This window comes from Kocuria rosea, from assembly GCF_023715525.1.
Classification (GTDB): Bacteria; Actinomycetota; Actinomycetes; order Actinomycetales; family Micrococcaceae; genus Kocuria; species Kocuria rosea_A.
In genome coordinates, this window is the sequence record NZ_JAMBOG010000011.1 from 1 (window position 1) to 56,882 (window position 56,882).

Genomic DNA, 56,882 nt, shown 5'->3' on the forward strand with positions numbered 1-56,882 from the left:
TGTCGCCTCGGTACCCGAGCTCAACGCCAAGATCCGGGCCTTCGTCACCGGCTGGAACGACCGTTGCCACCCCTTCGTATGGACCAAGACCCCCGATGAGGTCCTGAAGAAAGCCAACCGCCAGATCACTTCAAACACGGGCCACTAGACACTCAGGAAATTGCCCCAAGCCAATATTTTTTCTAAAACAAATGCGCCAATCCATAGTTTTGCTAGCTTTGAAATGCTAAAATGGCTGGCATCATTTCACTTGAGCCAATGGAAGTTCGCAGTTTGATTTGTGGAGCCCCTTATCTTTTCTATGCATACGTCTGTTGACGTGGTACGAATATGCACCACTAAAAATAAGGGGTGCTCCTATATACAAGAGATAAGTGGGGATCGAGCCGGAGTCCGAGGGGGCCGACCTGAAAATAAGCAGCGACCCAACATAAGCGTATGACAAGCGAAGAAGAACACTTGGACTTTCAAAGTACTTTCTGTCAATCCAATTAGTTACCCGCCCAAGAATATAAAAGCCAAAAGCAACACCGACTAAACCAAAATTAAGATAAAGTTCGGCATTCATACCGGGGACTATCCAAGTTGTGTCATCGCGGCGGAGACTGCTGCCAGCGAGTTGCGTACTGCTAATCCAGTCCGGAAAATTGGAAGAAATCCCAACAAGACCAACGACACCACTGAAAAGGGTCGCGGTGGAAGAGGCGAACGTTTCGCCGTACATCAAGCCGTTCTTCTCGACCATCTGATGGGCCCAACCCATCATTGAAAAACGGCCCCACTGCCAGTCAAGCCATGCCGACAGCGACCAGGCATCCACCCGTCCTCCCCGCAGCACTGTTAAGGCGATAATATAATTAGCTAGCGCGGCAATGCCGATAGGCCAAAGAAGCCATGTGGTTCCGCGTAGTCTTGGCATCAAAATTAGGATCAGCGGAAGAGTCATCACTAGAATAATTGATCGCCCGCCGCTCCATGCCAAAGACCCCACAATGGCCAGTACTGAGACCACTGCAACGGTCATGGTAAAAAGCCGGTTTCGCCCCCAGCGTGTACTTACAAGCCAGATTGCTGCGAATGAAGTAGCCCAAGTAAACCACTTCGCGGCGTAGCTGTACCTCGCCATGCCTCCGTCGACAGCTACAATACGATTGCTATCAAGTTCTGCCGCGTAACTTTGAATTATGATTGTCGATCCTACTGTGAGGGGGAGAAGGACGACAATCAAAAGTAGTAACAATTGGCGTTCACTACGTCTTAAAGAAAATGTAGTGCGCGGTTGTTTTACTCCAGCTGGTTTCGATGGAAGCCGGTGGAGTAAAGCAGAACAAAGAGCGAAGAGCCCGATGCAGGTAGACGCGATGGCCGCATTGATGGAGTCAAGACCACGAATGTCGTAATAGCCGGCTTTGCCAGCTGTGTCGTTGGCCAAGTGAGCGATTCCTGACACAGATGACACTAGTACGTAGTTCAATAGAACAAGCGTTCTGAAATTAAGGAATCGACCAATTCGGTGAGCAATGTAAAGGGCGGTCGCGACACCTGTTACGGACGCCATGGTCAACGCCACTATCTGAACCTGACTAAGGTCAGCAACCACCGTTCGGCCTCCCTGGACGCAGTGTTCCTGGACACTCTACCCTCTGGAGGGACAGCCGAGGGCATGCGGTATCGATCGTGTCCTCGCAATCAAACCACAACACGTGATAACTGAGTTGTATACCCACTCAGCCTGCGTGAGGGGCAGCATCTAGATCCGTAGCGTAAAGGCCCAACGTCTATCATGACATCTCGCACTCTCGCCTACCGTTGACTGGCCGTGTCGCTTCCTATTTATGTAAAAGCTGGTGAAGGTTCACCTAGTGGCCCGTCTTTGAAGTGGTTGATCGGTTGGCTGTCTTGAGGGTTCCGGTGCTGGTCTTGGTTCAGTCGAAGGGGTGGCAGCGGTCGTTCCAGCCGGTGACGAAGGCGCGGAGCTTGGCGTTGAGCTCGGCCACCGAGGCGACGTCGGTCCGGCGCAGGGCCTGACGTTCGATGATCCCGAACCACATCTCCACCAGGTTCGGCCACGAGGCCGAGGTCGCGGTGATGTGGACTTGAAACCGGGGGGTGGTGGCCAGCCACGCCTTCACCTCGGGGCCTTGTGGGAGGCGTAGTTGTCCATCACCAGGTGCAGTCGCTGGTCGGAGTAGGCCCGGGCTATCTGCTTCAGGAAGGCCAGGAGAACTCCTGGCATCGGTACCGGGGCTTGCAGGCGGCCGTGACGTAGCCGGTGGCGATCTCCAAGGCAGCGAACGGGGTTGAGGTCCCGTGCCGGAAGTAGTCATGGGTGCGGGCTACCGGCTTACCCGGTTGCATCGTCAACCCCGGGGCGGTGCACTCCAAAACCTGAATCTAAAACTCTTCGTCCATGCTTAACAAGAAGCCCGTTGGCCGGCGGAGCCAGATAAAGCCCGCCCTCGACCTTGACGACCAGGTGAAGGGTTGGTGGAGAACGTGAAAGTGCCCTTCCGCCAGGGCGCGACCCGTACTCGCGCCAGGCCTTGGCCACCGTGGAGCGGTCAATCTCCAGTCAGGAGGCCAGCAGCCGTGAGAACCAGTGGGTGACCGCAAGTCTCTTCGGCGGCGGCCTCAGGATGGCCGCCACAATTGCGCGGTGATCGATCCGCCGGGGCAGGCACGACCGGTCGTGATCGGCCCGTCCGGCGACGCCGGCAGCAGTGTAACGGGCCCGCCAAGCGATCACCGTGGTCCGGGTAGCGCCTAGCATTCGTGCGATCTCGGTGTTGGAAATTTTGTCAGCTGCCAGCAGCACGATTCTTGCCCGCTGCGCCAGCCTGGCCCGCACCAAAGACGACTGGACGAGCTTCTCGAGCTTCTCCCGGTCGCCCTCCCGCAACAGCAACGGCGCCGCAGGATGGTTTGATATAACCCATGGTCCCACCCAACAAGCGTTCAGATAATTCAACGACGCTGCACACCTAGAGGCAATGAGCATACTCGAAGGAATGTGGAGAACTGCTATTTCTTAATTGCGGAGTATATGTTGATCAGTTGCCTGGCCACGCTTGAAATGGCAAATTCCTCACGGGCAAGGGCCCGCGCACGTTTTTCCATATCATTCCTCGTTATGGGGTCGTCCACTATCTTCATGATAGCTTCCGATATTTCCTCCGCAGATCCGTCCACAACAATTCCTGACCCCGACTTTTCAATGAATGGCGCGAGCCCACATGTTTTCGTAACAATGACAGGCTTACCTACCGAAAGTGCCTCAATTACGGACATCGGGAATGTTTCATCCAAAGATGGCAAAACGTAAACGTCGCATTGGGCGAGTCGAGTAGCTGTTTCATGCGGAGCGACGGGACCCTCATACATTATGTTAGACCCAAGACCATTTGCATCAATGGCGTCCTGGACCGCCGCCGCCTGACCTTCGTCGGGACCTGCTAAACGGAATCTTACGTCATGGCCTCGCTCAATAATCGTTTGCGCTGCCTTAACAAATGTAAGAGGTCGTTTAATTTCATGCAACCTGGCGAGGAATAAAACACTCGCGGGTTGGTCTAACTTTACGGGCACGCCCCGAGCCTCTTCGCGCGGCATCGGTACTCCGTTTTTCAAATGCTCCAAGTTTAGACTCCTTTTAGCAACGCCTTGGAGATCATCACGCTCTTCAGACGTCAAATAAAGGCAAGAACTTGCTTTTGCTAACACGGGGCGAGTCAAAAACCAGTCCAATGGTTTAGCTAGCCACTTCTCCGTTGCATCAATCATCCCATGGGTTTGGACTACGAGGCGCTTACCCACCATCAGCGCCAAAGCTGCGGCGGGGAGGGCAACAAGGTCTCTAGCGAGATGCACGTGGACGACATCAGCGTCTCGCACTGCTTTCGTCAACCAGATTGTGAGACTAGGAGAGCAAAGGCCTGCGAAGCCCGTTTTCGGCAGGATGCGCCGACTGGGAAATAGATGCACCGGAAATCCGTCATATTCTTTCGGCAATGGTCCCTTGAAGCCACCGGCCGCGGCTACGACAACCACGTCATGACCCATATCGCGAAGTGCTTTGGCCTGATTCATAGCTACACGGGCTGGCCCACCGTAGGCCCCATCCGGACTTATGTATGTGACGACCTGAATAATCTTCATAGACTCCGAACTTCCCGGTCAAAGACGAAGCGACGACCCTTAATTTCGGCGGCGGATGGACCAATAATTGTGTTCGGTTCAACATTTCGGCTGACCAGTGTGAGCGGTTGTACTAACGCGGAGCGTCCAATGGTCACTCCACCGGTAACGACGCACCGAGATGTGACCCAGGCGCCATCTTCGATCGACACAGGTTTCGTAATGAGCCCCATGTTTCGGCGGTAGGCGTGGCTACCAGTGGTGATGAAGGTCTCCTGGGACACCACGACATCTTGTCCGATGTTGACTTTGTCCTGGTTGTGGATCCAAACACCCTCCCCAATCCAGGATCGGTCGCCAATCTCTAGGTTCCAGGGGAACTTGATGCGGGCGCGAGGCCGGATGATGACGCCATCCCCAATTTTGGCACCGAAAACTTTTAGGGCCCTAGCGCGGAGCCCGGAGCTGATCTGCCATGGGTTGGTGACGACGACTAGCTCGGTGGCGGCCCAAAGGTAGACCACCCATTTGGGCTTCCCCCAGGCCTCCCGTTCACCGGGGGCCTTGGAGAGGTCAATGACGGGGATATCGGCGTGGGCTGACCCGTGTTCTGCTGCGGTTGCCATGGGAACCTCTGCGGGTGGGGGGCGGGGGTTGTGACGCGAGCCACGGTGTGGGCCAGGGGGCATCACCGGGTTCTCGATGTGGTCACATGTATCGTCTGATTTATACCCCATCCTTGCCAGCAGTGCTCGACCCCCATCGGCACTGCCGCCCGTGTGACGAAAGCGCCACCATGCCCCCACGTTTGACCATTGTCGGTATCAACTTCGCGCCCGAATCCAACGGCAACGCTCCGTACACGACGTCCCTTGCACAGGGGATGGCTGCCATGGGCTGGGAGGTCAAAGTGGTAACAAGCTTCCCTCACTACCCACAGTGGAAGATTTATGACGGATACGACGGTCGGAACATACAGGAGCGGTACGGAGAAGTTGACGTACTGCGGTTGCGTCACTACATCCCCCAGAAGCCACGTTTTATCAATCGCTGGCTGATGGAAATTCACTTCGGCGCGCGGGCCGTGCTCGCAGACTGGAGCCGCCCTGATGTTGTACTGCTCGTCTCACCTGCCCTCTTCTCGTCCGCCATCGCCGCCGCACGCACCAAGCTGTCGAAAAATCGTCCGGGAACGGCCATCTGGGTGCATGATCTTTATTCCCAAGGCCTCGAGGAGGCTCACGCTTCCACTTCCGCCGTGGTACCTGTCATGCATGCCATTGAGAAGGCCATCCTGTCGGGTGCCGACAAGGTGATTGCTATCCATGACCGGCTTGGACGGCGGGTAATTCAGGGTTTCGGCGTAGAGGAGGAACGGGTAAGAATCCACCGAAACTGGTCCCATATTCCCCCACAACCGTCAATTGACAGAGTCACAGCCCGGGCGCGGTTTGGCTGGTCCGATGACGAGATTGTCGTCCTTCACGCCGGCAACATGGGGGTGAAGCAGGGCCTCGAAAACGTCATTGAAGCAGCTCGACTGGCCGGCAATACCAGCTCCAAGGTTCGGTTTGTCCTCCTGGGCACAGGAAGTCAGCGAGAGAAACTGGAATCCCTTGGGCAAGGCATCGACCGTCTACAGTTTATCGACCCGTTGCCCGATGACAAGTACGCAGCCGCTCTGGCCTCAGCTGACATTCTGCTCGTCAACGAGAAACCGGGCATTCGGGAGATGTGCGTGCCGAGCAAATTGACGTCTTACTTCACGACCGGTCGCCCCGTCTTGGCTGCGGTGGAAGATGAGAGTGCTACGGCTGGAGAAGTTGAGGCTTCAAAGGCCGGTCGGGTGATCCCCTCTGGTGATCCCGCTGAGCTGCTCCGCACAGCTGAGCAGATGGGCGCCGATCGTGCCGCTTCCGCCACGCTCGGAAGCAACGGCCCACGCTATGCCACCGAGCACCTGTCCAAGGAGACGGCGATGCGTCGGTGGGATGAGGCCCTTCGGTCCCTTACGCAACATGTCGACCGGTAAGCTCCAACCGCGGCCGGGTTCACTAACATAATCATGTCCCCACTAGTGACCACAGACCCCAGTTCCCCTCCCCCAAGGACGATCATGCACGCCACCCATAAAAAGGCCTTCATCACGGGCATCACCGGTCAGGACGGCTCCTACCTCGCTGAGCTGCTGCTCTCGAAGGGGTATGAGGTCCACGGCTTGATTCGCCGCGCCTCCACCTTCAATACCCACCGGATTGATCATCTCTACTCGGACCCGCACGAATCCGATGCACGCCTGTTCCTGCACTACGGGGACCTCTCCGACGGCTCTCGCCTGGTCACCCTGATGGCGCAGATCCGCCCCGACGAGGTATACAACCTCGCCGCGCAATCCCACGTGAAAGTTTCTTTCGAAGAACCCGAGCACACCGGGGACACCACCGGTCTGGGCACCATCCGACTCCTGGAGGCCATGCGCCTGGCCAACGTGGACGCCCGCTACTACCAAGCCTCTACCTCCGAGCTGTACGGAGCCACCCCGCCGCCGCAGTCCGAGACGACGCCTTTCTACCCGCGCTCCCCCTACGGTGCGGCGAAGATTTACTCCTATTGGATCACCAAAAACTACCGCGAGGCCTACGACATGTACGCCGTCAACGGGATCCTTTTCAACCACGAGTCGCCCCGCCGCGGTGAAACCTTCGTGACCCGCAAGATCACCCGCGCTGTCGCCGCCATCAAGGCTGGCAAGCAGGACAAACTTTACATGGGCAATCTGCAGGCCATCCGCGACTGGGGCTACGCCGCGGAGTACGTCGAGGGCATGTGGCGGATGTTGCAGGCTGACGAGCCCGAGGACTTCGTTTTGGCCACAGGCCAGCCCTGCACCGTGCGGGAGTTCCTGGAAATCTCCTTCGGCCACGCCGGCCTGGACTGGCGCGAGCACGTCGAGTTCGACGAGCGCTACCTGCGCCCCACCGAGGTCGACGCCCTCATCGGCGACCCAGCGAAGGCGAAGGAGAAGCTGGGTTGGGAGGCCACGATCAAGGCTCCCGAGCTCGCCCGCCTCATGGTGGACGCGGACATCGCCATGCTGGAGAACGCCGACGGATGGGTCGACACCGTCGAGCTTGCCTCTTGGAGTAAGTGAAGGCTCACCCAGGTCGGTGAATGGTCAAGTTATCATCGGAGCTAGTTACGTGCACACCCGCAGATACTTAACCTTGCCAGATATGGAAATTTGGCAATGTCTTGTAAAGCGATTAAGTTCACATCCGAAAGGTGTCCCCCTTAATTGATCAGTACAACGTTGTGGCGACAACCCAGATCCGTCGCCAAGGCTCAAGCATGGTCAATCCTGGGAAAACTTCCTCTATCATGGCGTCGACAAATTCTATACATGCGAGCCCACCGAAAGTGGCTTAATTTGCGGAAGCCTAAAACATTCAACGAGAAGGTGAACTGGCGAATGGTGTACGACCGCCGCGATTCACTTTCTTGGACCTGCGACAAGTTGCGCATGAAAGAGCAAGTTGCTGCACGTTGCGAGGACATATTAATTCCGCACACTCTCTGGAGTGGCACAAATTTAAAAGAATTGCAACAATTGGACTTTCCCGACCGATGGGTACTAAAGCCCAATCATGGATCGCAACGGGTAATTCTGGGAAAAGGAACGCCTAAAATAGATGACCTAGCCCGCGAGACAGATTCATGGCTCGATCCGTACATCGGGATAGACCGCGGTGAATGGGCCTACACGCGAGCCCGACCGTTGTACGTCCTCGAAGAATGGATCGGAGAGGGTAGCGATGCTCCCGATGACTATAAGTTTTTCGTTTTTGATGGGATCGTTCAGATAATCCAAGTGGATACGGACAGATTTCAGGGCCACAAATTGGCGATTTTTTCACGGGACTGGGACCGCCTGGAGGTTTCCAAATCTCTACACATGGATTCGCCAACCATTCCCCGACCAGCACACTTAGACCTCATGATTCAGATGGCCGAGATAATTGCTTCTGAGTATGACTTCATGCGCGTTGATTTATTCGACACACCAAGAGGAGTGTTTTTCGGGGAGGTTACCCCGTACCCTGGTTCTGGACTTTCACCTTTCTCACCTCCCGAGTTCGACAACTTTTTGGGGTCACGCTGGATGCTTCCTCCTATCAGTTCCATCCCCACTGAGGAGTAATTAATTATGGTCACCACTCCCCAATCGTCTGATACAGAGATCATCGAAGAAAAAGGGTCGAGAATTCAAGGCTTTTCTCCAACACCCTTAGATCGCACTGCTCCATTTTACGTGGCTGGCCACCGGGGCCTCGTCGGTTCGGCAGTATGGCGGAATTTGAAGGCAGAGGGATTTACCGACCTTATTGGCCGCACTTCCTCTGAGCTGGACCTTAAAGACCGCCAGTCCGTGTTCGGTTTTTTCGCCGAAACCAAGCCGCGTTACGTGGTGCTGGCCGCGGCAAAGGTTGGCGGCATTATGGGGAACAGCAGCTACCCGGTTGATTTCCTCTCCGAGAACCTCAGGATCCAGGTCAACGTCCTGGACGCCGCCCTGGAGCACGGGGTGGAGCGTCTGCTGTTCCTGGGTTCCTCCTGCATCTACCCGAAGCTGGCCCCGCAGCCGCTGAGGGAGGAGTATCTGCTCACCGGGCACCTGGAGCCGACCAACGACGCCTACGCGATCGCCAAGATCGCTGGCATCCTGCAGGTCCAGGCGGTGCGCCGCCAGTACGGGTTGCCGTGGATCTCAGCCATGCCCACCAATCTGTACGGGCCCGGAGACAACTTCTCCCCCACCGGATCTCACGTGCTGCCGGCCATGATCCGGCGCTACGAGGCGGCCCGGCTCGCCGGGACCGAATCCGTGACGAACTGGGGCTCGGGCTCGCCGCTGCGGGAGTTCCTGCACGTGGACGACATGGCCGATGCCTGCCTGTACCTGCTCGAGCACTACGACGGTCCCGAGCACGTCAATGTCGGCACCGGCACGGATGTCACCATCCAGGCACTCGCCGGACTAGTGGCCGACGCGGTCGGCTACGGGGGCCGCATCGAGTGGGACGTCTCCAAGCCCGACGGCACCCCCCGCAAGCTCATGGACGTCTCCAAGCTCGCCGCCGCCGGCTGGACGGCGCAGATTTCCCTCGAGGAGGGCATCCGTTCCACGGTCGAGTGGTACCGGGAGCACCAGGCCGAGATCCGCGAGTGAATCCCGCTCACCTCACTCCGCCCCAGACCGCGACCGACACCACGCACGATACCGAGGAGAACCATGGAGCACGTTGACGCCGAACGGGAGGCTCCGGCCCTCGATCTCCGGGACCTGTCGCGGTTGGTGCGCACCCACTGGCGCGCTATCACCATCATCACGCTGGTGTGCACTTTGTTGGCACTGGGCTGGACGCTGCTGCAGCCGAAGGTCTACTCCGCGACTGCCTCCGGGCTAGTCGTAGCCACCGGTGAGCAGGACCTCGCCAGTGCTCTTGCTGGCAATAATTTGGCGCAGTCAAAGGCTGTCTCTTATGAGTCCCTGGCCATGTCCCGCCCGGTCGCCGAGACAGTGATCGACGAGTTGAGCCTCGACTCCACGCCGGAGGACCTGCTACCGCGCATCACTACGAACGTCCCGGTGGATACCCCGGAGCTGCGCATCACCGCCGACGCCGAGGACCCGACGGAAGCAGCCGACCTCGCCAATGCGTGGGTTGTTGCCCTTGCTGACCAGGTCCAGGAGCTTGAGAGCCAGGGCGATGAGGACGCGATCAACCGTGTGGCCGTCCAGCCGCTGAGCAACGCCTCCCTGCCGCTGTCCCCCTCCTCACCGAACACGAAACTCAACCTCGCGCTGGGCCTGGTCGGTGGTCTGGGCCTCGGACTGCTCTACGCCTTCGCCCGCTACAAGATGGACCGCCGCATCCGCTCCGTGGATGAGATCCAGGAGTCCTTCGGCGTGCCCGTGCTCGGCATCATCCCCACGGACGAGCGGCTCGCCGACCACCGGGAGATCATCGAGACCGGTTTCTCCGGCGGCCGCGGCGACCACGCCTACTCCGAGGCCCTGCGGGAGCTGCGCACCAACCTGAGCTTCGTGTCGGTGGACAGCCCGCCGCGGATTGTCGTAGTCACCTCCTCCCTGCCGGGTGAGGGCAAGTCCTCGATCACCGCGAACCTGGCGGTGGCCATCGCCTCGGCCGGGCGCAACGTCGTCGTCGTGGACGGCGACCTCCGCCGCCCCGTGGTGACGGAGCTGTTCGGCCTCGTTCCCGGCGTGGGAGTGACCGACGTGCTGACCGGCCAGGTCGACGTCGAGGACGTGCTGCAGACCTACGATCGGTTCCCGAACCTCCAGGTGCTCGGCGCCGGCCGCACCGCCCCGAACCCCACCGAGCTGCTGGCGTCCAAGGCGATGCACCGCATGCTGGAGACCCTCGCCCAGGACGCGTTCGTGCTGGTGGACGCTCCCCCGCTGCTGCCGGTGACCGATGCCGCCCTGCTCACCGCCTCCGCCGACGGCGCACTGATCGTGGCGACCGCCCAGGGCACCACCACCGACGAGCTCGGCAAGGCCCTGGGCAACCTCCGGCAGGTGCACGGCAACGTGCTGGGCGTGGTGCTCAACCGCGTGCCCACGTCGGGTGCGGACGCGGGGTACTACGGCTACTACGGCAAGACCTACTACGCGCAGTCCGAGGACGAGAAGGACGACAGGAGCGGCCGGGAGATCACCCTACCGGCGGTCGTGCCCGCGCAGGAGACGACGGCGGACGCTCCGGCCGCCGCCGTCGCCGCGCCCGCCGCCCAGGCGGAGCCCGCGGACGCCGAGCAGGCCGAGACCTTCGGTCTCGCCGCCTGGCAGAAGCCGGAGCACCACAGCGGCTCGCACCAGGCCTGAGCGCCGCACGAGCCGACAGGACGCCGTAGGGGCGCCTTCCTTTCCAGAAGGCGCCCCTACGGCGTTTGTCGTTGCCCTCGGCTCAGGCCCGCTGCGCGTACCGCCGCTCCCAGCCGACGATCGCGTCCGTGGCCTCGAACAGCTCCCCCGCCATCTGCTGGAGCACGCTGTCCTCCTGACGGTAGGGGTCGATCACGTCGTTGCGCTCGGGGTGGCGCACCAGCACCCGCTGCCGCACGCGCGGGGCCTGCTGGACCAGCCAGCGCCAGCGCTCGGCGGACTCGGCCGGCACGGCGGCGTCGAGCTCCGGGTCCGTGGGGACGTACTGGACGATCCGGGCGAACTCCCGCAGGGGGAAGGCCTTCTTGAGCAGCCGCGGCGACAGCTGCAGCACCGGCTGCAGGTGCTCACGAGCCATGACCAGCACCAGATCCACGTCCCGCAGCAACTCTGGGGTCACCTGGCGGGCCCGGTGCAGATCGGGGTCGAGGCCGCGCTCGCGGGCCAGCCTCCCGACCCGGTGCTCGAACGCCTCGTCCACGAGCGCGTGCATGCCGGCGCTCGTGACCTCGAAGCCTCCCGGGGAGAGGGCGTTGAGGCCGTGGTTGAGCTCGACCGCCGCGAGCGGTGAGCGGCAGATGTTGCCCGTGCAGACCGTGAGGATGCGGGTGGGGGGCATGGTCCTCCTCGAGGGGCGGGTGGGGCGGCCGCCGTCGTCGCGGCGGCGAGCGCTCAGAGGTTCAGCGCACGGCTTCGGACACCGGACCGGGGGACGGGACCGCACCGATGTTCGTAACAGAAGCATAAAGGCGGATTGTCCCCATAACTGGCGAACTCCCCGCCATGACAAGGTGCTTTTGCGAATTCTCCGTGGTCAGAGGCCACATCGGGCCAAGTAATACACCTATGGGTCTAGCGAACATGCAAACGCACATATAACGTTCCCGGTGGCTCCAAAGGAACTTCCCCCCACCCTTGGCCCGCGTGAGTTGTCCCCCCATGTTCCATGCGAGTTAGGCGTTCCAGCGTGAAAGCACCCCCCCGACTGACGCTGTCCGCTGCCCTCACGGCAGCCATCCTGGCGATCACCACCTTCTCCCCCGTCGCCGCGGCACCCGAGAGCTCCGCCGCGGACGGCACTACTCTCTACTCCAAGACCGACGGCGATCTCGTCTCCAAGGTCGAGAACATCGACGGCAACATCGTCTCCTCCGTGGTGGACAAGGCCACGGGCGAGCCGATCGAGTTCGACGCCTCCCAGGCCACCCCCCGGCTCGTTGACGGCAAGCCCAACGGCGCGGCCGTGATGGGCCAGTGGCTCAAGGGGCCCGGCTACGCCGAGCGCGCCGCGGAGGTCGCCGAGCAGACCGAAGCTGTCCTCGACGGTGGACCTGTCACCGGAGCCGCGTCGTCGCTGCTGTCCGCTGCGGCGTTCAGGCCGAACTGGGGCACCTTGGGCGTCGACGTCTCCGGGCACCAGGGCAGCGCGTTCAACTGGACGGCGGCCAAGAACGGCGGTGCCCGGTTCGCCTACATCAAGGCGACCGAGGGGACCTACTACCCCCACAACATCTTCCCGAAGTCGATCTTCGACAGCCAGTGGAAGGGCGCCACCGCGGCGGGGCTCATCCGCGGGGCCTACCACTTCGCCAACCCCTCCTGGTCCTCCGGGGCCTCCCAGGCCGATCACTTCATCAACAACGGTGGCGGATGGAGCGCCGACGGCCGCACCCTGCCCGGACTGCTGGACATGGAGCAGTCCCCATACACCGCCGACCACTGCTACGACTTGACCCCGACCCAGATGGTGAACTGGATCCGGGACTTCTCCAACCGGTACAAGGCCCGCACCGGCCGTCTGCCGGCGATCTACACCGGGGCCTACTGGTGGAACGACTGCACCAACAACTCGACCGCGTTCAACGACCACCCCATGATGATCGCCGCCTACGAGGTCACCAAGCCCAGCCTCCTCCCGTCGGGCTGGAGCAACTACGACATCTGGCAGTACTCCGAGACGGCCATCGCCGGGGTGGACAGCAACGTCTTCAACGGCAGCTACACCGCCCTGCAGAACCTCGCCAAGAACCCCGCCTACAAGCCCATCGGCGGCAAGGCGCCGTACGTGGCCCCTCCCGCGCCCAAGCCGGCGCCCAAACCGACGCCGACGCCGACGCCGACGCCGGTGGCACCGGGACCGTTCAAGGACGTGCCGGCCACCCACGTCTTCGCCCAGGAGATCACCTGGGTGAAGAACCGGGAGGTGCTGCGCGGCTGGTCCGACGGCACGTACCGCCCGTCCAGCTCGATGACGCGCTACCAGATCGCCGCCGCGCTCTACCGGCTCGCCGGGTCCCCGGCCTACACCCCGCCGGCCGTCTCCCCCTTCGCCGACGTGCCCACCACCCACGAGTTCTACCAGGAGATCGCCTGGCTCAACGCCAAGGGCATCTCCACCGGCTGGGTCTCCTCCACCGGGGTGCGCACCTTCAAGCCCGGACAGGCGATCACCCGCGACCAGACGGCGGCGTTCCTCTACCGCCTCGCGGGCAAGCCCGCCTACACCCCGCCAGCGGTGTCCCCTTTCAAGGACGTCTCCACCCGGCGCACGTTCTACAAGGAGATGGCCTGGCTGCAGGCCAAGGGCATCTCCAAGGGCTGGGACGACGGCACCTACCGCCCGGACGCCACGGTCAACCGCGCCGTGATGGCCGCGTTCCTGCACCGCTACGCCACCCGCTCCTGAGGCACTGCCCTCCCCCCTTTCCTCGGCACCCCCATGCCTCATTTCCCGGCACTCCCATGCCTCCAACCCGAACAGATGGGTGACGTTCCCATGCGCAAGCACCTCCTCGCCGCTGCCGTCACGGCCGCGCTCACCGTGACCAGCCTCTCCGTCGCCGAGCCCGCCACGGCCGCGACCTCCGACATCGTGACCACCCCCGCCCAGACCCGGGCCACGGACGCGCAGCGGCTGCTCGACCTCATCAACGCCCACCGCAAGTCCAAGGGCCTGAACCCCGTGAAGTACTCGGCCACGATCTCCAAGATCGCCCAGGGCCAGTCCGACCGCCTGGTCCGCCAGGAGGTCATCGACCACACCACCGACTTCCTCGACCGCAACCGCGCCGGCGCCTACGACGCCGCCGGAGAGATCCACGCGGTGTCCTGGAAGGTCTCGGTCGACGAGCTGATGGCCTGGTGGAAGAGCTCCGGCGCCCACAACAAAATCCTGACGGACCCGAAGATGGAGGTCATCGGCATCGGCCTGACCTACGTCGACGGCTCCCTCACCGGCACCAAGCAGGGCTGGCGCCTGGCAGGAACCGTCGCCTCCTACGGCTACCCCGCCGGAGCCGCCCCCGCCGACACCCGCACCACGGTGCCGACCTCCGGCGACCAGGGCTCCATCGTCGCCGTCGGGCCCTTCACGGACGTGCCGGCCACCCACGTGTTCGCCACCCAGATCGAATGGGTCAAGGACACCGGCGTGCTGCGCGGCTGGCCCAACGGCACGTTCGCCCCGAACCAGACCATGACCCGCGACCAGGTCGCCGCCGCGCTCTACCGGATCGCCGGCTCCCCCACCTACACCCCACCGGCCAAATCCCCCTTCGTCGACGTTCCCACCAACCACGCGTTCTACAAGGAGATGGCGTGGCTGCGCGCCAAGGGCATCTCCACCGGCTGGGTCTCCTCCACCGGGGTGCGCACCTTCAAACCCGGCCTGGCCGTCACCCGCGACCAGACGGCCGCGTTCCTCTACCGCCTGGCCGGCAAACCCGCCTACACGCCCCCGGCCGCCTCACCCTTCCGGGACGTCCCCACCCGGCGCGCCTTCTACAAGGAAATGGCCTGGATGAGCGACCAGGGCATCTCCCAGGGCTGGAACGACGGCACCTACCGCCCGGACATGAGCATCAGCCGCGCCGTGATGGCCACCTTCCTCTACCGCTACGCCCACCGCTCCTGACCCCCCACAGGACTAAGGAAAACCATGAACAAGCACCGCATCCCCTCCCTCGCGGTCCTGGGCGCGGCCCTGCTGGTCGCCCTGCCGGCCACCGGGGCGCTCGCCGAACCGGCCGCGCCGGGCCCCACTCCCACCTCGACGAGCTCGGTCCAGGCCCCCCCGAAGGACCTGCCCACCGACCGCATGATCGTCAAGTACGCCTCGCCCGTCGGCAAGGCGCAGAAGGAGAAGATCCTCGACAAGGCGGCCGACAAGGCCCACGTCCCCGAGGCCGAGAAGACCACCGAGCTCAAGGCCACAGCCGACGGCGGGCAGGTCGTCGAGCTCTCCGCGGAGGTCACCGCCAAGGAGGCCGAGAAGCTGGCCGCGGAGATCGCCGCCGACCCGGCGGTCGAGTACGCGGAGCCGGACCGGCTGGTCTTCACCGCCCAGATCCCGGGGATGTCCGGCGCGGAGGCCGACCGGCTGGGCTCCACCGCCGCGGCCGCCTACGACTCCGGCGTCCCCTCCATGTGGGCGCTGCCCGCCCTGGGCGCCTTCCGGGCCTGGGACACCGCCACCGGCAAGGGCATGACCGTCGGCGTCGTGGACACCGGCTTCGCCAACCACCCGGACCTGGACCCCAAGGTCGTCGGCGGCTACGACTTCGTCTCCAGCACGGCGCTGAGCAACGACGGCACCGGCCGCGACACCGACGCCCGGGACCCGGGGACCTACTCGAGGTACGGCCAGTGCTACAGCGGCTCCCCCGCCTCGAACTCGATCTGGCACGGCACCCACGTGGCCGGGACCGTCGCGGCCAAGCGCGACACCTACGGCACCGTCGGCGTCGCCCCGGACGCGACCCTGCTCAACGCCCGCGCGCTGGGTGCGTGCGGCACCGGCTACGTCTCCGACATGGCCGACGCCGTGCTGTGGCTGGCCGGGGAGCCGGTGGCCGGGGTGCCGGCGGCGAAGAAGCGGGCGAACGTGATCAACATGTCCCTGAGCATGTACGGCTCCTGCCCGGCCCTGCTGCAGAACGCGATCAATAAGGCCTGGTTCAAGGGCATCCCGGTGGTCGTGGCCGCAGGCAACAACTACGGCGCCCAGGCCATCAACTACGCGCCCGGCAACTGCTACAACGTGGTCACGGTCGGCGCCCTGACCTCCGCCGGCGGCGTGGCCAACTACTCCAACGTCGGCGGCGCCGTGGACATCTACGCTCCCGGGGACCACATCCTCTCCTCCGGCAACACGGGCAGGACCGTCCCGGTGGCGGCCAACGTCCGCTACGACTACGGCACCTCGATGGCGTCCCCGCACGTGGCCGGGACCATGGCGCTGATGAAGCAGAAGAACCCCGCGTTCACCTCCGACCAGCTCAAGGACCTGCTCCTGAAGTCCGGAGACCCGTTCAGCCTCGGCAAGAAACTGAACACCCACGACGCCCTCTACATCACCTCGGCGTTCAAGGACGTGTACTGGGGCCACACCTTCTACGACGAGATCTCCTGGCTCAACGCGAAGGGCATCTCCAGCGGATGGGCCTCGAGCGGCTCCCGGGTCTACATGCCGGCGCAGTCGATCACCCGCGACCAGATGGCGGCGTTCCTCTACCGCCTGGCGGGCAAGCCCGCCTACACCCCGCCGGCGGTCTCGCCCTTCGCCGATGTGCCCACCACCCGCACGTTCTACAAGGAGATGGCGTGGCTGCGCGCCCAGGGCATCTCCACCGGCTGGGTCTCCTCCACCGGGGTGCGCACCTACAGGCCCGACCAGGCGATCACCCGCGACCAGATGGCGGCGTTCCTCTACCGCCTGGCCGGCAAGCCCGCCTACACCCCGCCGGCGGTGTCCCCTTTCAAGGACGTCTCCACCCGGCGTGCCTTCTACAAGGAGATGGCCTGGCTGCAGGCCGAGGGCATCTCCGAGGGCTGGCCCGACGGCACCTACCGCCCCGACGCCACGGTCAACCGCGCCGTGATGGCCGCGTTCCTCTACCGCTACAACTGGGCGGTCTGAGCCGGTCCCCCGACGACGACGGCGCCCCTGGCCTTCCGTGCGGAAGGCCAGGGGCGCCGTCGTCGTCGGTGGTGCGCGGTCTCAGGAACGGCCGTCGAACAGGCTGGTCACGGAGCCGTCCTCGAAGACCTCCTGGATGGCCCGGGCGATCAGCGGGGCGATGGAGAGGACCGTGAGGTTCTCGAACTGGTGCTCCGGGGGCACGGGCAGGGTGTCCGTCACGACGACCTCCAGCGCCCCGCACGAGGACAGGCGCTCCACGGCCGGGTCGGAGAACACCGCGTGCGTCGCGGCGATGATGACGTCCTTGGCGCCCTTCTCGCGCAGCACCTTCACCGCCCCGGTGATGGTCCCGCCGGTGTCGATCATGTCGTCGATCAGCACGCAGGTGCGGCCCTCGATCTGCCCCACGACCTCCTTGGACAGCGCCTGGTTGGGCCGGGTGATGTCACGGGTCTTGTGCACGAACGCCAGCGGGCAGCCGCCGAGCAGCTCGGTCCACTGCTCCGCCACGCGCACGCGCCCGGTGTCCGGGGACACGACCGTCACGTTCTCGATGTCGACGATCGAGCGCACGTGCTCGGCGAGCAGCGGGATGGCCATGAGGTGATCCACCGGCCCGTCGAAGAAGCCCTGGATCTGCGCGGTGTGCAGGTCCACCGACATCAGCCGGTCCGCGCCGGCGGTCTTGTACAGGTCCGAGACCAGGCGGGCGGAGATGGGCTCGCGGCCGCGGTGCTTCTTGTCCTGCCGGGCGTAGGGGTAGAACGGGGACACCACGGTGATCGACTTCGCAGACGCCCGCTTGAGGGAGTCGATCATGATGAGCTGCTCCATGATCCAGTGGTTGATCGGCGCCGGATGGGACTGGATCAGGAAGGCGTCCGTCCCGCGCACCGACTCCCCGAAGCGCACGTAGGTCTCCCCGTTGGCGAAGTCGTACGCGTCCGTGGGGATCAGCTCCGTGCCGAGCTCCGCGGCGATGTTCTCCGCGAGCTCGGTGTGGGCCCGCCCGGACAGCAGGACCATCCGGTTGGCACCTTTGTTGGTGATGCCGGTCATTTGTTCTCGCTTTCGTGGAGGTTCTCCGTGGTGTTCCCCGTGGGATGGGCCGGGGCGGCCGTGCTGGTGCCCGCACCGGGGGGCGCGGTGGTCGAGCCGCCGTCCTGGGCCCGCAGCGCGGCGTCGGCCGCGGCGGTGCCGGGGCGGTGCTCCACGACCCAGTTCTCGACGATCCGCTGCGCGCCCTCGGTCAGGGCCAGGGCCCCGGGCGGGACGTCCTTGCGGATGGTGGTCCCCGCCCCGGAGTAGGCGCCGTCGCCGACGCTGACCGGGGCGACGTACATGTTGTCGGAGCCCATCCGGACGTGGTCGCCGATCACGGTGCGGTGCTTGCGCACCCCGTCGTAGTTCACGAACACGGAGGCCGCCCCGATGTTGGAGTGCTCACCGATGGTGGCGTCACCCACGTAGGACAGGTGCGGGACCTTGGAACCGGCACCGATCCGGGAGTTCTTCGTCTCCACGAACGTGCCGATCTTGCCCTTCTGCCCCAGCACCGTGCCCGGGCGCAGATAGGCGAAGGGGCCCACGGACGCGCGGGCGCCGATCACCGCACCGGAGCCGTGGGTGCGCACGATCTCGGCGCCGGGGCCGACCTCGACGTCGGTGAGGGTGGTGTCCGGGCCGATCACGGCGTCCTCGGCCACGCGGGTGGCGCCGAGCAGCTGGGTGCCGGGCAGGATCGTGACGTCCGCGGCGATCCGGACCTGCACGTCGATCCACGTGGTCGCGGGGTCCACGACGGTCACGCCGTTGCGCATGTGCGCCTCGAGGACGCGACGGTTGAGGTGGGCGCCGAGCTGGGCGAGCTGGACGCGGTCGTTGGCGCCCTCGACCTCCCAGCGGTCCTCGATCTTCAGGGCGTCCACGGCGTGGCCGGCCTTACGCGCCAGCAGCGGGACGTCGGTGAGGTACATCTCGCCCTGGGCGTTGTCCGTGGTGACCTCCGCCAGGGCCGCGCGCAGGACGTCGGCGTCGAAGGCGAAGATGCCGGAGTTGATCTCGGTGACCGCGAGCTCGGCCGCGGTGGCGTCCTTGGCCTCCTTGATCTCGCGGAAGGACCCGTCCGCGTCCCGCAGCACCCGGCCGTAGCCGCCGGGGCTCTCGTGGTCGGCGGTCAGCACGGTCACGGCGTTGCCGCGCTCCTCGTGGCGGGCGACCAGCCGGGCGAGCACCTCAGGGGTAAGCAGGGGGACGTCGCCGTAGGTCACCACGACGGTCCCGGCCAAGCGCTCCTGGGCGTCGAGGGCCTCCACGGCGACCTGGACGGCGCGGCCCGTGCCGGGCACCTCGTCCTGGTCCACGATCAGCGCGTGGGGGTCCTCCTCGAGCACGTGGGGGACCACGAGGTCGCGCTCGAAGCGCACGACCGCGGCGAGGCGCCGGGGGTGCAGGCTGCGGGCGGCCACCAGGCTGTGCCCAACCATGGAACGACCCCCGATCCGGTGCAGGATCTTGGGGGTCTTGGACTTCATCCGGGTGCCCTTGCCGGCGGCGAGGACGATGACGGCCGCGGGGCCGCTCGCCGTTCCCGCGGCCGGGGCGGAGGTCTCAAAGGTGGTCACGGCGGTATGCAGCTCCTCGGTCGTCGGGACGCCCCCGCGGGGGCGCAGACTACGTCTCGGGGTCCGTCCGGGGGTGTCCGTCTCGGGAGCAGGACGCGGACGTTCCGCCTCTAGGGTTCGAACCTAGACTCCACGGCTCCAAAGGCCGGGGTGCTGCCAGTTACACCAAGGCGGAGCACCGCCGTGGAACGGCAGTGGTGCACGTCGTGCACAAGGACCCACCCTACCATCGGCCCATCAGGCGGCGGTGGCCCCCGGGCTCATCAGGACCACCAGCACGCGACGCGCCGCGGCGGCCTGGCGCAGATCCGGGACGGCCTCGTAGAGCGCGGCGAGCGTGGCCTCGTCGAGACCGCGCACCAGCAGCGGGGCGCGGTCCAGGAGGAAGCGCATCCGGGCGAACGCGACGGCCAGGTCCTCCCCCGCCGCCGTGGAGCCCGCGACGTTCCACGCCACGGAGGCGACGTAGCGGTCGTCGACGTCGAGCACACCGGTCTCCCGGGCCTGCTCCAGCGACAGCAGCAGCTCCAGCTCGTCGACGGTGGCGCCCTCGGTCTCCAGCAGCAGGTGCACACCGTGCGCGGAGGCGGCCTCGGCGAGGGCGGCCAGCATCGAGTAGACCTGCTCCTCGCTGCGGCCCCGGTGCCTCATGCCCGCCCGGGGCACCACGAGGAAGCGGGCGCCCAGGCCCGCCGCGAGGGCCAGGTGGTCGTCGAGGACGGCGATGACGCCCTCGTCGGGGATGTCGTCGTCGAGGGCGACCGCCGCGCGGACGATCAGCGGGTCCGCACCGGCCCCGCGCAGCGCCTCCCCCACCTGGCGGCGGGGCACGGAGCCCAGGTGGCGGCCGGCGAGCTGGCCCGGGCCCACGGGGATCTCCACGGGCCCGGGGTGGGCCTGCACGGCCCGGACGGCGGCGTCCAGGTCGGAGATCCCGTCGAGGCTGACGCCGTGCGGGCGCGTGGACGGGACGGGCTGTGCGGCCAGGTTCTCCTGCATGCCGCGATTCTCCCACGCGCCCTTGTGACGAGGCTGAGAACTTCCCGGCCGCACATCGGCTCTTGGGGGGACAACTGCTGCGCCCTCCTCCCCCGCCGAGTTCCCACCCCTGCCGGCCCCCTCGTCTATGCCCTCTCCCGCCGAGTCCCCCGGGTGGTGGCGATCCCCCACGATCGAACCTGGGGAGTCGGCATCGGGTTGGGGGGCTCGGCGCCCACGAGTACCCCACACCGGGGACCCAGGACACCCGAGTACCCTTGTCGGGTGGCACATCTACTCGGCGGCGAGAACCTGCACCTGGAATTCCCCACCAAGACGGTCTTCGACGGCGTGAGCCTCGGCATCGACGAGGGCGACCGGATCGGCATCGTGGGCCGCAACGGCGACGGCAAGTCGACCCTCATGAAGCTGCTCGCGGGCCGGCTCCAGCCCGACGAGGGCCGCGTGACCGTGCGCTCGGGCGTGCGCGTCGGCATGCTCGACCAGGCCGACGTCCTGGACCCGGAGCTCACCGTGGGCCACGCCGTCGTCGGCGGGCGCGAGGAGCACGAGTGGGCCGGGGACGCGAAGGTGCGCGACGTGATCTCCGGGCTCGTCAACGACCTCGACTGGGACGCGAAGGTGGGCGATCTCTCCGGCGGGCAGAAGCGGCGCGTGGCGCTGGCGGCGCTGCTGGCCGGGGACTGGGACGTCATCTTCCTGGACGAGCCCACCAACCACCTCGACGTCGACGGCATCACCTGGCTGGCCCGCCACCTCGGCAGCCGGTGGCCGAAGAACCAGGGCGGGCTCGCCGTGGTCACCCACGACCGCTGGTTCCTCGACGCGGTGTGCACCACCACGTGGGAGGTCCACGACCGGATCGTGGAGCCCTTCGAGGGCGGCTACGCCGCGTACGTGCTGCAGCGCGTGGAGCGCGACCGCCAGGCCGCCACGGTCGAGGCGAAGCGGCAGAACCTCATGAAGAAGGAGCTGGCGTGGCTGCGCCGCGGCGCCCCCGCCCGCACGGCCAAGCCGAAGTTCCGCATCGAGGCCGCCAACCAGCTGATCAGCGACGTGCCCCCGCCGCGCGACACCGTGGAGCTGTCCCGGATGGCGGTCTCGCGGCTGGGCAAGGACGTGGTGGACCTCGAGAAGGTCTCCGTCGCCTACCCCACCGAGGACGGCGGCACCCGCCCGGTGCTCAAGGACGTCACCTGGCTGATCGCCCCCGGGGAGCGCACCGGCATCCTGGGCGTCAACGGCGCCGGCAAGTCCACGCTGCTGGGCCTGGTCACCGGCGCGGTCCAGCCCACGAGCGGGCGGGTCAAGCGCGGCAAGACCGTGAAGATCGCGACCCTCACCCAGCAGCTGTCCGAGCTGGAGGACGTGGCCGAGGACCGGGTCTCGGACGTCATCGCGTCCAAGCGGACCACCTACCTGGCCGACGGCAAGGAGATGAGCCCCGGCCAGCTCCTCGAGCGGCTGGGCTTCACCAACGAGCAGCTCTCCACCCCGGTCAAGGACCTCTCGGGCGGGCAGAAGCGGCGGCTGCAGCTGCTGATGATCCTGCTCGACGAGCCCAACGTGCTCATCCTCGACGAGCCCTCCAACGACCTGGACACCGACATGCTCGCGGCCATGGAGGACCTGCTCGACACCTGGCCCGGCACCCTGCTGGTCGTCTCCCACGACCGCTACCTGCTGGAGCGCGTCACCGACCAGCAGTACGCGGTGATCGACGGCCGCTTCCAGCACCTGCCGCGCGGGGTGGAGCAGTACCTGGAGCTCGCGTCCCAGTCCCGCTCGGGCTCGGCCGCCGGCTCCGCCGGGGCCACCAACCCCCTGGCGGCGGGCGCCGCCGGGGCCTCCGGCGGGACGACGACGACGCTCGCCGCGCCGAAGCTGACCGGCGCGCAGGCCCGCGCCGCGCAGAAGGAGGTCGCCGCGATCGAGCGCAAGCTCGAGAAGCTCAACGCCCAGGTCGTGCAGATCCACGCCGAGATGGCGGCCCACGACCAGTCCGACTACAGCGGCCTCGCCACGATCACTGCAGGTTTGCGCGCGGTCGAGGACGAGATCGAGGAGCTGGAGATGCGCTGGCTGGAGCTGTCCGAGGACCTGGCCTAGGTCTGCGGCGGAACCCGCCGGGTGAGGGCCCCTGGCCGGGGCCGCCACCCGGCGGGATCCTCCGCGGCGGGTCAGGCCGCCTGGTAGGTGAGGCAGTCGGCCTCGTCGGCGCCGGCACCGACCATGATCTTCTCGGCCGTGCACATCAGGTGGGAGTTGTGCGTGCACTCGGAGCGCTGGCACGCGCCCACCTCGGCGTGGACGGTCGGCAGGCCGCCATCGGGGCCGAGGGAGATGAACGTGCCGCAGTGGGCGTGGCCGCTCGAGCCGGAGACGGTGATGGCGTGGGCCGTGCACTCGTGGTCGTGGTTGAAGGAGCACTGCCCCACGGAGCAGTCGGAGACGGGAACGAACTCGGTGGCAGGCATGGCTGGTCCTCCTGGATCGGTCCACGGGCCCGGGAGGCTTCCCGAGCACGCTCGAATAACTCCAGGATGCTCCCGAGGAGCGGGAATGAATAGCGAATTTTTCCGTGCCGCAATCCCTGCCCGGTGGAGACCGCCGTGGCCGCGGCGACGGCGGCGGCGCGACCGGGCCGCCACCGCCGTCGTCCCCGGCCGCGGGCCTAATCCTGCGGGGCCTCGACGGGCTCCACGAGGTAAGCCTCGGAGAAGTCCAGCTCCCAAACCGCGCCGCCGCCGAGGGCGCCGAGGGGGTTCCGCGGTCCCGCCGCGAGGCCCTCGGCCGGGGCCACGCTGTTGACCGCGGCGTAGACGTGCCGGCCGTCGGAGGCCAGGCCGGCCGGCAGCGGGACGTCGACCGCGTACCGCTCGGCGTCCTCCGCGTGCCGGTCCAGGACCAGCACCTGGCCCGGTGCCTCCCCGGCGGCCGGCGGCGCCTCGTCCGCCGGGGTCTGCCCCGGAGGCATGGGCGGGGTGGGCCCGAACAGCTGCGAGACGAAGAGGTGGCCGCCGTCCACCGCCACGCCGGTCACCGCGGTGAACCCGTCCCAGCGCGTCAGCTCGGTGCCGTCCGCGGCGAACTGCACGACCGAGGCCTCCCCCGGGCGCACCGATCCCAGCCCGCCGACGTAGATGTTGCCGTCCTGGTCCGCGGCCAGGGACGTGGGCACGAACTCGGGAGGTCCTTCCGGGTCGTCCGCCCCGCCGGGCAGCCCGGTGGTCGGCCAGCTCGCGAAGACGCTCACCTCGTACGCGGGCGGGGCGTCCTCGGTCGCCGTGGAGAAGTCCGGCTCGACCTTCCACACGGCGTTCGCCCCGGCGTCCGCCACGAGCGCGTAGCCGTCCGGGGACTCCTCCGTGTCCTCGTCCACGTAGAGCACCGCGTACGGATTGGAGTCGATCTGCGCGCCGTCGGGGTTGAGCTGCTCCTCGGCCGCCTGGAGATCGGCGTAGGCCAGGACGGAGGTGACGTCGGAGGCCTCCTGGACGGCCACCAGCAGGGACCCGCCGCGCGCCTCGGGCACGGCGGGGTCGAACCGGGCGGGGTCGTAGCCGGCGACGATGTGCTGCCCCTCCACGTCCGTGGTGTCCGCGCCGGCGGGCCCTTCCGCGAAGGACCCGTCCGGGCCCGCGACGGAGAGCAGTCCCTCGGCGGCGGAGGACGCCGTGGGCGTCTCCCCGTCCGGGTCCTCGACGAGCGTGACCGCGCCGGTCGGGCCCACGCAGCGCCCTTCCGTGACGCACTCCGGTCCGCCCCGGCCGGCCTCGGCCACGACCAGCGACTCCCCGTCCTGGTCCCAGTTCAGCTGCCGCGGGTTGTCCAGCCCCTCGGCGACCACCCGCGGACCGGGCGGCTCGTGGTCCCCCTGCGCGACGGCCACCGGCAGCGGTCCCGCCAGTGCCACGGCCACCGTCGCAGCACCTGCTCCGAGTCGTCTCATGTCCCGCACCCCCGGTCGACGTCGTCGCGCGCCTGCCGTGCGACAGCCCCAGGCTAGGACCGGCGCCGCAGGTCCGCCCAGCCACGACTGCGAACCGTGACCGGCTCGTCACCTACCCGCGGGTACCCGACGGGCGGGGTCACCGCCGGCCCGGGACACGCTCCCGCGACCCGCGCGCCGGACCCGTCCGGGCCCGGCTCAGGGACCGGGGACGCGCACCGCCAGAGCGGGCGCTCCCCGCTCCCGGAGCCGTTGCGCAAGCGCCTCGGCCGACGCCGCGTCGGCCAGCAGGTGGGCGACCGTGGGCCCGGAGCCGGAGACGAGGCTCGCCGCAGCACCGGCCGCGGGGCCCTCGGCCAGGGCCGCGGCCAGGTGCGGGGCCATCGACAGCGCGGCCGGCTGCAGGTCGTTGCGCAGCAGCGGGGCCAGGTCCTGCGCGGTCCCGTCCGACAGCGCCCGCTCGAGCCCGCACGGCAGCGCGGGCGCGGGCACGTCCTCGTGCTCGCGCAGCCGGTCCAGCTCGGCGTAGACCGCGGGGGTGGACAGCCCTGCGGTGCCGGCGACGAGCACCAGGTGCACACCGGCGCCGGTCCGCACGGGCCGCAGCTGCGCGCCGGTGCCGGTGCCGACGGCGGCCCCGCCCACCAGGGCGAAGGGCACGTCCGCGCCGAGGCCGGCGGCCAGGTCGAGCAGGGCGTCGTCGTCGAGCGCGGGCCGGCCCGCGACGCGGGCCGCGAGCCGGTTGACGGCCACGAGCGCCGCGGCGGCGTCGGCCGAGCCCCCGCCCATGCCGCCGGCCACGGGGACGGCCTTGTCGATCTGCAGGTGCAGCCCGCCGGGCAGCGCAGGGAAGCGCTCCAGCACGGCGCGGGCCGCGCGCACCGCGAGGTTGGACCCGTCGGTGGGGACCGCGTCCAGGCAGAACGTGCCGGCCGCGATCTGCTGGTCGACGAGCGAGCCCGGGACCGCGGCGACGCCCACGGCGATGCCGGTGCCGCGGGTCGGGGTGGCGGTGACGGTCTCGGCCGTGCTCACGGCGCAGTAGAGGCTCGCGACGTCGTGGTAGCCGTCCGGGCGCCGCGGGCCGGCGGCGAAGAACAGGTTGACCTTGCCGGGGGCGGAGGCCTGCTCGGCCAGCGTCAGGGTGCTCATGCGCCCCGGACCCCCGCGCTCAGCCCGGCCGCCGCGCCGGCCTGCGCGATGCGGGCGAACTCGTGGACGTCGAGCTTCTCGCCCCGCTCCCCCGGGTCGATGCCGGCCGCGGCCAGCAGCTCGCCCGCCGCCGCGGCGGAGCCCGCCCAGCCCGCGAGCGCGGCGCGCAGCGTCTTGCGCCGCTGCGCGAAGGCGGCGTCGACCACGGCGAAGACGAGGTTGCGGTCGACGTCGGCGACCGGCCGGTCCCGGCGCACGAAGCGCACGAGCCCGGAGGCGATCTGCGGGGCCGGCCAGAACACGTTCTTGCCGATCGTCCCGGCCTTCGTGACCTCGGCGTACCAGGAGGCCTTGACCGACGGGACGCCGTAGACCTTGGAGCCGGGCCCCGCGGCGAGGCGGTCGGCGACCTCCTCCTGCACCATGACGAGCCCGTGGCCGATCGAGTCGAAGCGGCCCAGCAGGTGCAGCAGCACCGGCACGGCCACGTTGTACGGCAGGTTGGCCACCAGGGCGGTGGGCCGGGCCGGGAGCTCCTCGACGCGCAGGGCGTCCTGCTCCACGACGCTCAGGTGCGCGGCCTGCTCCGGGCGGAAGCGCTCGACCGTGTGCGGGAGCTGCCGGGCCAGGGGCGGGTCGATCTCCACAGCGACGACCCGCTCGGCGGCGTCCAGCAGGCCGAGGGTCAGCGAGCCGAGGCCGGGGCCGACCTCGAGCACCGTCTCCGCCGGGCCCAGGTCCGCGGCCGCGACGATCCGGCGGATCGTGTTGGGGTCGATCACGAAGTTCTGCCCCAGCGTCTTGGTCGGCCGGATGCCGAGCTGCTCGGCGAGCGCGCGGATCTCGGCGGGTCCGAGCAGCGGGCGGGCGGCGGGGTCGGTGTCATCTGTCACCGGGTCATCGTATCGGCCCGCTCCGGCGGCCCCGCCCGGCCCCTCGCCCGCCGAACCCCCATGCTTCCGCGTTCTCTGCTGCCGGGCCCCCACATCCCGGCGCCCCCTGGTGCCGAGCCCCCACAGTGGCTTCATCTCCCCAGAAGCGATCGTGGGGAGATGAAGCGGCCGTGGGGGCTCGGCAACAAGGGAAGGCGCCGGAGGACATGGGACGCCGGCGCGCCTTAAAACTTCCCGTACACCGCGGCGGTGTTGGCCCAGATCCGCTCGCACAGCGGCTCGAGGTCCTGCTCGAGGATCCCGGCCATCCCCCGCACCGTCCAGTTGACCACGTAGCTGGCGTTGGGCCGGCCCCGGTACGGGTGGGGGGTCAAAAACGGGGCGTCGGTCTCCACGAGCACCAGCTCTGGGCGGGCGACCCGCAGCGCGGCCTTGAGGTCGTGGCTGTTCTTGAACGTGACCGTCCCGGAGAAGGACATGTACCAGCCGTGCTCGTTGCAGGTGCGGGCGAGCTCGGCGTCGCCGGAGAAGCAGTGGAAGACGGTGCGCTCGGGCGCGCCCTCCTGGAGCAGCACGGCGACGACGTCGGCGTGCGCGTCCCGGTCGTGGATCTGCAGGGCCTTGCCGGTCTCCTGCGCGAAGCGGATGTGCTCGCGGAAGGAGCGCTTCTGGTGCTCCCGTCCCTGCTCCTCCGTGCGGTAGTAGTCGAGGCCGGTCTCCCCGAAGGCCCGCACCCGCTCGTGCTCCCCCAGCGCCCGGATCTCGGCGAGCGCCTCGTCGAGGGTCCCGGCGGCGGCCAGTTTCGGGGCCTCGTTGGGGTGCAGGGCCACGGCCGCCAGCACCCGGGGGTCGGCTTGGGCGGCGGCCACGGCGAAGCGCGAGGACGGCACGTCGCAGCCGACCTGCACCACCCCGGCCACCCCGGCGAGCGCGGCGGCGTCCACGGCGTCGCGCACCGAGACCGTCACCTGCCCGTCCTGCAGGTCCAGGTGGGTGTGGTTGTCGGCCACCGGGTGCGGCAGGGCCGGCGGCGCGGGCGGGTAGGCGAGGTTGCGGCGGCGACCGTCGTCGGCCTGGGCCGCACGGCGCCGGGTGCCCTCGCCGTCGGGGAGGTCCTCGGGCAGGGCGTAGCGCTCGGCCTCGTAGGCGGGCGGGACGTCGCCGGGGCGCTGGGCGGGGCGGTCGGCGGGGTCCGGCCACAGGGAGGCGGCCAGGCGGGTGGCGTTCGGGTCGGTCATGGGGAGGCAACCTCGGGGAGTTCGGAGGGGACGCGGTCTCGCCTCCAATCTACGAGACGGGCGGGGCCACATACTGTGGGAGACAAGTGCCGACGAGGAAGCCGAGGAGCCCATGGAGTCCTTCCCGCAGTACACGCAGGCGATCCTGGACCGGATCAACGCCGTGATCGACGGCAAGCCCGAAGCGGCGCGCACCGCCCTGACGGTGCTGCTGGCCGGCGGGCACCTGCTCGTGGAGGACGTCCCCGGCGTGGGCAAGACGATGCTGGCCCGCACGCTGGCCACGGCGATCGGCGGGTCCGTCACCCGCATCCAGTTCACCCCCGACCTCCTCCCCACGGACATCACGGGGGTCTCGGTCTACGACCAGGCCCGGCGGGAGTTCGAGTTCAAGCCCGGCCCGGTGTTCGCCAACGTCGTCATCGGCGACGAGATCAACCGGGCCTCCGCCAAGACCCAGTCCGCGCTGCTGGAGTGCATGGCCGAGGGGCAGGTCACCGCCGACGGCACGACCCACCGCCTGGGCGCCCCGTTCATGGTCGTGGCGACGCAGAACCCGGTCGAGATGGACGGCACCTTCCCCCTGCCGGAGGCGCAGCGGGACCGGTTCACCGCGCGCATCTCGATGGGCTACCCGGACACGGCCGCCGAGATGACGATGCTCGCCGACCACGGCGGCGGGTCCCCGCTCGCGGGCCTGCGCCCGGTCGTGGCCGTGGAGGACGCCGCCCGCCTCGTCGAGCACGTCCGCGGGATCCACGTCTCCGACGCCGTGCGGTCCTACGTCGTGGCGCTGGGCCAGGCCACCCGGTCCCACCCGCAGATCCGCCTGGGCGCCAGCCCCCGGGCCCTGCTCCAGCTCCAGGCTACCGCCCGGGCCGAGGCCGCCCTGAGCGGGCGCGAGTACGTCCTGCCCGACGACGTCCGCGCGGTCGCCGTGCCGGTGCTGGCGCACCGGCTGATCCTGGACCGCCGGGCCGGCACCGACTCCGCGGAGCAGCTGGTGCGCGCGGTGCTCGAGGACGTCCGCGTCCCGGCCGAGCACGCCCGGCGCGGCCGATGAGCCGCGCCCACGGGCGCGCCGGGCGGACCCGGGAGGGCGCCGGCGCCGCGGGCGAGCGGGAGGAGCAGCCCGTCGACTCCCGCGCCCGGTTCACGGGCCGGGGCTGGGCGTTCCTCGCGGCGGGCGGGCTGGCGCTGCTCGCGGCCACCTGGCTGGGGCGCAAGGACGTCCTGGCGCTGGCCCTGTTCCTCGGCGGGACCCCGCTGTTCGCCGCATTGTCCCTCTACGTCGTCAAACCCCGCGTGCTGCTCAAGCGCACCGTGGACCCGGCGCTCGTGACGGCCGGAGACTCCGCGGTGGTGCGCCTGCGCGTGCGGCACCGGGCCCGGGGCGGCAGGCCGGCGCCCGGGGCGGTCACCGTGCATGAGAGCGTGCCCGGGCCCCTGGGCGGGGACCGGGAGCTGACCGTCGGCACCGGCGGGAAGCCCGCCGCCTACACCGTCCGCCCGCGCCGGCGCGGGGTGTGGGCGCTGGGCCCGGCGACCGTGCGGGTCGCCGACCCGTTCGGCCTGGCCACGGAGCTGCTCAACGCCTCCGAGCGGACCTCCCTGCACGTGGCCCCGGAGGCCGTGCCGCTGCCCGAGACCGCCGCCGAGCGGCTCCGGGAGCGCGGCGGGGACCCGTCCCGCACGGCGATGCCGCAGCCGGGGCCGGACAACGTGACGATCCGCGAGTACCGCCACGGCGACCCGGTGCGCCGGGTGCACTGGGCCGCCTCGGCCAAGCACGGGCAGCTGATGGTCCGCCAGGAGGACCCCCGCAGCACCCGCCGGCTGAGCCTGGTGTTGGACCTCGACGAGCGCTCCTGGCCGGGCGAGCGGCTGTGGGCCGGCGTGCTGCCGAGCACGGCCGGGTTCGAGTGGGCCGTCTCCTTCACCGCCGCCGTCCTGGAGCACCTGACCCGGCGGGAGACCGCCGTGCACGCCCTCGACGGCCACGGCCGGCCGCTGCCCCGCGGCGGCGCGGACGACGGCGGCACCCGCCCGCCCGGCGCCGGCACCGCCCTCGTCACCGACGACGCCGCGGAGGACGCCCGGCACGGGCTGGCCCGCGTGCGGCCCCTGCCCGCCCCCGCCCGACAGTCCCCGGACGCCGCGGACCCGCTGGCCGAGCGGTTCGAGCGCGACGGGCTGGTCCACCCGGTGCTGCTGGTCTCCGGGGAGCTGGACCGGGCCGGCGCGCAGCGGGTGGTGCGGGCCGCGCAGCGGGCCGGCACCGGCAGCGCGGTGCTGGTCGCCGACCCGGACCGGGCCCCCGGCGGCGCCGCGGTGCTCGAGGCCGCGGGGTGGTCCGTGCTCGTCGTCCCCGCCACGGCGGCGCCCGAGGACGCGTGGGCGGGCCTCGGCGCCCGGACCGCCGGAGCCGCCCGGTGAGGCCCCCGGCGGGGGGCGTGCTCGGCCTCGCCGCGACGGTGCTGACCACGGTCGTCCTGTCCCTCGTCGCCCTGGCCGGCGTCCTCGACGGCACGGCGTGGCTGCCGGGGGCCCTGCTGGCCGCACTCGCCGTCGTCGCCGCCACCGCGGTCTCCCGGGCGGTGGGCCTGCCGCCCGTGCTGGCGCCCCTGTTCGGCGCCGGGGCGCTCGTGCTCCTGCTCACCGTGCTGTTCCTGCGGGAACCGGCGCTGCTGGGCTTCGTGCCCACCCCCGGCGGCCTCGCCGCCGCGGAGGCGCTGTGGCACGACGCCGCCGGCGCCGTGCGGGAGCGCCCCGCCCCGTATCCCGCCGGACGGGCGCTGTCGTTCGTGGCGGCCCTGGGCACGGGGCTCGTGGCGCTGCTCGTCGACGTCCTGCTGGTGGGCCTGCGCCTGCCCGCGATCGCCGGGGCCGGCGTCCTCGCCGTCCTGGTGGTCCCGGCCCTCGTGCTGCCGCACAGCGTGGGCCCGGCCGGGACGGCGGCCGCCGCGCTCGCAGCGCTGGTGCTGCTCGGGGGCGGGCGGCGCTGGGGCGCGGTGCGGGAGCCGCCCACGGCGGCGGCCCCCGGCAGCTGGCCCCGGGCGCTCGTGGTGGTCGCCGGGGTGCTGGCCGTGACCGTCCTGGTCCCCGGCGTGGTGCCGGGCTTCGTCAACGGCGCCTTCCCGCAGGGCAGCGGGCTGGCCGGCGAGCGCGCCGCGGGCGTGGGGCCGCTGCGCGCGGTGGGCCAGGACCTGCGCTCGGGAGAGCAGGCCCCCCGGCTCGAGTACACGACGGCCTCGGGCGAGCCCGAGCTGCTGCGGGTGCTCAGCCTCGAGGACTTCACCGGGGACGAGTGGTTCCCCGCCGCCGAGGACCTCGAGGAGGGCCTCGACGGGCTCGGCGCGACGCCGCTGAACCCCGTGGGCCCGGGTGAGCAGCGGACCGCGGCGGTGACGCTGCGGAACTGGTCCGAGCGGTGGCTCCCCCTCCCCTGGGTCCCCGTGGCCGTGACCGGGCTGGGCGGGGACGGCTGGTCGTGGAGCCCCCGGGACCTCGCCGTGCACGCGGACGACGTCCCGGAGCCGGGCACCGCCTACGAGGTCCGCTCCGTGGCGCCCGCGCCCACGGCCGCGCAGCTGCGCGCGGCCCCCGCGGCGCCGGCCGGCGAGCCGCTGGACCCGTTCCGGGCGCTGCCGGAGGACACCCCGGCCGCCCTGCGGGACGCCGCGCACCGGCACGCCGGCAGCGCCGCCACGGCCTTCGACCAGGCCCTCGCCCTGCAGGAGTGGCTGCGCTCGGACGAGTTCCGCTACGACGTGGACACCCCGGTGGCGCAGGGCTACGACGCCGGCGGGATGAGCGCCCTGGAGCGGTTCCTGCAGGAGCGGGCCGGCTACGCCGGGCACTTCGCCCCCGCGATGGCCGTCATGGCGCGCGAGCTGGGCATCCCCGCCCGCGTGGCGGTCGGCTACCTGCCGCCCGCCCAGGACGCGGCCGTCGACCCGTTCGCCCGGCCCGGGGCGGACACCCCGGTGCCGGTGCGGCCCCGGGACGCCCACGCGTGGCCGGAGCTGTGGTTCGAGGGCGCAGGTTGGGTGCGCTTCGAGCCGACCCCCGGCACCGGCGAGGTCCCCGGCTACGCCGCGCAGACCCCGGCCGAGGAGCCGACCGAGGAGCCGACGGGCACGGCCCCGCCCACCGCCGAACCGACGCAGAGCCCCTCCGACGACCCCACGAGCACGCAGACCAGCAGCCCCGAACCGGCCGTCACCGGGGCACCGACCGAGGAGGCCGCACCCCCCGGGGACCCCGAGGACGGTCCGCGCGCCTGGCTGCCCTGGGCCGCCGCCGCTCTGGCCGCAGCGCTGCTCGCCCTGCTCCTGGCGCTGCCGCGCCTCGTGCGGGACCGACGGCGAGCCCGGCGGCTGCGGCGGCTCGCCGACCCCTCCGCCGCCCCCGGGGACCGGGCGCTCGCGGGCTGGGCGGAGGTCGAGGACCTCGCGGCCGACCACGGCCTCGCCCGGGCCGCGGCGGAAACGCCGCGCACCTTCGTGGCCCGGCTCGCCCACGCCGTGCCGCCGGCGGGCGAGTCCCTGCGGCGGCTGGGGGACGACGCCGAGCGGGCGCTCTACGCCGCGCCGGGGACCGCGTGGTCGCCCGGGTCCGGGCCCGGGGACCTCGCGGCGCTGCGCGCCGGACTGGCGCAGCGCCCCGGTGCCCGGCGCGCCCGCTGGCTCCCGCGCTCGGTGCTGCGCGGCCGGTGATCCAGGGCGGACGGTCCGGGGCGGACGGGCTACTTCCGGCGGGCGTCCAGGACGGTCTCGTAGAGCTCGCGCTTGCCCACCCCGGAGCGCTCGGCCACCCGCCCGGCGGCGTCCTTGAGCCGGACCCCGCCGGCCACGAGCGCCTCAACCTCGGTCACCAGGTCCTCGGGCCGGGCGGCGTCCGGGGCGGGGGCTCCGGCGACGACGACGGCGATCTCCCCGCGCACCTGCCCCTCGGCGCACCAGGCGACGAGCTCCGCGAGGGTGCCGCGCACGACCTCCTCGTGCAGCTTGGTCAGCTCCCGGGCGACGACCGCGGGACGGTCGGGCCCGAACGCCTCGCGCAGGGCCGTGAGCATGACCTCGAGCCGGTGCGGGGCCTCGTAGAACACCATGGTGCGGCGTTCGCCGTCGAGCTCGGCGAGGCGGGCCGCGCGCTCGGAGCCCTTCCGGGGCAGGAAGCCCTCGAACGTGAACCGGTCCGTGGGCAGGCCCGAGACCGCCAGCGCCGTGAGCACCGCCGAGGGCCCGGGGATCGCCGTGACGGTGAGCCCCTCGGCCGCGGCGGCCTCGGCGAGCCGGTAGCCGGGGTCGGAGACGGTGGGCATCCCGGCGTCGGAGAGCACCAGCACGGTGCGCCCGGCGCGCACGGCCTCGAGCAGCTCGGCCACCCGCGCGGCCTCGTTGTGCTCGTGGTGGGTGAGCACCCGTCCGCGCGTCGTCACGCCCAGGCCCGCCACGAGCCGGCGCAGCCGCCGGGTGTCCTCGACGGCGAGCACGTCGGCGCTCTCGAGGGCCTGCCGCAACCTGGGCGACGCGTCCCCCAGGTTGCCGATCGGCGTGCCCGCCAGGACCACGGCCCCGGCGTCGGACCCGGCCTCGCCGGGCGGGGCCTCGAAAGCGGCGGGCGGGGCGTCGTCGTGGGGTTCGATGTGCACGGCTCCACTCTACGGCCGGCCGCCGGGCCCGCCCGTCCCCGGCGGCAGCAGCCCCGTCCCCTACCATGACACCGTGAGCTCCTCGGTCCGCGCCCCAGCCCCCGCACCGGCGACGCGGCCGGCGCCCCCGGTGAGCACGCTGCCCCGGTCCCTGGCCCCCGACGCCCTGCGCGCCCGGCTGCTGCCCGCACCGGCCACCGTCGGACGCCTGGCCTGGCTCGCGCCCCTGCTCGTCGTGGTGCTCGGCGGCGTGCTGCGCTTCTGGCACCTCGGGCACCCGGACGCGATCGTCTTCGACGAGACCTACTACGTGAAGGACTCCTACTCCCTGCTGCGCTACGGCTACGAGCGGCAGTGGCCCGAGGGCGCCGACGAGCTCTTCGTGGCGGGCACTCCCCCAGAGGCCCTCGACACCCCCTCCTACGTGGTGCACCCGCCGGTCGGCAAGTGGCTGATCGCCGCGGGGATGTGGCTGTTCGGGGCGCAGGACCCGTTCGGCTGGCGGTTCTCCGCAGCGCTCGTGGGGACCCTGTCGGTCGCCCTGGTCTGCGCGGCCGGGTGGCTGCTCTTCCGCTCGGTGACCGTAGCGACGCTCGCGGGCCTGTTCACGGCCGTCGACGGCCTGCACCTCGTGCAGTCCCGGCTCGCGCTGCTCGACGTCTTCCTCATGTTCTTCGTGCTGCTCGCGTTCGTGCTCCTGCTGCTGGACCGGGCCCACGCCCGCCGGCGCCTGGTCGCCCGGCTGGGCGTGGCCGGCCCGGGGACCGCCGAGTCCGAGCTGCGGTCCCGGCTCGCGTGGGGCCCGTGGCTGGGCGTGCGCTGGTGGCGGATCGCGGCCGGCGCCGCGTGCGGGCTCGCCGTGGGGACGAAGTGGAACGCGCTGTTCATGGTCGCGGCCCTGGGCGTGCTCACGGTGCTGTGGGACATGAACGCCCGGCGGGTGGCCGGGGTGCGGCACTGGCTGCGGGCGGGCCTGCTCCGGGACGGGATCCCCGCCTTCCTCGCCGTCGTGGGGACGGGCCTGGTGGCCTACCTGCTCTCGTGGTCGGGGTGGTTCGCCTCGTCCGGCGCCTACCACCGCACCTGGGCCGCGGAGCACCCGGGCGAGGGCGTGGCGTGGCTGCCGGCGCCGCTGCGCTCGCTGTGGGCCTACCACGTCGCCGCGTTCGACTTCCACAACGGCCTGGGCACCCCGCACTCCTACGAGGCGCTGCCGTGGCTGTGGCTGGTCCTGGGCCGGCCCACCTCCTACTACTACGAGTCCCCGGCGCAGGGCACGGCCGGGTGCGCGGTGGAGAACTGCTCGCAGGCGATCCTCAACATCGGCAACCCGCTGCTGTGGTGGACCGCGATCGCGGCGCTCCTGGTAGCCGTGTGGCTGTGGGCAGCACGGCGGGACTGGCGGTTCGGGGCACCCCTGGGCCTGTTCGCCGCCGGGTACCTGCCCTGGTACCTCTACCCCGAGCGCACCATGTTCTACTTCTACGCGCTGCCCGTCGAGCCCTACCTCATGCTGCTGCTGGCCGGGATGCTGGGCCTCGTCCTCGGCGGGCCCCAGCGCACTGTGGCCCGCCGGCGCGCCGGGCTCGTGGTCGTGGGCCTCTTCACGGCCACGGCCCTGGTCCTGAGCGCGCACTTCGCGCCGATCTGGTTCGCGGAGACCGTCCCCTACGAGCAGTGGCGGCAGCGGATGTGGTTCGACGCCTGGATCTGAGCCGGCCGCCCGCCCCGGGGCGCCGCACCAGGGACCGGTGCAGCGCCCCGCGGCGGGCAGGGCGGGCCTAGATGAGTGATTCCAAGGGGTAAGGGTCTTGGCCTCGGGGCGGAGGCTGCCCAGAATCGGCGTTGCTACCCAACGCGACCCTGGAGGTCCTCGTGGACGCCGATCTGGACACCCTCGCCACCGCACTGTACGTCAGGACCGATGACCTGCTGAAGGCCCATCCTGAGCACCTTCCGATCCGCCCGGTGGTGGGGCTTCCACCGAGGATCAGTGATGCGGAATTGGTCACCATGGCGGTGCTGCAAGCCCTCGGGGGCTACACCAGCGAAGCCCGTTGGTTGCGCCACGCCCACCAGCACTTGCGACATCTGTTCCCGTACCAGCCCCACCAGCCCGACTACAACAAACGCCTCCGGGCTCTGGCCGACACGATGGCCTGGCTGATCGGCGTCCTGGCCGCCGACACGACCGTCTCCGGCGACGACCTGTGGGTGGTGGACTCCACTCCCGTCGAATGCGCCCGCTCTCGGGGGACGGTCAGACGCTCAGCACTGGCCGGATGGGCCCAGTACGGGTACTGCGCCTCCCACTCCCGCTACTTCTGGGGCCTGCGCTTGCACCTGGTGGCCACCGTGCACGGGCTGCCGGTGGGGTGGGCACTGACCGGTGCGAAGGCCGACGAGCGGGTGGTGCTCACCGAGATCCTCGCCGGCACCCCGGGGCTGGCCGGGCCTGAGCGCGCCCGGCAGGTGGTGATCGGGGACAAGAACTACTACGGCCGGGCCTTCGACGCCGAGCTGGCCCACGCCGGGATCGAGCTGCTGCGCCCGCCCCGGGTCGGGGAACTGCCCCGAGACGGGGCTCGGTTCCTCAAACCTTTGCGGCAGGTGATCGAGTCGGTCAACAACACCCTCAAAGCCCAGTTGGACCTGGAGCGTCACGGCGGACGAACCGTGGCCGGGGTCTGCACTCGTATCGCTCAACGCCTGCTGGCGCTCACGAGCGCGATCTGGCACAACGATCATCTCGGCCTCGCCATCCGCAGATCTCTGATCGCCTACGACCACTGACACCCCTTGGAATCACTCATCTAGCGGGCGAGGAAGCCCAGGAGGGCCGTGTTGACCTCCGCACCGTGGGTCCAGAGCAGGCCGTGCGGCGCGCCCTCGATCTCGACGTAGTCGGCCTGGGGCAGGGCCTTGGCGAACTGCCGGCCCGTGGCCTCGATGGGCAGGATGTTGTCGGCGGTGCCGTGGACGATCAGGGCCGGCACGTCGATCTTCGGGATGTCGTCCCGGAAGTCCGTCAGCCACGTGGGCTGCGCCGCCACGGAGGCCACGGCCCCGGAGCGGGAGGCGATGTTCCAGCTCGCGTCCACGACCTGCCGGCTGAGCCGCTCGGTGCCCAGGAACGTGTCGGTGTTGTAGAAGTTGTCGAAGAAGTCGGTGAAGAAGGCGTAGCGGTCGGCGGTCACGGCCTGGCCGAGCCCGTCGAAGACCTCCTGCGGGACGCCGGTGGGGTTGTCCTCGGTCTGCAGCAGGTAGGGCTCCAGCGAGCCCAGGAACGCGGCCTTGGCGACCCGGGCGGAGCCGTAGGTGGACAGGTAGCGCCCGACCTCCCCGGTACCCATGGAGAAGCCCACGAGCACCGCCTCCGACAGGTCCAGGGTCCTGAGGACGGCGTCCAGGTCGGCGGCGAAGGTGTCGTAGTCGTAGCCGGTGACGGGCTTGCTGGAGCGCCCGAAGCCGCGGCGGTCGTAGGTGATGACCCGGTAGCCGGCCTCGAGCAGGGCGGCGGTCTGCTTCTCCCAGGACGAGCCGTCCAGCGGGTAGCCGTGGATCAGGACGACGGGCTGGCCGCTGCCGTGGTCCTCGTAGTAGAGCTCGATGTCGGTGCTGTTGGTGGTGTCGACGGTGATGTACCCCATGGGGTGGTTCCTCTCGGTCGTTCCCGGCACGCGGGAGAACGATCGTTCTCCCGCGCTTCCAGCCTAGGGAACGCCCGTTCTCCGCGCAATAGAATGGCGGCATGGACTCCGACGACCCGCGCCAGCACGTGCTCGAGACGGCAGACCGGCTCTTCTACGGCCGCGGGGTGCAGGCCGTGGGGATGGACGAGCTGCGCCAGGCTGCCGGGGTCTCGCTCAAGCGCCTCTACGCCCTGTTCCCCTCGAAGGAGGACCTCCTCCTGGCCGTCCTCGCCCGCCGGCACCGGATGTGGGAGGACGGGGTGCGCGCGCGGGTGGAGCGGGCCGCGAGCCCGCGCGAGCGGCTGCTGGGCATCTACGACTACCTGGCCGACTGGTTCGCCGAGGACTCCTTCCGCGGTTGCGGGTTCATCAACGCCTTCGGGGAGCTGGGCAGCGTCTCGCCGCGGGTGGCCGCGTCCGCCCGGGAGCACAAGCGCGCCTTCCAGGCCTACGTCGCCCAGCTCGTCGACGACGCCGGCGCCCCCGCGGAGCTGGGCCCTCAGCTGTGCATCCTGGCCGAGGGCGCCCAGACGACCGCGGCGATCGCCGGAACGCCCGACGCCGCCGTGCAGGCCCGGCGGGCCGCCGAGGTGCTCATCGACGCGGCGGCGCCCGAGCGCTAGGTCGTGGCCCCCGTCCCAGGGCCGTCCCCCGTTCGTTCGTGCACCACGGAAGGATCCCCATGATCTCGAGCGCCCTCGCCCTCCCGGCGGTGCGGCTGGTCCTGTTCCTCGTCGTCTACGCCGCGGCCCTGCTGCCGTGGCACCGCCGGCTCGACCGCGCCGACCGGCGGGCGGCCCTGGTCATCGGCGCGGTCGGCCTGGGGCTGGTGCTGGTCCCCTCACTGGTCCAGCCGGCGGCCGGCCGGCCGGGGTGGTCCCACGGGCTGAGCGTCACCGCCTTCGCCCTGCTGCTGGGCGTGCTCGCCCACGCCTGGTTCGCCCACCGGCGGGCGGACAACACGAACCTCGCCGGCCGCACGCTCCTGCTGCTCCTCGCCATGGTGGTGACCGCGCTGGTGGGCTTCTCGCTGTTCACCGCCGCCTGAGCTCCGGCCGCGGCCGGCTCAGCGCCCGGCGAGCCGCCGCTTCAGCTCCTGGCGCCGGCGGACCCGCTCGAGGGCGCGGTGCCGGCGGAACGCCGTGGGCCAGGTGGCGACCATGACGGCGAGGGCCCCGAGGAGGGCCAGCGCACCCACCGCGATCGCCGCGTCCATCCAGAACTGGGTCGGGTAGAGCCGGATGAGGGTGTCCGAGGCCCGGAAGGTCCAGCTGCCCTCCGCGAAGAACAGCGAGTGGAACAGGGTGAAGAACTGCTGCCAGCCCAGCACCGCGCCGACCGCGAGCAGCACCAGGAGCACCACGGCCAGCCACGACCCGAAGAACAGGGCCCCCGACGCCGCCCCGGGCGCCTTCGCGCGCAGGTACAGGGACGAGACGATCCCCAGCAGCGCCAACACGGCGACCACGGCGAGCGCGCTCTGCAGCACGACCTTCACGTCCGTCATGTGCGCGACCTCGGAGCTCAGGAACAGCCGGGTGCCGTCCGCGCCTCGGAGGTCGCCGAGGAAACCGGCGGGGGCCCAGTTCAGGACGTAGTCGAGGCCGTAGGAGCCGAGGATCATCCGCTCGTCGGTCGAGAAGCCGTAGCGGTCCGCGGGGAAGCCGGGGCGGTGGTACTCCGCCCACAGGAACAGGGGCGTCGCCACGGTGCGCACGGCGACCGCCAGCAGGGCGAGCGGGAGCACGACGGCGAGGAGAACCTGTTGCAGGCGCGGGAACCGCGGCTCGTCCGCCACGGCGTCCTGGCGCAGGGCGGCCCGGCGGCGGGCGTCCTCGTCGATCTCCTCGTCCTCCTCCGCGACCGCGTCCACCGGGTGGGAGCCGCCCGGGCGCGCGGTGCCGCCCCCGGGGCCGTCCGCCGGGCGGCCGGACGGGTCCTCGTCCGGGGCGGGCTCGGAGGTGCTGACGGCGGGGATCAGGCCGGTCCACACGGGGTCCTCCCGGCGCTCGGCCGCGGGCTCGGCGGGGTCGGCCTGCTGCCAGGGGGCCTGGTGGTTGCTGGAGGGGGCCACGGGCGGGTCCTTCGGATCGGAGGGGATCGGGGTGCGGCGCGGGACGGGGCCGCGCGGTCGGCCCCGATCCTACCCGCCCTGCCGGGCGGGGCGGAGGACCGGGGCGCCGGTCACCAGTTGCCCTTCCACTCCTCGTCCGCGTAGTGCTCGAAGGGAATGTTCCAGTCCCCGTACCCGTCGTCGGGGTCGGCCTGCGGGTAGCCGGTGTTGAGGATCTCCACGACGTCCCCGGGGCGGAAGACGTCGTGGATGAACTCGGCCCCCTCGGGGCTCATGCCCACGCACCCGTGGGAGACGTTCTCCTTTCCCAGGAGGGGCAGGGCCGAGGGCAGCGCCTGGTGGACGAACTCGCCGCTGGCGGTCAGCCGGGACACGTTCGACGCCCAGAACGTCTCATACCAGTGCGGCTCCCCCGGGGCGAGGTCGAGGGAGGAGGCCTGGAAGAGGTAGCTCGGGGCCTGCTCCATGATGACCTTCCGGCCCGTGGTGGACGGCCAGTCGGGGTTGCCGAGCGTGACGGGGAACCTTCCGGCGACCTTGCCGTCGACGTAGGCGGTGAGGGTCTTCGTGCGGTTGTCCACGCGGGCGTAGTGCTCGGCGCCGGTGGAGAAGGTGGTGCGCAGGTCGTGGTTGCCGATCATGCCGTCGCCCACGTCGAGGCCGCGCAGGTCCAGGGAGACGGTGACCCGGGACCGCGGCTGCCACTTCTCGGCGGGCCGGTAGCGGACCACCCGGTCCGAGTACCAGCGGAACGCGCCGGCCCGGTCGCCGCCGCCCTTCACGGTGACGGCCCGCTCGAGCGCGGCCTTGTCCAGAACGGGCTCGGAGAAGCGCAACTCCAGGACCTGGCCGGTGCCGTAGACCTGGCCGTCCACGACGTTGAGCTGGGCGTCGACCTCGTTCGCGGCCGCGACGGTGGTGAACACGCTCGTCCCGGAGGTGGGGACGCCGTCGGCCACGGCGGTCCAGGTCAGCACGTACTGGGTGTCGAAGGCGAGGTCCCCGGAGCTCGTCCAGGTGCGGCCGTCGGCGGAGAGCTTCCCCGGCACGGGGGCGCTGTCCGGCGCCGGCGCGAGGGCGACGTCGGTGAGCTCCCCCCGGCCGGTGCGCACGACGACCGGATCGACGGGGTTGTGCTCGACCGTCGCGTCCGCGGGCGTGACCGCGACCTCGGCGGGACCCTCCGCGACCGGCGGGGACGCCGTGGGCACGGCCCCGGCCGGTACTGTCGCGGTCGGTGCGGCCGCCGGTGCCGCCGGGGTCGGGGCGCCGGAGGACGGGGCCGCCGGTGTGCCGTCGGCGGCCTGGGCGCAGCCGGTCACGAGCAGCAGCGCCACCGCACCGAGGACGAGCAGGCGGCGCGCAGGGGTGACGGGCGTAGCGGCGGGCAGGGCATCCGCACGGGGGAACGGGGGCATGGGGGGATCACCTCGGGCGTCGGGGGTGCGGGGAGGAAGGCACGGGGGACGCCTCCACGATAGGGGCAGGGCCCGGCCGAGGGCCCCGGGAAGCCGCGGGGTGCGACTGTCGGCCCCCTCGGAACCGCCCGGGACGGGCTGTGCACCTGCTGCGGCGGCGCGGCCCGCGGGGCCCCGGTACCGGGGGGCTCAGCGCACGGGGCTCAGGCAGGCGATGCCGTTGACGACCGGGTAGACCGGGTGGACGCCGTCGCGGAACGGGCGGTCGCTCATCAGCCGGTCGGCGTCCACGGGGAGGAGGGCCCCGCCGGTGAGCGGACAGCGCAGGATCGCGAACAGTGCGGGGTCCAGGGCGGGCTCGGGGCGTGCCACCGGCTCCGGCGTGTACTGCTGGGCCGCCCACGGCGCCGGGCGCAAGCTCGCCGGCACGGTATGCCGGGCGGGTGTGCCCGCGGTCCTGCCCGGGCGCGGGAACGAGGGGCCGACCTCGTGCCGGGCCGCCTGCGGCACCTCGTGGTGGATCTCGTGCGTCGTCTGCGTCGTTGCAGGCACAGTCATGGGGGGACTCCTGGTGCTCCGGGGGGAAGAGCCACCGCGCCGGGCAGACGCGGCCTGCGGCTCATCCTAGGGGAGGACCTCCCGGGGCACAGGCCCCCGCGCGGGGGACCCCCCGGGGAGTTCGGCGCGGGATGCAGCGCAGGATTCAGCGCGGGGGCAGCGGCCCGGTGCTCCCGGTGGCCGGGCGGCGCAGGTGGGGCCGCTGCAGGGCCTGCGGCATCGGGGCGTCGTGCCACGGCACCTCGGCCGGGGCCCGGCGCGGAGCGGCGGCGGCGGGCTCCTCCGGGACGGCGGGTGCGGGGCGTGCGCCGGGCGCGGCGTCCACCGCGGGTGCGCTGCCCGGGGCGGCGCCCGGGCGCGGGAGGGACACGTCGCGCAGCACCGTCCGCGGGCGGTCGCGCACACCCGGCACGGGCTCGGGCTCGCGCACCGCCTCGGCGACGGCGTCGATGTCGTCGCGGCGCGCGGCCGCCTCCGGCAGCTCGAGGCGGACCACCCGCCACCCGCGCGGGACGGTGAGCCGGTCGGCGTGCACGCCGCACAGGTCGTACGCGTGGGGCTCGGCGTGGGCGGCCAGGGGGCCGACGACGGCGGTCGAGTCCGAGTACACGTAGGTGAGGGTCATGACCGCGTCCCGCGTGCAGGTCTGGCGGGAGCAGCGGCGCATGGCGCTGCCGGAAGAGCTCATCCTCCGAAACTACCTCAGCGGGCGAGGCGGCGCAGACGGCGGCGTTCGCGCTCGGAGAGCCCGCCCCAGATCCCGAACTTCTCGTCCTTGCTCATGGCGTAGTCCAGGCACTCGGCCTGGACGGGGCAGGCCTGGCAGACGCGCTTGGCGTCGCGCGTGGAGCCGCCCTTCTCCGGGAAGAAGGCCTCCGGGTCGGTCTGGGCGCACAATGCGTCGGTCTGCCACGAGAGCTCGCCCTCGTCCTCCTCCACGGCGTACAGGCCGGCGAGCGCCTGCCAGCGGTCCGCCCCGTCGGCGAGGGGTGCTTCGAGCAGGTCCAGGCCCGCGGGGGCCGTCCGGAGCTCCTCGGCGGTCCCGTGGGCGGTGAGGAAGGCGGTGGCCTGGTCCTCCAGGCTCAGGCTCGTCCGCTGGACGTGCCGTTCGGCGGCGCGGGGGTCGGCCGGATCGACGAACCAGTCCTCCGGGGCCGAGCGCACGCTCCGGCGACGGAGGACGAGGGGGGTGGAATCGACGAGCTGGCGGGGTGCAGCCTCTCCCATGACTATCCTTCCATGCGACACGTTCGCTTGGGCCTGGCACAATGGGGGGCGCCGACCCGATGCATCCCGGAGAACGTATCTTTGGTGATCGCCTGCCGGACCCCATCATTACACGTGTGCGAATACTGTGCCGTCAAGGGATGACGCCTGGCCCTTCGTCCAGTCCTTGCATGTGCTAATGAGCCTGAAACGGGGCATTCATGCAGGTCAGAGACCATTCCGGCGCACCGGGCAGATCGCAGGACAGATGCACCCGAGGGCATATGCCACCGGCAGGCCCTCGCACCCGAGCACCCACCAGGAGCGAGCATGGATTTTCCCACGGCCACGACTGTCCCCCTTTTGATGGACGGCCTGCGCCACCACACCCGGCCGGCGCTCGTCTGGTACGGAGCCGACGGCGAGCGGGTGGAGCTCTCCGGGCGGGTCCTCGATAACTGGGCGGCGAAGACGGCGAACCTGTGGGTCGACGAGCTGGACCTGGCGGCGGGCGACGTCGTCGCGGTGGGCGACGACGTCCACTGGCGTGGTCTCGCCGCGGTGCTCGGGACGTGGACGATGGGCGCGGCCGTGTTGCCTGTGGATCCGGCGGGTTCCGGCGGCGCGGCCGGCGCCCGGGCGGTCGTGGCGCTCGTGGACGCCCGGGGCGGCCTGCCCCCGCTCGTGGCGCAGCCGCCGGCGCGGGCCCGGGCGGTCGTCGTGGACCGCCCCGCCCTGTCCCTGGGGTACCGCGGGGAGCTGCCGGGCGAGGACGCCGTGGACTACTGCGCGGAGATCCGCGCCCACGCCGACGTCTACGCGGGCTTCGAGGAGCCCGGCCCGCAGGACCCGGCGCTGCTCGCCGCGCACGACGCCGACCCCGTGTTGCACGGGCAGCTGCTGCCGCGCGCCCGGGAGCTCGCCGGCGCCCGTGAACCCGCCTGGGGCGCCGCGGCGGCGGTGCACGTGCCCGGGCGCCGGATGGACGAGGCGTTCCTGCTGCGCGTGCTGGGGGTGCTGGCCTCCGGCCGCGCGGTGGTCGTCACCGACCGTGACGCGGCGGACGAGGCCTGGGACGCCGTGCTGGCGGCCGAGAACGCGACCGGCTTCTGAGCAGGCCTCCCCCGGCGGGGCTCAGCGCCCGGCCGGGGGACGCGTGTCCTGGTGGTCGTCGCGGCGGCCGGTCCCGGCCACCGGCACGTGCCCGGTGATCCGCGCGATCTCGAGGGCGGCGGTGTCCGCGAAGTTCGGGTCCTCGTCGAGCTCCTCGGTGAACACCCAGAACCGGTACGCGAAGTAGCGGAACACGGTGCCGAGGATCGTGCCGATGATCGTCCCGGAGACGAAGGAGGCGTAGGCGCTGGTGAGGCCCAGCACGTAGTAGCTGAAGCCCAGGCAGCCGAGCTCGATGGCCATGCCGATCCCGTTGGCCACCAGAAACTGGACCAGCTCCCGGCGCTTGTCGGACTGGCGCTTGTGCCGGAACGTCCACATCCGGTTGGCCACCCAGGCGAAGAGGATCGCCACGGCCGTCGCGACGACCTTCGCCTTGAGGTGCCCGTCCTGGAACCACGTGTGCATGAGCACCCACGTGAGGGACGCGTTGATGACGAACGCGAGCGCCCCGACGACGCCGAACTTCATGAGTTCCTTGACGAACAGGTGCCACAGGGCATCGAAACGGTCGACGAGACGGTTCACGCGGCTTCGGTCTCCAGGCTGGTGAGCGGGCGGGCGCCGGCCGGCGCCGTGACCGGACGGCGCAGGATGGCACCCGCCCGGACTTCGGGTCATCGTACCCCGGCTCCCCGGGCGCGCCCGGAGTGTGATCCGGGCGGGCGCCCGGGACCGCTGACGAGCCGGGATACCCTGGACGGGTGAGAACTTCTGTGACCGGACCTGTTGTCGGCGTCGTCGGAGGCGGGCAGCTCGCCCGCATGATGGCGCCCGCCGCCACCGCCCTGGGCTTCGAGCTGCGCGTGCTCGCCGAGGGCCCCGACGTCTCGGCGGTGGCCGCCGTGCCCACCGCCCCTGTGGGCGACTACACCGACCTCGAGGTGCTGCGCCGCTTCGCCGCCGACGTCGACGTCCTGACGTTCGACCACGAGCACGTGCCCACCGACCACCTGCACGCCCTGCTCGCCGAGGGCGTCGACGTCCAGCCCGGCCCCGCCGCGCTCGTCCACGCCCAGGACAAGCTGCGGATGCGCGCGGCCGTGGACCGGATGGGCCTGCCCAACCCGCACTGGGCGCCCGTGGCCGACGTCGAGGAGCTCGTCGCGTTCGGCGAGCGCACCGGCTGGCCCGTGGTGCTCAAGACCCCGCGCGGCGGCTACGACGGCAAGGGCGTCATGGTCCTGGACACGGCCGCGGCCGCCCGCGGCGCCGAGCCGGCCCGGTGGTTCGAGCGCACGGACGGGCCGCTGCTCGCGGAGGAGAAGGTCCCCTTCACCCGCGAGCTCTCCGCCCTGGTGGCCCGCACCCCCTCGGGCGAGGTCCGGGCGTGGCCCGTGGTCGAGTCCATCCAGGTGGACGGCGTGTGCGACGAGGTGCTGGCCCCGGCCCCCGCCCTGCCGCCCGAGGTCGCCGCGGCCGCCGCGGACACCGCGCGCACGCTCGCCACCGAGCTCGGCGTCACGGGCGTGATGGCCGCCGAGCTCTTCGAGACCCCCGGCCGGGGGCCCGGCTTCCTCGTCAACGAGCTGGCCATGCGCCCCCACAACTCGGGGCACTGGACCATGGACGGGTCGGTGACGAGCCAGTTCGAGCAGCACCTGCGCGCCGTCCTGGACCTCCCCCTCGGGGACACCGCCCTGATCGGCGGGGCCGCCGTGATGAAGAACTACCTCGGCGGCGCCAACCAGGACCTCTTCGGCGCCTACCGCGCCGCGATGAGCGCCGAGCCCCGGGCCAAGATCCACAACTACGGCAAGGCCGTGCGCCCCGGGCGCAAGATCGGCCACGTCAACGTCACGGGCAGGGCCGACGAGCTGCCCGAGCTGCGCCGCCGCGCGTCCCGCGCCGCGGCCGTCCTGCGCGACGGACAGGCCTGACCCGCGTGCCTCCCACGCCCCGTCCAGCCGGGCCCGATAGCGTAGCCCCGGACCGGGGCCGCGCCGCCGGCGCCACCAGCCCAGCAGTCGAGCGGTCCAGCGGACCGGCAGCCCAGGAGGAAGCAGTGAACGAGGTGCAGCGCCCCGTCGTCGGCGTCGTGATGGGGTCGGACTCCGACTGGCCCGTGATGGAGGCCGCCGCCACCGCGCTCGCGGAGTTCGGGATCCCGTACGAGGCCGACGTCGTCTCCGCCCACCGCATGCCCGTGGAGATGATCGAGTACGGCCAGCGGGCGCACGAGCGCGGGCTGCGCGTGATCATCGCCGGGGCCGGGGGCGCCGCCCACCTGCCCGGCATGCTCGCCGCCGTGACCCCGCTGCCCGTGATCGGGGTGCCGGTCCCTTTGAAGACCCTCGACGGCATGGACTCCCTGCTCTCGATCGTCCAAATGCCCGCCGGCGTGCCCGTGGCCACCGTCTCGATCGGCGGCGCCCGCAACGCCGGGCTGCTCGCCGCCCGGATCCTCGCCTCCGGCGACAACGAGCGCGCCGCCGCCCTGCGCGAGCGGCTGCTGGGCTTCGCCGCCGAGCTGAAGCAGACCGCCCACGACAAGGGCGCGGCCCTGCGCACCCGCCTCGACGGCTGACCCGGCCGTCCCCGCTCGTCCCCCTCCCCTTCCCCGCCGGAGCTGCCCGTGAACGGCCACACCCCCCGCGCCGAACCCGACCTCCCCGAGATCGCCGCCGGCGACGTCACCGCGGTCCGCGCCCCCGACGACGTCGAGCGCACCGTCTCGGCGCGGCTGACCGACCCGCTGCGCCACCCGGAGCACGCCGGGGAGCGGACCCGCACCCGGCGCGCGTGGACGCTGCTGGGCTCGACCCTGCTCGTGCCCGGCAGCGCCCAGCTCGCGGCTGGCCGCCGCCCGGTGGGTCGGGCCGCGCTGAAGGTCGACGTGGTGGTGTGGGCGGCCGTGGTCCTGGCCCTGCTCTCCGCACTCCTGTGGCGCACCCCGCTCGTGTGGTTCGTCACGAACTCTGTCACGTCCCTGCTCCTCGTCGCCGGGCTGGCCGCCCTGGCTCTGGGGTGGGCGTACCTGTTCGTGGACACGCTGCGCCTGGCCCGGCCGGGCCTGCTCGCCCCGAGGGCGCGCCGGGCCGTCGCCGCGGCCACCGTGGCCCTCGTGCTCGTCACCTCGGGCGGGCTCGGGTACTCCGCGTACCTGCTGTCGGTGGCGCGCGGGGCGGTCTCCGACATCTTCGGCGGCGGGCTGCCCTTCGGCCCCTCGGAGGGCCGCTACAACATCCTGCTCATGGGCGGGGACTCCGGGGCGGACCGCTCCGGGCGCCGCCCCGACTCGATGACGGTGATCAGCGTGGACGCCGACTCCGGGCGCACCGTCAGCGTCTCCCTGCCCCGCAACCTGCAGAACGCGCCCTTCCCCGAGGACTCGCCCCTGGCGGAGGTCTACCCCGAGGGCTTCAACTGCGGCGACGAGTGCATCCTCAACGCCCTCTACACCGACGTCACGAACAACTACGCCGAGCTCTACCCGGACGCCCAGGACCCCGGGGCCGAGGCCATGAAGGACGCCGCGGAGGGCGCGCTGGGCATCGAGATCCAGGCCTACGCCCTCATCGACATGACCGGGTTCGAGGAGCTCGTGGACGCCCTCGGCGGGATCACCATCGACGTCGGCGGGCGCGTCCCCATCGGCGGCGGCACCGATCTCACCACGGGCCTGCCCAACGAGATCTTCGGGTACATCGAGCCGGGCGTCCAGCACATGGACGGCTACCACGCGCTCTGGTACGCCCGCTCCCGCGAGGGGGCCACCGACTACGACCGGCAGGCCCGCCAGCGCTGCGTGCAGGCCGCGATGCTCAAGCAGCTGAACCCCGTCAACGTCGTCTCCCGCTTCCAGGAGCTCGCGCAGTCGGGGACGCAGGTCGTCGAGACCGACATCCCGCAGAGCCAGATCGGCTCCTTCGTGAACCTGGCGCTCAAGGCCAAGGAGCACGAGATGGGGCAGTTCGCCGCCGGACCGCCCTACTACGACCCGTCGTTCCCGACCTACCCGGACTACGACCGGCTGCACGCGGACGTGGAGCGCGTCCTGCGGGAGGCCACCGACGAGGGCGCCCCCTCCGCCGCGGGGCTGCCCGGCGGCGGCGCGGGACCGGCGGGCCTGGCCATGGCCGTGGCCGTGCCCGCGGCCCTGCCCCTCGTGCCGGCGGAGGAGCTCTCGGCCAACGGCACCTGCTCCGTGCCCTGACGGGCCGGGCCCGGGGCGCGCCGCCCCCCTCCTGACCGGCCGGTACAGTGGGGGCGTGGCGAACATACTCCAGTCGAAAGCATGGGCATCCTTCCAGCGGAACCTCGGGCGGACGGTGGTCGAGGCCGCCGGGGACGGGTGGCGCTACCTCGCCGTCGTCGAGGGAGGGCGGACCGGGCGCTACCTGTACTGCCCCTACGGCCCCGAGGCGCAGTCCCCGCAGGCCTTCGACGCCGCGCTGGCCGACCTCGCGCGCGCGGCGCGGGAGCACCGGTGCTGGTTCGTGCGCGTGGAGCCCGCCGGCGCCGCGGTCACGGACGGGCTCGAGACCCCCGAGGCCTCGCTGCGCCGCCGCGGCCTGCGCCCCGCCCCCCGGCAGGTGCAGCCCGGGCACACCCAGGTGATCGACCTGACCCGGGACGAGGACGCCATCCTCAAGGACATGAAGTCCACCAACCGCAACCTGCACCGCAACATCGCCAAGAAGGGCGTGACCTTCACCTCCTCGGCGGAGCCCGGGGACGTCGACGTCCTGCTGCGGTTCCTCGACGCGACCGCCGAGCGCAAGGACTTCAACCGCCAGCAGGACGACTACCTGCGGGAGGCCGCCCGCACGCTGATGCCCCTGGGCGCGGCGCGGCTGTACGTGGCGCGCCTCGAGGGCGAGCCCATCGGCGCCGCCCTCGCCTACGACTCCGACGACACCCGCACCTACGCCCACGCGGCCATGGACTTCGAGCACCGCAGGCTCTCCGCCGGCATCCCGCTCGTGGTGCGGATGGTCCTCGACGCCAAGGCGGCCGGGCTCTCCCGCTTCGACCTCTTCGGCACCGCCCCCGAGGGCGCGGGCCCGGAGCACGAGTGGTACGGCTTCACGAAGTTCAAGAAGTCCTTCGGCGGGCGCCCGGAGTCCTATCCCGGCACGTGGGACCTGCCGGTGAGCCGCACCGGGTACACGGCCTACACGGGCGTGCGGTCGGCGCGCGAGAGGGTCGGGGCGGCCCGCCGGGCCCTGCCGGGGCTGGCCGCGCGAATCCGCCCGGGAGCCGACGGGACCGGCCGCGACGACGCCTGAGCGGGCCGGGCTCAGCGCCCCGCCGCGTTGCGCAGGGCGGACAGCCCCTCCCCCACCAGCCGGCGGGTGAGGACCGAGACGCGGCGGGGCGGCGTCGACGGGCCCCGCGGGCCCGGCCGGCGCCGGGTCCTCCAGGCCCAGCTCCGCGGCGACGGCCGTGCCGGTGCGCTCAACGGCGGCGTCGGTGGCGTCCGCGCCGTCGGCGGTGCCGGTGAGCTCGCCCGCCCGGCCGCTGCCCAGCTGCTTCTCCCAGGTGCCCAGCACCGGGCACTGCGCCTCGGCGAGCTCGCGGACCACGAGCGGGACGTCCGGCTCGGCCGGGTCCCCGCCGTCGAGGGTGCGGACCCCCCGCTTCTGCAGCTCCACGACGCCGGTCAGCAGCAGCGCGTCGTCGAGCGCCAGGTCCCGCCCGCGCCGGGTGAAGCCCAGCCGGTAGATCATGGCCAGCCCACCGGTGTGCACGAACCACAGGTAGCCCAGCGCGGTCTCGGAGTCGTCGTCGCCGACCTCCGTGGCCACGAGTAGCAGCGAGTCCTCGCCCAGGTCCTCCAGCAGCCGGTCGATCAACCAGGTGCGCAGCCCGACGTGCGCGAGCACCCCGCTCTGGGCGGTGACCTCCCGGACGGTCACGCCGGGGGTGCGCAACGCCGCCCGGCAGCGCTGCAGGGTCCGCTCGGAGAGCCGGCACGAGAGGTCGCGCTCGGACTCGCCCAGCCGCACCTGCAGCCGGCGCGCGCCCGACGCCGCCGCGTCGGCCGCGCCGCGGCGTTCGAAGCCGGCGGCGGTGAGGGCGTCCTCGGCCCCGGGCGTGTCCACGGTGTCCGCGTCGAAGCGGAACAGGGCGGCGGAGTGCTCCTCGCGGACCCAGTCGGCGAGCGCGCCGGCGACCACGGGCACGTCCTCGGGGCGGTGGACGTGGCACTGCACGGTCCCGGCGATGACCCGCTCGGCCTGGGAGCGCAGGTAGAGCTGCGCGTAGCCCACGGTGCGCTGCCCGGCGTCGTGGACCATGACGCGGTCGACCCGCAGTTGCGGGCCCTCGGCGGAGACCTGGGCCTCGCCGATGCCCCACAGCTGCTGCGGGTGCCCGCCCGTCACCCGGACGGTGGCGTCCCAGGTCTTGCGGTGGGGGCTGGGGCTGACCGTCGTCCTCACGATGGGATCCTCCTCGTCACCCGGGCGCTCCGCCCCGGCTGGGGGACCGCGGTCGGCGCCCGCAGTACGGGCACCAGTGTAGAGGCCCGCGGGAGCGGATCGGCGCGGACACGGCCGCACCCGGGGGGTACGGGAACGGGCGATCCCCCGCACCGGGACGGTGCGGGGGATCGCGGGGGGCTCACGGCCCGGGGCGCGGGCCTCAGCGGCGCGCGTACTTCTCCCACTTGGAGGCCAGGTGCTCGGCCTCGACCATGCGCACGGTCCCGGAGCGGGAGCGCATGACGATGGACTGGGTGGTGATCTTCGGCCCGCGGTAGCGCACGCCGCGCAGCAGGTCGCCGTCGGTGATACCCGTGGCGGAGAAGAAGCAGTTGTCCGAGGTGACGAGGTCGTCGGTGGTCAGCACGGCGTCCAGGTCCAGCCCGGCGTCGATGGCCTTCTGCCGCTCGTCGTCGTCCGTGGGGGCCAGGCGGCCCTGGATGATCCCGCCGGTGGCCTTGACCGCGCACGCGGTGACGATGCCCTCGGGGGTGCCGCCGATGCCCATCATGACGTCCACGCCGGTGCCCTCGCGGCACGCCGCGATCGCGCCGGCGACGTCGCCGTCGAGGATCATCCGGGTGCGGGCCCCGGTGGAGCGGATCTCGTCGACGAGCTGCTGGTGGCGCGGGCGGTCCAGCACGCACACGGTGATCTGGTTGATGCTGGTGCCCTTGGCCTTGGCCACCAGGTGCAGGTTCTGCTTCACCGGCAGGCGCAGGTCCACGAAGTCGGCGGCCTCGGGGCCCACCACGAGCTTGTCCATGTAGAACACGGCGGAGGGGTCGAACATCGACCCGCCGTCGGCCACCGCGATGACGGCCAGCGCGTTGTTCATGCCCAGCGCCGTGAGCCGGGTGCCGTCGATCGGGTCCACCGCGACGTCGGAGGCGGGCCCGGAGCCGTCGCCGACCTGCTCGCCGTTGAACAGCATCGGGGCCTCGTCCTTCTCCCCCTCCCCGATGACGACGGTGCCGTTGAAGTGGACGGTGGAGAGCAGCGAGCGCATCGCGTCCACCGCGGCGCCGTCGGCGGCGTTCTTGTCGCCGGCGCCCACCCACTGGCCGCCGGCGATGGCCGCCGCCTCGGTCGTGCGCACCAGCTCCATGGCCAGGTTGCGGTCCGCCACGTTGTTGATGCGCGCCTGGGTCGTTCCGGTGGATTGTTCGGCCACGATGTTCCTCACCTTCGAGTTGCGGTCTGCGGGTCCCCGGGCCGGGCTCGGCCCGGACGCGGTCCCGTCCGGCTCAGCATATCGCCCGCTCCCCGGCGGACCCGGAGGCCACGTCGCCGGGGGGGGCGTACGCGCGGCGGGGCTCCGTCGGCAGGCGTCCGGAGGAGAGGGCACAATGGTGCGGTGAGCTCCTCGACCCCCGACCGTCCCGCCGACAGCCCCGCGGCCGCCCCCGGCCCCGAGGAGGCGCAGCCCCTCCCGCGGATCACCGAGAAGCAGGCGCGCCGGATCAACGCCCCGGTGCAGGGCATGATCATCTCGATGGCCGTGCTCCTGCTGCTGGTACTGCCGTTCGTGTGGCTCCAGCCCCGGCCGGACGCCGAGCCGTACCGGGCGGACGTCGACGTCGCCCAGGAGGCGGGCTACGTCGAGGACCAGTCGCCCTTCCCGCCGGCCGTGCCGGAACCGGGCGAGGACTGGACGGCCAACTACGCCCGCTGGAACAACGGTGCCGCCGAGGGCGTGCCCTACTGGGAGATCGGGTACGTGACGCCGCGGGGCAGCTTCGTCGGCCTCGTCCAGACCTCCCTGGCGAACCCGACCTGGCTGGCCCAGCAGGTCGAGACCATCCCGGCCACGGCCTCCGTCGAGGCCGGCGGCGTGCCGTGGGACGTCCACGTCCGCGCGGCCACGGACGAGCAGAAGCCGCTGACCGTCTACACCGGCGAGGTCGACGGCTCCACCGTGGTCCTCAAGGGCGACGCCTCCGGGGCCGAGCTGGACCACCTCGCCGCCGCCGTCGTCGAGGACCTCACCGGCGCACCCGACCCCACGACCGCCACCGCCACGACGACCACGGAGGAGCGACCATGACCGACGAGAACGGAGCAGCCATGACCGAGCACACCCCCCAGACCCGCACGCAGGACACCGTCCCGGCCACCCCCGCCGCCGCCTGGCAGCGGCTGCGGGAGGGCAACGCCCGCTTCGTGGCGGGCGAGTCCCTGCACCCCAACCAGGACGCGTCCCGCCGGCAGTCCGTGGCGGGAGGGCAGAACCCGTTCGCCGTCATCTTCGGCTGCTCCGACTCCCGCCTGGCCGCGGAGATCATCTTCGACCTCGGCCTCGGCGACGCCTTCGTGGTGCGCACCGCGGGACAGGTCATCGACGACGCCGTGCTGGGCTCGATCGAGTACGCCGTAGCCAACCTGGGGACGCCGCTGGTCATGGTGCTGGGCCACGACTCCTGCGGCGCGGTCAGCGCCGCGCACGCGGCCGCGGGGTCCGGGGACATGCCCCGCGGGTTCCAGCGGGACCTGATCGAGCGGATCATGCCGTCCGTGCTCGACACCCGGCGCGAGGGCCACCACGACGTCAACTCGGCGGTCGTGGCGCACACCAAGCAGACCGCCTCCCGGCTGCTGGAGCAGTCCCGCATCATCAACGAGGCCGTCTCGCGGGGCGAGGTCGCCGTCGTCGGCGTCTTCTACCACCTCCAGGACGGCGAGGCGGAGCTCGTCCACGGCCACGGGACCTGGCTGCCCGAGCGCTGAGCGCGCCATGGGCCCGTGACGTCGGCCCGGGCCCGGGCCGACGTGCCGGGCGTCACCTCCGGCTGACCTACACTGAGGCCCATGGCAAACACCACGGCTGCAACGACCGCAGACAACACCGAGTACCGCATCGAGCACGACACCATGGGCGAGGTCCGCGTCCCCGCGCAGGCCCTGTACCGTGCCCAGACCCAGCGCGCCGTCGAGAACTTCCCGATCTCCGGCAAGGCCCTGGAGCCCCAGCACATCGCGGCGCTGGCCCGGATCAAGAAGGCCGCGGCCCGGGCGAACGCGGAGCTGGGGGTGCTCGACGACGAGCGCGCCCGGGCCATCGCCGACGCCGCCGACCTGGTCGCCATGGGCGACTACGACGAGCACTTCCCCATCGACGTGTTCCAGACCGGCTCCGGGACCTCCTCCAACATGAACACCAACGAGGTGCTCGCCACCCTCGCCAACCAGGCGCTCGAGGGCACCGGCGTGGAGGTCCACCCCAACGACCACGTCAACGCCTCGCAGTCCTCCAACGACGTCTTCCCGACCTCCGTGCACGTGGCGGTCACCGGCGCGCTGATCAACGACCTGATCCCCGCCATGACCCAGCTGGCGGAGTCCCTGGAGCGCAAGGCCGCGGAGTTCAAGGACGTCGTGAAGTCCGGGCGCACGCACCTCATGGACGCCACCCCGGTCACCCTCGGCCAGGAGTTCGGCGGCTACGCGGCGCAGGTGCGCTACGGCATCGAGCGCGTGCAGGCCTCCCTGCCCCGCGTGGCCGAGGTCCCCCTGGGCGGCACGGCCGTGGGCACCGGCATCAACACCCCCGCTGGCTTCTCCGCCCGGGTGATCGAGCTGCTCGCCGAGGAGACCGGCCTGCCGCTGACCGAGGCCCGCAACCACTTCGAGGCCCAGGCCAACCGCGACGGACTGGTGGAGGCCTCCGGGCAGCTGCGCACCATCGCCTTCAGCTACATGAAGATCAACAACGACCTGCGCTGGATGGGCTCCGGCCCGAACACCGGCCTGGGCGAGATCTTCATCCCCGACCTGCAGCCGGGCTCCTCGATCATGCCGGGCAAGGTGAACCCCGTGATCGCCGAGTCGACGATCCAGGTCTGCGCCCAGGTCGTGGGCAACGACGCCACCGTCGCCCTGTCCACCACCAACGGCGCCTTCGAGCTCAACGTGGGCATCCCGGTGATGGCCTCCAACTTGCTGGAGTCGATCCGCCTGCTCGCCAACTCCTCCCGCGTGATGGCGGAGAAGATGATCGACGGCATCGAGGCCAACGTGGAGCGCTGCCGCTTCCTCGCCGAGGCGTCCCCGTCCATCGTGACCCCGCTGAACAAGGCCATCGGCTACGAGGCCGCCGCGAAGATCGCCAAGCACGCGGTGGCGAACAAGATGACGGTGCGCGAGGCGACGATAGCCCTGGGCTACGTCGAGAACGGCTCGCTCACCGAGGAGCAGCTGGACAGCGCCCTGGACGTCACCACCATGACGGGCCCCAACGCCTGACCCGCTCCCCGCACCGAGGGGCGTGCCCCCGTCAGGACGTCACGGCCGGGCCGGAGTCCTCGGACTTGGACATCCGCTTGATGAACTCGTGGCACCGGGCGGCGCGCTCGGAGTCCTGCGACATCACCTGCTCGAAGAACTCCGCGATGTCGTCCAGACCCGCGTTGCGGGCGTCGCGCACGTACTGGCCGTAGTCGTGCCCCGCCTTGAGCGAGTGGTACTGCACCGAGATCAGGTCGTAGGTCACGTCGTCGAAGCCGGTCTCGCCAGTGGCCATGTCGGTCCTCCTTGCTCGTTCGTGCTCGTTGTCGATGGACGCTCCCGAGTCTAGGAGGGTGTGCGCCCGCTCACAAGTAAGCACGCTGTGTTTCCGGGACGGCGGCCCTCCGCGGGCCGCCGCCGGAGCCCGCCGTCGGACACTCCCAGGGATCAGACGACGAAGCGGGCCCGGCCGTCGTGGGCGAGCGCCGCGTCCAGCCGCGCCCGCTGGAGCGGCGGCAGGGGCGGCGTCGCGTCCGGGGCGAACCAGCCGACCTCGAGCGACTCGTCGTCGTTGACCCGGGCCTGCCCGGAGACGTACCGGCAGCGGAAGGTGTGGTCGAGGAACTGGCACCGGTCACCGTTGGGGTACTGCACGGGCTCCCCCGCCCGGACCGCCACGAGGTCCTCCACGACGGCGACGACGCCGGTCTCCTCCAGGCACTCGCGCACGGCCGTGACCGCCGGCTCCTCACCGGGCTCCACGATCCCGCTGACGAGCCCCCAGCGGCCGTTGTCGCTGCGCCGGGCCAGCAGCACCCGCCCGTCCTCGCGCAGCACCACGGCCGTGACCGCGGGCAGCCACAGCAGGTCGTGGCCGATCTTCTGCCGCAGGGCCAGGACGAATTCGGGGGTGGGCACAGGCGTCCTCCAGGGCGGTGAGCGGTTCGGGGGCGGCCGTGCTCCGGCACTGCGAGCGGGGGCGCCGCCGTCGTCCGGGACACAGTACGCTCGGAGCACCGTCCCGGCCCGCGCCGGCGAGGCCATCCGGCGCCCCATTCATCACGGGTGCCGATGATCAAGGGTCGGAAAACATCACTTTATCCAACCTGAGACGTGGAGCATAGTAGGGCTACAGTCGGGGCTTTCCATCCAAACCCACGGAGAACCACTCATGAGCGCACAGAATCCCAAGTCCGTCCTGCGGCGGATGCCCGTCGACCTCGTCGAGGAGGAGAGCAAGCACGGAGTGCTGAACAAGAGCCTGGGGCTGTGGCAGCTCACGGCCATTGGCGTCGGCGGCATCATCGGCGTCGGCATCTTCTCCCTGGCCGGGCTCGTGGCCCACGGCGATCCGGACAACCCCGGCGTCGGCCCCGCGGTCCTGATCTCCTTCCTGATCGCCGGCCTGGCCTCCGCCGCCGCCGCGCTGTCCTACGCCGAGTTCGCGGGCATGATCCCCCGCGCCGGGTCGGCCTACACCTACGGGTTCGTGGCGTTGGGCGAGATCATCGGCTGGTTCATCGGCTGGGACCTGCTGCTGGAGTACATCGCCATCGTCGCCGTCGTGGCCATCGGCATCTCCGGCTACGTCGAGGCGTTCCTGTCGGGCTTCGGCCTCGAGCTGCCCGTGTGGATGACCTCCACCCCCGACGAGGGCCAGGGCGGGATCATCAACCTCCCCGCCATCCTGATCTGCCTGCTCGTGACGTTCATCCTCAGCCGCGGCACCAAGACCTTCGGCCGCTTCGAGCTGATCGCGGTGGGCATCAAGATCCTGCTGATCCTGTTCATCATCGGGCTGGGCGTGTTCTACATCAACACGGGCAACTACAACCCGTTCATGCCCACCGGGTTCGGCCCCGTGGTCACCGGGGCGGCGACCGTGTTCTTCGCGGTCTTCGGCTACGACGCCATGAGCACCGCCGCCGAGGAGGCCGAGGACGGCAAGAAGCACATGCCCAAGGCGATCATCCTCTCGCTGATCATCGCGATGATCCTCTACGTCGCCGCCACCCTGGTGCTGACCGGGATGCAGAACTACCGGGAGATCGACCCCGAGGCCGGCTTCGCCTCGGCGTTCTCCAGCGTGGGCCTGCCGGTGATCGCGACCATCATCTCGGTGTTCGCGGTGCTGTCGATCCTCACCGTGATGCTGACCTTCCTGCTGGGGGTGACCCGCGTGTGGTTCTCCATGAGCCGCGACGGCCTGCTGCCCGGCTGGTTCGCCCACACCGACCGCAACGGCACTCCGCAGCGCGTCACCTGGATTGCGGGGGTGGGTTCGGCGCTGCTGGCCGGGGTCTTCCCCATCCGGGCCGTGGCCGATTTGACCAACATCGGCATCCTCTCGGCGTTCGTCGTCGTGTGCGTCTCGGTGATCCTCTTCCGCTACACCCGTCCCGACACCCCGCGCACGTTCCGGCTGCCGCTGATGCCCTTTGTGCCCGCCTTCGGCGTGCTGGCCTCGCTGTTCCTGATGTTTCAGCTGCACTGGGAGACCTGGGTCCGCTTCGGGGTGTGGCTGCTGATCGGGCTGGCCATCTACTTCTTCTACGGGCGCCGGCACTCGGT

51 protein-coding genes and 1 tRNA gene (1 of these 52 running past the window's edge) are annotated in these 56,882 nt (G+C 70.8%); 26 read left to right on the top strand and 26 right to left on the bottom strand.

From position 1 onward, the window contains the following. Positions 1-241: 241 nt before the first annotated feature. The 5 genes from M3185_RS09440 to M3185_RS09460 form a co-directional block, all read right to left on the bottom strand. Positions 242-1,432 (bottom strand): O-antigen polymerase, encoded by a 1,191-nt coding sequence (locus tag M3185_RS09440; protein WP_251333422.1) that lies wholly within the window; start codon positions 1,430-1,432, stop codon positions 242-244. A gap of 493 nt (positions 1,433-1,925) precedes the next feature. Then, entirely contained in the window at positions 1,926-2,132 is a 207-nt protein-coding gene (locus M3185_RS09445) for a hypothetical protein (protein WP_251333423.1), read from the bottom strand. A 440-nt stretch (positions 2,133-2,572) separates the two neighbouring features. Continuing rightward, positions 2,573-2,968, bottom strand: coding sequence for a helix-turn-helix domain-containing protein (locus M3185_RS09450; RefSeq protein WP_251333424.1), 396 nt, complete (start codon positions 2,966-2,968; stop codon positions 2,573-2,575). Between the two features lie 53 nt (positions 2,969-3,021). Beyond that, a complete protein-coding gene (locus M3185_RS09455; RefSeq protein ID WP_285859718.1) occupies positions 3,022-4,155 on the bottom strand; it encodes a glycosyltransferase in 1,134 nt (377 codons plus the stop codon). Beyond that, a complete protein-coding gene (locus tag M3185_RS09460) occupies positions 4,152-4,760 on the bottom strand; it encodes an acetyltransferase (RefSeq protein WP_251333426.1) in 609 nt (202 codons plus the stop codon). Before M3185_RS09460 ends, M3185_RS09455 begins: the two co-directional genes overlap by 4 nt. Before the next feature lie 86 nt (positions 4,761-4,846). Here M3185_RS09460 and M3185_RS09465 point away from each other — a divergent pair, with 86 nt between their 5' ends. The 5 genes from M3185_RS09465 to M3185_RS09485 all read left to right on the top strand — a co-directional run bounded on the left by M3185_RS09465 (position 4,847) and on the right by M3185_RS09485 (position 11,044). Beyond that, positions 4,847-6,166: a glycosyltransferase family 4 protein gene (locus tag M3185_RS09465; protein ID WP_251333427.1), complete on the top strand. Its 1,320-nt coding sequence runs from the start codon at positions 4,847-4,849 to the stop codon at positions 6,164-6,166. 84 nt (positions 6,167-6,250) lie between these two features. Continuing rightward, the gene (gene gmd / locus M3185_RS09470) at positions 6,251-7,285 is read left to right on the top strand and encodes a GDP-mannose 4,6-dehydratase (RefSeq protein ID WP_251333428.1); all 1,035 of its coding nucleotides are present in this window, start codon (positions 6,251-6,253) and stop codon (positions 7,283-7,285) included. 249 nt (positions 7,286-7,534) lie between these two features. Further along, on the top strand, positions 7,535-8,332 hold the full coding sequence (locus tag M3185_RS09475; RefSeq protein WP_285859719.1) for an ATP-grasp fold amidoligase family protein: 798 nt from the start codon (positions 7,535-7,537) through the stop codon (positions 8,330-8,332). Positions 8,333-8,395: 63 nt separating this feature from the next. Further along, entirely contained in the window at positions 8,396-9,361 is a 966-nt protein-coding gene (locus M3185_RS09480; RefSeq protein WP_251333523.1) for a GDP-L-fucose synthase family protein, read from the top strand. Positions 9,362-9,424: 63 nt separating this feature from the next. After that, positions 9,425-11,044 carry a polysaccharide biosynthesis tyrosine autokinase gene (locus tag M3185_RS09485; protein WP_251333430.1) on the top strand — a complete coding sequence of 540 codons (1,620 nt, stop codon included), beginning with the start codon at positions 9,425-9,427 and terminating at the stop codon, positions 11,042-11,044. Positions 11,045-11,126: 82 nt separating this feature from the next. Here M3185_RS09485 and M3185_RS09490 read toward each other — a convergent pair whose 3' ends face one another. Next, positions 11,127-11,723 carry an arsenate reductase/protein-tyrosine-phosphatase family protein gene (locus M3185_RS09490; protein WP_251333431.1) on the bottom strand — a complete coding sequence of 199 codons (597 nt, stop codon included), beginning with the start codon at positions 11,721-11,723 and terminating at the stop codon, positions 11,127-11,129. Between the two features lie 348 nt (positions 11,724-12,071). Between M3185_RS09490 and M3185_RS09495 the strand changes: the two genes are divergently transcribed. The 3 genes from M3185_RS09495 (at position 12,072) to M3185_RS09510 (ending at position 17,021) form a co-directional block, all read left to right on the top strand. Beyond that, positions 12,072-13,790 carry a GH25 family lysozyme gene (locus M3185_RS09495; protein WP_251333432.1) on the top strand — a complete coding sequence of 573 codons (1,719 nt, stop codon included), beginning with the start codon at positions 12,072-12,074 and terminating at the stop codon, positions 13,788-13,790. A 90-nt stretch (positions 13,791-13,880) separates the two neighbouring features. Further along, the gene (locus M3185_RS09500) at positions 13,881-15,017 is read left to right on the top strand and encodes a CAP and S-layer homology domain-containing protein (RefSeq protein ID WP_285859720.1); all 1,137 of its coding nucleotides are present in this window, start codon (positions 13,881-13,883) and stop codon (positions 15,015-15,017) included. A gap of 24 nt (positions 15,018-15,041) precedes the next feature. After that, positions 15,042-17,021 (top strand): S8 family serine peptidase, encoded by a 1,980-nt coding sequence (locus tag M3185_RS09510; RefSeq protein ID WP_251333433.1) that lies wholly within the window; start codon positions 15,042-15,044, stop codon positions 17,019-17,021. A gap of 81 nt (positions 17,022-17,102) precedes the next feature. On the opposite strand, the gene M3185_RS09515 is transcribed toward M3185_RS09510, so the two are convergent. The 4 genes from M3185_RS09515 to M3185_RS09530 all read right to left on the bottom strand — a co-directional run bounded on the left by M3185_RS09515 (position 17,103) and on the right by M3185_RS09530 (position 20,647). Further along, positions 17,103-18,083 (bottom strand): ribose-phosphate diphosphokinase, encoded by a 981-nt coding sequence (locus tag M3185_RS09515; protein WP_251333434.1) that lies wholly within the window; start codon positions 18,081-18,083, stop codon positions 17,103-17,105. After that, on the bottom strand, positions 18,080-19,648 hold the full coding sequence (gene glmU / locus M3185_RS09520) for a bifunctional UDP-N-acetylglucosamine diphosphorylase/glucosamine-1-phosphate N-acetyltransferase GlmU (RefSeq protein ID WP_308222189.1): 1,569 nt from the start codon (positions 19,646-19,648) through the stop codon (positions 18,080-18,082). Before glmU ends, M3185_RS09515 begins: the two co-directional genes overlap by 4 nt. A gap of 102 nt (positions 19,649-19,750) precedes the next feature. Continuing rightward, positions 19,751-19,823, bottom strand: a tRNA-Gln gene (locus tag M3185_RS09525). Between the two features lie 62 nt (positions 19,824-19,885). Next, positions 19,886-20,647 (bottom strand): hypothetical protein, encoded by a 762-nt coding sequence (locus tag M3185_RS09530; RefSeq protein ID WP_251333435.1) that lies wholly within the window; start codon positions 20,645-20,647, stop codon positions 19,886-19,888. Between the two features lie 264 nt (positions 20,648-20,911). Here M3185_RS09530 and M3185_RS09535 point away from each other — a divergent pair, with 264 nt between their 5' ends. Next, positions 20,912-22,756, top strand: coding sequence for an ABC-F family ATP-binding cassette domain-containing protein (locus M3185_RS09535; protein ID WP_251333436.1), 1,845 nt, complete (start codon positions 20,912-20,914; stop codon positions 22,754-22,756). A gap of 71 nt (positions 22,757-22,827) precedes the next feature. Here the strand turns inward: M3185_RS09535 and M3185_RS09540 are convergent, their stop codons facing one another. The 5 genes from M3185_RS09540 to M3185_RS09560 all read right to left on the bottom strand — a co-directional run bounded on the left by M3185_RS09540 (position 22,828) and on the right by M3185_RS09560 (position 27,882). Continuing rightward, positions 22,828-23,124: a DUF1540 domain-containing protein gene (locus M3185_RS09540; protein ID WP_251333437.1), complete on the bottom strand. Its 297-nt coding sequence runs from the start codon at positions 23,122-23,124 to the stop codon at positions 22,828-22,830. 197 nt (positions 23,125-23,321) lie between these two features. Continuing rightward, on the bottom strand, positions 23,322-24,599 hold the full coding sequence (locus tag M3185_RS09545; protein ID WP_251333438.1) for a ScyD/ScyE family protein: 1,278 nt from the start codon (positions 24,597-24,599) through the stop codon (positions 23,322-23,324). Positions 24,600-24,797: 198 nt separating this feature from the next. After that, on the bottom strand, positions 24,798-25,751 hold the full coding sequence (locus M3185_RS09550; protein ID WP_251333439.1) for a 4-(cytidine 5'-diphospho)-2-C-methyl-D-erythritol kinase: 954 nt from the start codon (positions 25,749-25,751) through the stop codon (positions 24,798-24,800). Further along, positions 25,748-26,644 carry a 16S rRNA (adenine(1518)-N(6)/adenine(1519)-N(6))-dimethyltransferase RsmA gene (gene rsmA / locus M3185_RS09555; protein ID WP_251333440.1) on the bottom strand — a complete coding sequence of 299 codons (897 nt, stop codon included), beginning with the start codon at positions 26,642-26,644 and terminating at the stop codon, positions 25,748-25,750. The genes M3185_RS09550 and rsmA overlap by 4 nt, the downstream gene beginning before the upstream one ends. A 224-nt stretch (positions 26,645-26,868) precedes the next feature. Beyond that, on the bottom strand, positions 26,869-27,882 hold the full coding sequence (locus M3185_RS09560; protein ID WP_251333441.1) for a TatD family hydrolase: 1,014 nt from the start codon (positions 27,880-27,882) through the stop codon (positions 26,869-26,871). Between the two features lie 112 nt (positions 27,883-27,994). Here M3185_RS09560 and M3185_RS09565 point away from each other — a divergent pair, with 112 nt between their 5' ends. The 3 genes from M3185_RS09565 to M3185_RS09575 are packed head-to-tail and all read left to right on the top strand — an operon-like array spanning position 27,995 to position 32,600. After that, the gene (locus M3185_RS09565; protein WP_251333442.1) at positions 27,995-28,945 is read left to right on the top strand and encodes an AAA family ATPase; all 951 of its coding nucleotides are present in this window, start codon (positions 27,995-27,997) and stop codon (positions 28,943-28,945) included. After that, positions 28,942-30,318, top strand: a complete 1,377-nt coding sequence (locus M3185_RS09570) for a DUF58 domain-containing protein (protein WP_251333443.1) — start codon at positions 28,942-28,944, stop codon at positions 30,316-30,318. Before M3185_RS09565 ends, M3185_RS09570 begins: the two co-directional genes overlap by 4 nt. Then, complete coding sequence (locus M3185_RS09575; RefSeq protein WP_251333444.1) at positions 30,315-32,600, top strand: transglutaminaseTgpA domain-containing protein; 2,286 nt, start codon at positions 30,315-30,317, stop codon at positions 32,598-32,600. The genes M3185_RS09570 and M3185_RS09575 overlap by 4 nt, the downstream gene beginning before the upstream one ends. 29 nt (positions 32,601-32,629) lie before the next feature. On the opposite strand, the gene rsmI is transcribed toward M3185_RS09575, so the two are convergent. Next, positions 32,630-33,538, bottom strand: coding sequence for a 16S rRNA (cytidine(1402)-2'-O)-methyltransferase (gene rsmI / locus M3185_RS09580; protein ID WP_374238490.1), 909 nt, complete (start codon positions 33,536-33,538; stop codon positions 32,630-32,632). Here rsmI and M3185_RS09585 point away from each other — a divergent pair. Further along, the gene (locus M3185_RS09585) at positions 33,531-35,252 is read left to right on the top strand and encodes a dolichyl-phosphate-mannose--protein mannosyltransferase (RefSeq protein WP_285859721.1); all 1,722 of its coding nucleotides are present in this window, start codon (positions 33,531-33,533) and stop codon (positions 35,250-35,252) included. The two genes, rsmI and M3185_RS09585, sit on opposite strands and share 8 nt — an antisense overlap. 161 nt (positions 35,253-35,413) lie before the next feature. Continuing rightward, positions 35,414-36,331 (top strand): IS982 family transposase, encoded by a 918-nt coding sequence (locus M3185_RS09590; RefSeq protein WP_445298421.1) that lies wholly within the window; start codon positions 35,414-35,416, stop codon positions 36,329-36,331. A 20-nt stretch (positions 36,332-36,351) separates the two neighbouring features. Here M3185_RS09590 and M3185_RS09595 read toward each other — a convergent pair whose 3' ends face one another. Next, positions 36,352-37,188 (bottom strand): alpha/beta fold hydrolase, encoded by an 837-nt coding sequence (locus tag M3185_RS09595; protein WP_251333447.1) that lies wholly within the window; start codon positions 37,186-37,188, stop codon positions 36,352-36,354. Positions 37,189-37,289: 101 nt separating this feature from the next. On the opposite strand from M3185_RS09595, the gene M3185_RS09600 reads away from it, so the two are divergent. Then, complete coding sequence (locus M3185_RS09600) at positions 37,290-37,853, top strand: TetR/AcrR family transcriptional regulator (RefSeq protein WP_251333448.1); 564 nt, start codon at positions 37,290-37,292, stop codon at positions 37,851-37,853. 59 nt (positions 37,854-37,912) lie between these two features. Next, positions 37,913-38,278 carry a hypothetical protein gene (locus tag M3185_RS09605; RefSeq protein ID WP_251333449.1) on the top strand — a complete coding sequence of 122 codons (366 nt, stop codon included), beginning with the start codon at positions 37,913-37,915 and terminating at the stop codon, positions 38,276-38,278. A gap of 18 nt (positions 38,279-38,296) precedes the next feature. On the opposite strand, the gene M3185_RS09610 is transcribed toward M3185_RS09605, so the two are convergent. The 5 genes from M3185_RS09610 to M3185_RS09630 all read right to left on the bottom strand — a co-directional run bounded on the left by M3185_RS09610 (position 38,297) and on the right by M3185_RS09630 (position 42,507). Next, on the bottom strand, positions 38,297-39,304 hold the full coding sequence (locus tag M3185_RS09610) for a TIGR01906 family membrane protein (protein WP_251333450.1): 1,008 nt from the start codon (positions 39,302-39,304) through the stop codon (positions 38,297-38,299). A gap of 110 nt (positions 39,305-39,414) precedes the next feature. After that, entirely contained in the window at positions 39,415-40,722 is a 1,308-nt protein-coding gene (locus M3185_RS09615; RefSeq protein WP_251333451.1) for a L,D-transpeptidase, read from the bottom strand. A 189-nt stretch (positions 40,723-40,911) separates the two neighbouring features. Next, positions 40,912-41,280 (bottom strand): hypothetical protein, encoded by a 369-nt coding sequence (locus M3185_RS09620; protein WP_251333452.1) that lies wholly within the window; start codon positions 41,278-41,280, stop codon positions 40,912-40,914. 145 nt (positions 41,281-41,425) lie between these two features. Then, positions 41,426-41,968, bottom strand: coding sequence for a DUF3499 domain-containing protein (locus M3185_RS17375; protein WP_308222190.1), 543 nt, complete (start codon positions 41,966-41,968; stop codon positions 41,426-41,428). Positions 41,969-41,982: 14 nt separating this feature from the next. Next, a complete protein-coding gene (locus M3185_RS09630) occupies positions 41,983-42,507 on the bottom strand; it encodes a WhiB family transcriptional regulator (protein WP_251333453.1) in 525 nt (174 codons plus the stop codon). 309 nt (positions 42,508-42,816) lie between these two features. Here M3185_RS09630 and M3185_RS09635 point away from each other — a divergent pair, with 309 nt between their 5' ends. Then, complete coding sequence (locus tag M3185_RS09635) at positions 42,817-43,599, top strand: TIGR03089 family protein (protein WP_251333454.1); 783 nt, start codon at positions 42,817-42,819, stop codon at positions 43,597-43,599. 21 nt (positions 43,600-43,620) lie between these two features. Here the strand turns inward: M3185_RS09635 and M3185_RS09640 are convergent, their stop codons facing one another. Then, entirely contained in the window at positions 43,621-44,187 is a 567-nt protein-coding gene (locus M3185_RS09640; RefSeq protein ID WP_251333455.1) for a GtrA family protein, read from the bottom strand. A gap of 236 nt (positions 44,188-44,423) precedes the next feature. Here M3185_RS09640 and M3185_RS09645 point away from each other — a divergent pair, with 236 nt between their 5' ends. From M3185_RS09645 to M3185_RS09665, 5 genes are all read left to right on the top strand, one after another. Then, on the top strand, positions 44,424-45,539 hold the full coding sequence (locus M3185_RS09645; RefSeq protein ID WP_251333527.1) for a 5-(carboxyamino)imidazole ribonucleotide synthase: 1,116 nt from the start codon (positions 44,424-44,426) through the stop codon (positions 45,537-45,539). 161 nt (positions 45,540-45,700) lie between these two features. Next, complete coding sequence (gene purE / locus M3185_RS09650) at positions 45,701-46,186, top strand: 5-(carboxyamino)imidazole ribonucleotide mutase (RefSeq protein WP_251333528.1); 486 nt, start codon at positions 45,701-45,703, stop codon at positions 46,184-46,186. A gap of 48 nt (positions 46,187-46,234) precedes the next feature. Continuing rightward, positions 46,235-47,815, top strand: coding sequence for an LCP family protein (locus tag M3185_RS17380; RefSeq protein WP_251333456.1), 1,581 nt, complete (start codon positions 46,235-46,237; stop codon positions 47,813-47,815). 55 nt (positions 47,816-47,870) lie between these two features. Further along, positions 47,871-48,890 (top strand): lipid II:glycine glycyltransferase FemX, encoded by a 1,020-nt coding sequence (locus M3185_RS09660; RefSeq protein ID WP_251333457.1) that lies wholly within the window; start codon positions 47,871-47,873, stop codon positions 48,888-48,890. 66 nt (positions 48,891-48,956) lie between these two features. Continuing rightward, on the top strand, positions 48,957-49,415 hold the full coding sequence (locus M3185_RS09665; protein WP_251333458.1) for a hypothetical protein: 459 nt from the start codon (positions 48,957-48,959) through the stop codon (positions 49,413-49,415). 832 nt (positions 49,416-50,247) lie between these two features. Here the strand turns inward: M3185_RS09665 and glpX are convergent. Further along, positions 50,248-51,195, bottom strand: a complete 948-nt coding sequence (gene glpX / locus M3185_RS09670; protein WP_251333529.1) for a class II fructose-bisphosphatase — start codon at positions 51,193-51,195, stop codon at positions 50,248-50,250. Positions 51,196-51,444: 249 nt separating this feature from the next. Between glpX and M3185_RS09675 the strand changes: the two genes are divergently transcribed. The 3 genes from M3185_RS09675 to M3185_RS09685 all read left to right on the top strand — a co-directional run bounded on the left by M3185_RS09675 (position 51,445) and on the right by M3185_RS09685 (position 54,329). Further along, positions 51,445-52,134, top strand: a complete 690-nt coding sequence (locus M3185_RS09675) for a DUF4245 domain-containing protein (protein WP_251333459.1) — start codon at positions 51,445-51,447, stop codon at positions 52,132-52,134. Positions 52,135-52,154: 20 nt separating this feature from the next. Next, a complete protein-coding gene (locus tag M3185_RS09680) occupies positions 52,155-52,814 on the top strand; it encodes a carbonic anhydrase (RefSeq protein WP_251333530.1) in 660 nt (219 codons plus the stop codon). An 81-nt stretch (positions 52,815-52,895) separates the two neighbouring features. Then, positions 52,896-54,329, top strand: a complete 1,434-nt coding sequence (locus M3185_RS09685) for a class II fumarate hydratase (RefSeq protein ID WP_251333460.1) — start codon at positions 52,896-52,898, stop codon at positions 54,327-54,329. Between the two features lie 31 nt (positions 54,330-54,360). Here the strand turns inward: M3185_RS09685 and M3185_RS09690 are convergent, their stop codons facing one another. Next, complete coding sequence (locus M3185_RS09690) at positions 54,361-54,606, bottom strand: acyl carrier protein (RefSeq protein WP_251333461.1); 246 nt, start codon at positions 54,604-54,606, stop codon at positions 54,361-54,363. Positions 54,607-54,758: 152 nt separating this feature from the next. Continuing rightward, on the bottom strand, positions 54,759-55,229 hold the full coding sequence (locus M3185_RS09695) for an NUDIX hydrolase (protein WP_251333462.1): 471 nt from the start codon (positions 55,227-55,229) through the stop codon (positions 54,759-54,761). 253 nt (positions 55,230-55,482) lie between these two features. Here M3185_RS09695 and M3185_RS09700 point away from each other — a divergent pair, with 253 nt between their 5' ends. Next, positions 55,483-56,882, top strand: partial view of an amino acid permease gene (locus tag M3185_RS09700; RefSeq protein ID WP_251333463.1) — the 5' portion only. The gene runs 52 nt beyond the window's last position; the window shows 1,400 of its 1,452 coding nt (coding positions 1-1,400); it begins with the start codon at positions 55,483-55,485; its stop codon lies off the right edge, out of view.

Coding starts and splice junctions, on each gene's coding strand:
- M3185_RS09455 (WP_285859718.1), bottom strand. CDS start 4,155: ATGAAGATTATTCAGGTCGTCACATACATAAGTCCGGATGGGGCCTAC.
- M3185_RS09460 (WP_251333426.1), bottom strand. CDS start 4,760: ATGGCAACCGCAGCAGAACACGGGTCAGCCCACGCCGATATCCCCGTC.
- M3185_RS09465 (WP_251333427.1), top strand. CDS start 4,847: ATGTATCGTCTGATTTATACCCCATCCTTGCCAGCAGTGCTCGACCCC.
- gmd (WP_251333428.1), top strand. CDS start 6,251: ATGCACGCCACCCATAAAAAGGCCTTCATCACGGGCATCACCGGTCAG.
- M3185_RS09475 (WP_285859719.1), top strand. CDS start 7,535: ATGCGAGCCCACCGAAAGTGGCTTAATTTGCGGAAGCCTAAAACATTC.
- M3185_RS09485 (WP_251333430.1), top strand. CDS start 9,425: ATGGAGCACGTTGACGCCGAACGGGAGGCTCCGGCCCTCGATCTCCGG.
- M3185_RS09490 (WP_251333431.1), bottom strand. CDS start 11,723: ATGCCCCCCACCCGCATCCTCACGGTCTGCACGGGCAACATCTGCCGC.
- M3185_RS09500 (WP_285859720.1), top strand. CDS start 13,881: ATGCGCAAGCACCTCCTCGCCGCTGCCGTCACGGCCGCGCTCACCGTG.
- M3185_RS09510 (WP_251333433.1), top strand. CDS start 15,042: ATGAACAAGCACCGCATCCCCTCCCTCGCGGTCCTGGGCGCGGCCCTG.
- M3185_RS09515 (WP_251333434.1), bottom strand. CDS start 18,083: ATGACCGGCATCACCAACAAAGGTGCCAACCGGATGGTCCTGCTGTCC.
- M3185_RS09530 (WP_251333435.1), bottom strand. CDS start 20,647: ATGCAGGAGAACCTGGCCGCACAGCCCGTCCCGTCCACGCGCCCGCAC.
- M3185_RS09540 (WP_251333437.1), bottom strand. CDS start 23,124: ATGCCTGCCACCGAGTTCGTTCCCGTCTCCGACTGCTCCGTGGGGCAG.
- M3185_RS09545 (WP_251333438.1), bottom strand. CDS start 24,599: ATGAGACGACTCGGAGCAGGTGCTGCGACGGTGGCCGTGGCACTGGCG.
- M3185_RS09550 (WP_251333439.1), bottom strand. CDS start 25,751: ATGAGCACCCTGACGCTGGCCGAGCAGGCCTCCGCCCCCGGCAAGGTC.
- M3185_RS09560 (WP_251333441.1), bottom strand. CDS start 27,882: ATGACCGACCCGAACGCCACCCGCCTGGCCGCCTCCCTGTGGCCGGAC.
- M3185_RS09565 (WP_251333442.1), top strand. CDS start 27,995: ATGGAGTCCTTCCCGCAGTACACGCAGGCGATCCTGGACCGGATCAAC.
- M3185_RS09570 (WP_251333443.1), top strand. CDS start 28,942: ATGAGCCGCGCCCACGGGCGCGCCGGGCGGACCCGGGAGGGCGCCGGC.
- M3185_RS09585 (WP_285859721.1), top strand. CDS start 33,531: ATGTGCACGGCTCCACTCTACGGCCGGCCGCCGGGCCCGCCCGTCCCC.
- M3185_RS09595 (WP_251333447.1), bottom strand. CDS start 37,188: ATGGGGTACATCACCGTCGACACCACCAACAGCACCGACATCGAGCTC.
- M3185_RS09600 (WP_251333448.1), top strand. CDS start 37,290: ATGGACTCCGACGACCCGCGCCAGCACGTGCTCGAGACGGCAGACCGG.
- M3185_RS09605 (WP_251333449.1), top strand. CDS start 37,913: ATGATCTCGAGCGCCCTCGCCCTCCCGGCGGTGCGGCTGGTCCTGTTC.
- M3185_RS09615 (WP_251333451.1), bottom strand. CDS start 40,722: ATGCCCCCGTTCCCCCGTGCGGATGCCCTGCCCGCCGCTACGCCCGTC.
- M3185_RS09620 (WP_251333452.1), bottom strand. CDS start 41,280: ATGACTGTGCCTGCAACGACGCAGACGACGCACGAGATCCACCACGAG.
- M3185_RS17375 (WP_308222190.1), bottom strand. CDS start 41,968: ATGAGCTCTTCCGGCAGCGCCATGCGCCGCTGCTCCCGCCAGACCTGC.
- M3185_RS09630 (WP_251333453.1), bottom strand. CDS start 42,507: ATGGGAGAGGCTGCACCCCGCCAGCTCGTCGATTCCACCCCCCTCGTC.
- M3185_RS09635 (WP_251333454.1), top strand. CDS start 42,817: ATGGATTTTCCCACGGCCACGACTGTCCCCCTTTTGATGGACGGCCTG.
- M3185_RS09645 (WP_251333527.1), top strand. CDS start 44,424: ATGATGGCGCCCGCCGCCACCGCCCTGGGCTTCGAGCTGCGCGTGCTC.
- purE (WP_251333528.1), top strand. CDS start 45,701: ATGGGGTCGGACTCCGACTGGCCCGTGATGGAGGCCGCCGCCACCGCG.
- glpX (WP_251333529.1), bottom strand. CDS start 51,195: ATGGAGCTGGTGCGCACGACCGAGGCGGCGGCCATCGCCGGCGGCCAG.
- M3185_RS09680 (WP_251333530.1), top strand. CDS start 52,155: ATGACCGAGCACACCCCCCAGACCCGCACGCAGGACACCGTCCCGGCC.
- M3185_RS09685 (WP_251333460.1), top strand. CDS start 52,896: ATGGCAAACACCACGGCTGCAACGACCGCAGACAACACCGAGTACCGC.
- M3185_RS09690 (WP_251333461.1), bottom strand. CDS start 54,606: ATGGCCACTGGCGAGACCGGCTTCGACGACGTGACCTACGACCTGATC.